General features: G+C 41.4%; 68 protein-coding genes and 2 pseudogenes (1 of these 70 only partly in view). 36 read left to right on the forward strand and 34 right to left on the reverse strand.

The genetic code is table 11. The features are described from left to right. The 3 genes from V7L05_RS31770 to thyX all read right to left on the reverse strand — a co-directional run. On the reverse strand, nt 1–191 hold a 191-nt coding region (locus tag V7L05_RS31770), incomplete at its 3' end, for a hypothetical protein (protein WP_335170208.1). Nucleotides 192–227: 36 nt separating this feature from the next. Next, nucleotides 228–1,100, reverse strand: coding sequence for an Rpn family recombination-promoting nuclease/putative transposase (locus tag V7L05_RS31775; protein ID WP_335170211.1), 873 nt, complete (start codon nt 1,098–1,100; stop codon nt 228–230). Between the two features lie 116 nt (nt 1,101–1,216). Then, nucleotides 1,217–1,939 (reverse strand): FAD-dependent thymidylate synthase, encoded by a 723-nt coding sequence (thyX, locus tag V7L05_RS31780; RefSeq protein ID WP_335170356.1) that lies wholly within the window; start codon nt 1,937–1,939, stop codon nt 1,217–1,219. 240 nt (nt 1,940–2,179) lie between these two features. On the opposite strand from thyX, the gene V7L05_RS31785 reads away from it, so the two are divergent. Both V7L05_RS31785 and V7L05_RS31790 read left to right on the forward strand, forming a co-directional pair. Then, the gene (locus tag V7L05_RS31785) at nt 2,180–2,395 is read left to right on the forward strand and encodes a chlorophyll a/b-binding protein (RefSeq protein ID WP_334946365.1); all 216 of its coding nucleotides are present in this window, start codon (nt 2,180–2,182) and stop codon (nt 2,393–2,395) included. A gap of 143 nt (nt 2,396–2,538) precedes the next feature. Next, nucleotides 2,539–3,144, forward strand: coding sequence for a thioredoxin family protein (locus tag V7L05_RS31790; protein WP_335170213.1), 606 nt, complete (start codon nt 2,539–2,541; stop codon nt 3,142–3,144). Nucleotides 3,145–3,268: 124 nt separating this feature from the next. Here V7L05_RS31790 and V7L05_RS31795 read toward each other — a convergent pair whose 3' ends face one another. From V7L05_RS31795 to V7L05_RS31815, 5 genes are all read right to left on the reverse strand, one after another. Continuing rightward, nucleotides 3,269–3,781 (reverse strand): hypothetical protein, encoded by a 513-nt coding sequence (locus V7L05_RS31795; RefSeq protein ID WP_335170214.1) that lies wholly within the window; start codon nt 3,779–3,781, stop codon nt 3,269–3,271. Nucleotides 3,782–4,914: 1,133 nt separating this feature from the next. After that, nucleotides 4,915–5,205: an Asp-tRNA(Asn)/Glu-tRNA(Gln) amidotransferase subunit GatC gene (gene gatC, locus V7L05_RS31800; protein ID WP_335170215.1), complete on the reverse strand. Its 291-nt coding sequence runs from the start codon at nt 5,203–5,205 to the stop codon at nt 4,915–4,917. A 91-nt stretch (nt 5,206–5,296) separates the two neighbouring features. Continuing rightward, complete coding sequence (locus tag V7L05_RS31805) at nt 5,297–5,818, reverse strand: photosystem I assembly protein Ycf3 (RefSeq protein WP_335170217.1); 522 nt, start codon at nt 5,816–5,818, stop codon at nt 5,297–5,299. Continuing rightward, nucleotides 5,796–6,008, reverse strand: a complete 213-nt coding sequence (locus V7L05_RS31810) for a hypothetical protein (RefSeq protein ID WP_335170219.1) — start codon at nt 6,006–6,008, stop codon at nt 5,796–5,798. The genes V7L05_RS31805 and V7L05_RS31810 overlap by 23 nt, the downstream gene beginning before the upstream one ends. 34 nt (nt 6,009–6,042) lie before the next feature. Then, nucleotides 6,043–6,768: an SOS response-associated peptidase gene (locus V7L05_RS31815; protein ID WP_335170220.1), complete on the reverse strand. Its 726-nt coding sequence runs from the start codon at nt 6,766–6,768 to the stop codon at nt 6,043–6,045. A 206-nt stretch (nt 6,769–6,974) separates the two neighbouring features. On the opposite strand from V7L05_RS31815, the gene V7L05_RS31820 reads away from it, so the two are divergent. After that, nucleotides 6,975–7,586 (forward strand): glutathione S-transferase family protein, encoded by a 612-nt coding sequence (locus tag V7L05_RS31820; RefSeq protein ID WP_335170222.1) that lies wholly within the window; start codon nt 6,975–6,977, stop codon nt 7,584–7,586. Between the two features lie 318 nt (nt 7,587–7,904). Here V7L05_RS31820 and V7L05_RS31825 read toward each other — a convergent pair whose 3' ends face one another. The 5 genes from V7L05_RS31825 to V7L05_RS31845 form a co-directional block, all read right to left on the reverse strand. Then, complete coding sequence (locus V7L05_RS31825) at nt 7,905–8,138, reverse strand: DUF167 domain-containing protein (RefSeq protein ID WP_335170224.1); 234 nt, start codon at nt 8,136–8,138, stop codon at nt 7,905–7,907. Beyond that, nucleotides 8,110–8,532, reverse strand: coding sequence for a ribosomal maturation YjgA family protein (locus V7L05_RS31830; protein WP_335170226.1), 423 nt, complete (start codon nt 8,530–8,532; stop codon nt 8,110–8,112). Before V7L05_RS31830 ends, V7L05_RS31825 begins: the two co-directional genes overlap by 29 nt. Before the next feature lie 224 nt (nt 8,533–8,756). Beyond that, the gene (locus tag V7L05_RS31835; RefSeq protein WP_335170227.1) at nt 8,757–9,308 is read right to left on the reverse strand and encodes a DUF2231 domain-containing protein; all 552 of its coding nucleotides are present in this window, start codon (nt 9,306–9,308) and stop codon (nt 8,757–8,759) included. A 34-nt stretch (nt 9,309–9,342) separates the two neighbouring features. Then, nucleotides 9,343–10,083 (reverse strand): LmeA family phospholipid-binding protein, encoded by a 741-nt coding sequence (locus tag V7L05_RS31840; RefSeq protein WP_335170228.1) that lies wholly within the window; start codon nt 10,081–10,083, stop codon nt 9,343–9,345. Nucleotides 10,084–10,363: 280 nt separating this feature from the next. Beyond that, nucleotides 10,364–10,699 carry a Uma2 family endonuclease gene (locus tag V7L05_RS31845; RefSeq protein WP_335170230.1) on the reverse strand — a complete coding sequence of 112 codons (336 nt, stop codon included), beginning with the start codon at nt 10,697–10,699 and terminating at the stop codon, nt 10,364–10,366. 145 nt (nt 10,700–10,844) lie between these two features. Here V7L05_RS31845 and V7L05_RS31850 point away from each other — a divergent pair, with 145 nt between their 5' ends. From V7L05_RS31850 to V7L05_RS31875, 6 genes are all read left to right on the forward strand, one after another. Beyond that, nucleotides 10,845–11,411 (forward strand): HD domain-containing protein, encoded by a 567-nt coding sequence (locus tag V7L05_RS31850; protein ID WP_335170233.1) that lies wholly within the window; start codon nt 10,845–10,847, stop codon nt 11,409–11,411. A 177-nt stretch (nt 11,412–11,588) separates the two neighbouring features. Then, the gene (locus V7L05_RS31855) at nt 11,589–12,125 is read left to right on the forward strand and encodes a hypothetical protein (protein ID WP_335170235.1); all 537 of its coding nucleotides are present in this window, start codon (nt 11,589–11,591) and stop codon (nt 12,123–12,125) included. 390 nt (nt 12,126–12,515) lie between these two features. Then, entirely contained in the window at nt 12,516–13,349 is an 834-nt protein-coding gene (locus V7L05_RS31860) for a CheR family methyltransferase (protein WP_335170238.1), read from the forward strand. 139 nt (nt 13,350–13,488) lie between these two features. Then, nucleotides 13,489–13,782: a DUF433 domain-containing protein gene (locus V7L05_RS31865; RefSeq protein ID WP_335170240.1), complete on the forward strand. Its 294-nt coding sequence runs from the start codon at nt 13,489–13,491 to the stop codon at nt 13,780–13,782. 135 nt (nt 13,783–13,917) lie between these two features. Beyond that, nucleotides 13,918–14,148, forward strand: coding sequence for a DUF5615 family PIN-like protein (locus tag V7L05_RS31870; RefSeq protein WP_335170357.1), 231 nt, complete (start codon nt 13,918–13,920; stop codon nt 14,146–14,148). 189 nt (nt 14,149–14,337) lie between these two features. Next, a complete protein-coding gene (locus V7L05_RS31875) occupies nt 14,338–15,117 on the forward strand; it encodes a hypothetical protein (RefSeq protein WP_335170243.1) in 780 nt (259 codons plus the stop codon). Between the two features lie 940 nt (nt 15,118–16,057). Here V7L05_RS31875 and V7L05_RS31880 read toward each other — a convergent pair. The 6 genes from V7L05_RS31880 to V7L05_RS31905 form a co-directional block, all read right to left on the reverse strand. Next, nucleotides 16,058–16,945 (reverse strand): NAD(P)-dependent oxidoreductase, encoded by an 888-nt coding sequence (locus tag V7L05_RS31880; protein WP_335170244.1) that lies wholly within the window; start codon nt 16,943–16,945, stop codon nt 16,058–16,060. 545 nt (nt 16,946–17,490) lie between these two features. Continuing rightward, nucleotides 17,491–18,093 carry a cytochrome c oxidase subunit 3 gene (locus V7L05_RS31885; protein ID WP_335170247.1) on the reverse strand — a complete coding sequence of 201 codons (603 nt, stop codon included), beginning with the start codon at nt 18,091–18,093 and terminating at the stop codon, nt 17,491–17,493. Between the two features lie 89 nt (nt 18,094–18,182). Further along, complete coding sequence (gene ctaD / locus V7L05_RS31890; protein WP_335170248.1) at nt 18,183–19,844, reverse strand: cytochrome c oxidase subunit I; 1,662 nt, start codon at nt 19,842–19,844, stop codon at nt 18,183–18,185. Between the two features lie 14 nt (nt 19,845–19,858). After that, entirely contained in the window at nt 19,859–20,773 is a 915-nt protein-coding gene (locus V7L05_RS31895; protein ID WP_335170358.1) for a cytochrome c oxidase subunit II, read from the reverse strand. A gap of 94 nt (nt 20,774–20,867) precedes the next feature. Further along, entirely contained in the window at nt 20,868–21,473 is a 606-nt protein-coding gene (locus V7L05_RS31900) for a DUF2231 domain-containing protein (RefSeq protein ID WP_335170250.1), read from the reverse strand. Then, nucleotides 21,470–21,970, reverse strand: a complete 501-nt coding sequence (locus V7L05_RS31905) for a DUF2231 domain-containing protein (RefSeq protein ID WP_335170252.1) — start codon at nt 21,968–21,970, stop codon at nt 21,470–21,472. Before V7L05_RS31905 ends, V7L05_RS31900 begins: the two co-directional genes overlap by 4 nt. Before the next feature lie 876 nt (nt 21,971–22,846). Here V7L05_RS31905 and V7L05_RS31910 point away from each other — a divergent pair. Genes V7L05_RS31910 through V7L05_RS31920 form a run of 3 tightly spaced genes read left to right on the forward strand, consistent with a single transcriptional unit; the run spans nt 22,847 to nt 25,721 of the window. Beyond that, nucleotides 22,847–23,419 (forward strand): chemotaxis protein CheB, encoded by a 573-nt coding sequence (locus V7L05_RS31910; RefSeq protein ID WP_335170254.1) that lies wholly within the window; start codon nt 22,847–22,849, stop codon nt 23,417–23,419. A 4-nt stretch (nt 23,420–23,423) separates the two neighbouring features. After that, entirely contained in the window at nt 23,424–25,469 is a 2,046-nt protein-coding gene (locus V7L05_RS31915; RefSeq protein WP_335170255.1) for a hybrid sensor histidine kinase/response regulator, read from the forward strand. 21 nt (nt 25,470–25,490) lie between these two features. Then, a complete protein-coding gene (locus V7L05_RS31920) occupies nt 25,491–25,721 on the forward strand; it encodes a hypothetical protein (RefSeq protein ID WP_335170257.1) in 231 nt (76 codons plus the stop codon). Here V7L05_RS31920 and V7L05_RS31925 read toward each other — a convergent pair. Further along, nucleotides 25,660–26,031: a DUF2237 family protein gene (locus V7L05_RS31925; RefSeq protein ID WP_335170258.1), complete on the reverse strand. Its 372-nt coding sequence runs from the start codon at nt 26,029–26,031 to the stop codon at nt 25,660–25,662. The genes V7L05_RS31920 and V7L05_RS31925 overlap by 62 nt on opposite strands. Before the next feature lie 154 nt (nt 26,032–26,185). Between V7L05_RS31925 and speB the strand changes: the two genes are divergently transcribed. The 3 genes from speB to V7L05_RS31940 are packed head-to-tail and all read left to right on the forward strand — an operon-like array spanning nt 26,186 to nt 27,989. Then, nucleotides 26,186–27,229, forward strand: coding sequence for an agmatinase SpeB (gene speB, locus V7L05_RS31930; RefSeq protein WP_335170260.1), 1,044 nt, complete (start codon nt 26,186–26,188; stop codon nt 27,227–27,229). A 45-nt stretch (nt 27,230–27,274) separates the two neighbouring features. Beyond that, entirely contained in the window at nt 27,275–27,844 is a 570-nt protein-coding gene (locus tag V7L05_RS31935) for a Uma2 family endonuclease (protein WP_335170261.1), read from the forward strand. A 19-nt stretch (nt 27,845–27,863) separates the two neighbouring features. Beyond that, a complete protein-coding gene (locus V7L05_RS31940; protein ID WP_335170263.1) occupies nt 27,864–27,989 on the forward strand; it encodes a hypothetical protein in 126 nt (41 codons plus the stop codon). A gap of 227 nt (nt 27,990–28,216) precedes the next feature. Here V7L05_RS31940 and rsmG read toward each other — a convergent pair whose 3' ends face one another. Genes rsmG through V7L05_RS31955 form a run of 3 tightly spaced genes read right to left on the reverse strand, consistent with a single transcriptional unit; the run spans nt 28,217 to nt 29,809 of the window. Further along, nucleotides 28,217–28,954, reverse strand: coding sequence for a 16S rRNA (guanine(527)-N(7))-methyltransferase RsmG (gene rsmG, locus V7L05_RS31945; RefSeq protein WP_335170359.1), 738 nt, complete (start codon nt 28,952–28,954; stop codon nt 28,217–28,219). Beyond that, a complete protein-coding gene (locus V7L05_RS31950; protein WP_335170265.1) occupies nt 28,951–29,112 on the reverse strand; it encodes a histidine kinase in 162 nt (53 codons plus the stop codon). The genes rsmG and V7L05_RS31950 overlap by 4 nt, the downstream gene beginning before the upstream one ends. A gap of 22 nt (nt 29,113–29,134) precedes the next feature. Next, nucleotides 29,135–29,809, reverse strand: a complete 675-nt coding sequence (locus tag V7L05_RS31955; RefSeq protein ID WP_335170266.1) for an ABC transporter ATP-binding protein — start codon at nt 29,807–29,809, stop codon at nt 29,135–29,137. A gap of 535 nt (nt 29,810–30,344) precedes the next feature. Between V7L05_RS31955 and V7L05_RS31960 the strand changes: the two genes are divergently transcribed. The 3 genes from V7L05_RS31960 (at nt 30,345) to V7L05_RS31970 (ending at nt 32,547) form a co-directional block, all read left to right on the forward strand. Next, nucleotides 30,345–31,304, forward strand: coding sequence for a Sll0314/Alr1548 family TPR repeat-containing protein (locus tag V7L05_RS31960; protein WP_335170267.1), 960 nt, complete (start codon nt 30,345–30,347; stop codon nt 31,302–31,304). A 126-nt stretch (nt 31,305–31,430) separates the two neighbouring features. Next, nucleotides 31,431–31,883 (forward strand): DUF3531 family protein, encoded by a 453-nt coding sequence (locus V7L05_RS31965; RefSeq protein WP_292785407.1) that lies wholly within the window; start codon nt 31,431–31,433, stop codon nt 31,881–31,883. Between the two features lie 232 nt (nt 31,884–32,115). Next, nucleotides 32,116–32,547, forward strand: a complete 432-nt coding sequence (locus V7L05_RS31970) for an NUDIX hydrolase (RefSeq protein ID WP_335170268.1) — start codon at nt 32,116–32,118, stop codon at nt 32,545–32,547. Between the two features lie 37 nt (nt 32,548–32,584). On the opposite strand, the pseudogene V7L05_RS31975 reads toward V7L05_RS31970, so the two are convergent. Together V7L05_RS31975 and V7L05_RS31980 are read right to left on the reverse strand one after the other, a co-directional pair. Further along, nucleotides 32,585–32,716 (reverse strand): annotated as a pseudogene (locus V7L05_RS31975) (toxin-antitoxin system HicB family antitoxin); the annotation flags it as partial. Between the two features lie 35 nt (nt 32,717–32,751). Next, nucleotides 32,752–32,970 carry a hypothetical protein gene (locus V7L05_RS31980; RefSeq protein WP_335170360.1) on the reverse strand — a complete coding sequence of 73 codons (219 nt, stop codon included), beginning with the start codon at nt 32,968–32,970 and terminating at the stop codon, nt 32,752–32,754. A gap of 322 nt (nt 32,971–33,292) precedes the next feature. Between V7L05_RS31980 and cas10 the strand changes: the two genes are divergently transcribed. The 14 genes from cas10 to V7L05_RS32050 all read left to right on the forward strand — a co-directional run bounded on the left by cas10 (nt 33,293) and on the right by V7L05_RS32050 (nt 45,649). After that, the gene (cas10, locus tag V7L05_RS31985) at nt 33,293–35,557 is read left to right on the forward strand and encodes a type III-B CRISPR-associated protein Cas10/Cmr2 (protein ID WP_335170270.1); all 2,265 of its coding nucleotides are present in this window, start codon (nt 33,293–33,295) and stop codon (nt 35,555–35,557) included. Beyond that, nucleotides 35,554–36,267: an RAMP superfamily CRISPR-associated protein gene (locus V7L05_RS31990; RefSeq protein ID WP_335170271.1), complete on the forward strand. Its 714-nt coding sequence runs from the start codon at nt 35,554–35,556 to the stop codon at nt 36,265–36,267. The genes cas10 and V7L05_RS31990 overlap by 4 nt, the downstream gene beginning before the upstream one ends. Continuing rightward, nucleotides 36,264–36,434, forward strand: a complete 171-nt coding sequence (locus tag V7L05_RS31995) for a hypothetical protein (protein ID WP_335170364.1) — start codon at nt 36,264–36,266, stop codon at nt 36,432–36,434. Before V7L05_RS31990 ends, V7L05_RS31995 begins: the two co-directional genes overlap by 4 nt. A gap of 17 nt (nt 36,435–36,451) precedes the next feature. Next, nucleotides 36,452–37,174, forward strand: coding sequence for a TIGR02710 family CRISPR-associated CARF protein (locus V7L05_RS32000; protein ID WP_335170272.1), 723 nt, complete (start codon nt 36,452–36,454; stop codon nt 37,172–37,174). Nucleotides 37,175–37,179: 5 nt separating this feature from the next. Further along, entirely contained in the window at nt 37,180–38,100 is a 921-nt protein-coding gene (csx7, locus tag V7L05_RS32005) for a type III CRISPR-associated RAMP protein Csx7 (RefSeq protein WP_335170273.1), read from the forward strand. Between the two features lie 10 nt (nt 38,101–38,110). After that, nucleotides 38,111–38,731, forward strand: a complete 621-nt coding sequence (locus V7L05_RS32010) for a hypothetical protein (RefSeq protein ID WP_335170275.1) — start codon at nt 38,111–38,113, stop codon at nt 38,729–38,731. Between the two features lie 26 nt (nt 38,732–38,757). Then, entirely contained in the window at nt 38,758–39,696 is a 939-nt protein-coding gene (locus V7L05_RS32015) for an RAMP superfamily CRISPR-associated protein (protein ID WP_335170276.1), read from the forward strand. Next, nucleotides 39,693–40,193: a hypothetical protein gene (locus V7L05_RS32020; RefSeq protein ID WP_335170278.1), complete on the forward strand. Its 501-nt coding sequence runs from the start codon at nt 39,693–39,695 to the stop codon at nt 40,191–40,193. Before V7L05_RS32015 ends, V7L05_RS32020 begins: the two co-directional genes overlap by 4 nt. Then, nucleotides 40,171–41,244, forward strand: coding sequence for an RAMP superfamily CRISPR-associated protein (locus tag V7L05_RS32025; protein ID WP_335170279.1), 1,074 nt, complete (start codon nt 40,171–40,173; stop codon nt 41,242–41,244). Before V7L05_RS32020 ends, V7L05_RS32025 begins: the two co-directional genes overlap by 23 nt. Next, nucleotides 41,244–41,879: a hypothetical protein gene (locus tag V7L05_RS32030; RefSeq protein ID WP_335170281.1), complete on the forward strand. Its 636-nt coding sequence runs from the start codon at nt 41,244–41,246 to the stop codon at nt 41,877–41,879. Before V7L05_RS32025 ends, V7L05_RS32030 begins: the two co-directional genes overlap by 1 nt. Before the next feature lie 40 nt (nt 41,880–41,919). After that, nucleotides 41,920–42,129 carry a hypothetical protein gene (locus tag V7L05_RS32035; RefSeq protein ID WP_335170282.1) on the forward strand — a complete coding sequence of 70 codons (210 nt, stop codon included), beginning with the start codon at nt 41,920–41,922 and terminating at the stop codon, nt 42,127–42,129. A 351-nt stretch (nt 42,130–42,480) separates the two neighbouring features. Further along, on the forward strand, nt 42,481–43,419 hold the full coding sequence (locus V7L05_RS32040) for a response regulator (protein ID WP_335170284.1): 939 nt from the start codon (nt 42,481–42,483) through the stop codon (nt 43,417–43,419). A 73-nt stretch (nt 43,420–43,492) separates the two neighbouring features. After that, nucleotides 43,493–44,185, forward strand: a complete 693-nt coding sequence (gene ubiE / locus V7L05_RS32045; protein WP_335170361.1) for a bifunctional demethylmenaquinone methyltransferase/2-methoxy-6-polyprenyl-1,4-benzoquinol methylase UbiE — start codon at nt 43,493–43,495, stop codon at nt 44,183–44,185. Nucleotides 44,186–44,413: 228 nt separating this feature from the next. After that, nucleotides 44,414–45,649, forward strand: a complete 1,236-nt coding sequence (locus V7L05_RS32050) for a DUF445 domain-containing protein (RefSeq protein WP_335170285.1) — start codon at nt 44,414–44,416, stop codon at nt 45,647–45,649. 198 nt (nt 45,650–45,847) lie between these two features. On the opposite strand, the gene V7L05_RS32055 is transcribed toward V7L05_RS32050, so the two are convergent. Next, nucleotides 45,848–46,612 carry an Rpn family recombination-promoting nuclease/putative transposase gene (locus tag V7L05_RS32055; protein WP_335170287.1) on the reverse strand — a complete coding sequence of 255 codons (765 nt, stop codon included), beginning with the start codon at nt 46,610–46,612 and terminating at the stop codon, nt 45,848–45,850. After that, nucleotides 46,569–46,658, reverse strand: a pseudogene (locus V7L05_RS32060) (Uma2 family endonuclease); the annotation flags it as partial. The gene V7L05_RS32055 and the pseudogene V7L05_RS32060, both read right to left, overlap by 44 nt. A 419-nt stretch (nt 46,659–47,077) precedes the next feature. Here V7L05_RS32060 and V7L05_RS32065 point away from each other — a divergent pair. Beyond that, the gene (locus V7L05_RS32065) at nt 47,078–50,107 is read left to right on the forward strand and encodes a DEAD/DEAH box helicase (RefSeq protein WP_335170297.1); all 3,030 of its coding nucleotides are present in this window, start codon (nt 47,078–47,080) and stop codon (nt 50,105–50,107) included. Here the strand turns inward: V7L05_RS32065 and V7L05_RS32070 are convergent. Beyond that, nucleotides 50,056–50,622 (reverse strand): Rieske (2Fe-2S) protein, encoded by a 567-nt coding sequence (locus V7L05_RS32070; protein ID WP_335170299.1) that lies wholly within the window; start codon nt 50,620–50,622, stop codon nt 50,056–50,058. The two genes, V7L05_RS32065 and V7L05_RS32070, sit on opposite strands and share 52 nt — an antisense overlap. A gap of 565 nt (nt 50,623–51,187) precedes the next feature. Here V7L05_RS32070 and V7L05_RS32075 point away from each other — a divergent pair. Continuing rightward, nucleotides 51,188–51,844 carry a TetR/AcrR family transcriptional regulator gene (locus V7L05_RS32075; RefSeq protein WP_335170301.1) on the forward strand — a complete coding sequence of 219 codons (657 nt, stop codon included), beginning with the start codon at nt 51,188–51,190 and terminating at the stop codon, nt 51,842–51,844. Between the two features lie 110 nt (nt 51,845–51,954). Here V7L05_RS32075 and V7L05_RS32080 read toward each other — a convergent pair whose 3' ends face one another. Both V7L05_RS32080 and V7L05_RS34925 read right to left on the reverse strand, forming a co-directional pair. Further along, entirely contained in the window at nt 51,955–52,200 is a 246-nt protein-coding gene (locus V7L05_RS32080; protein ID WP_335170302.1) for a DUF6887 family protein, read from the reverse strand. Further along, nucleotides 52,200–52,340 (reverse strand): DUF6888 family protein, encoded by a 141-nt coding sequence (locus V7L05_RS34925; protein WP_442937075.1) that lies wholly within the window; start codon nt 52,338–52,340, stop codon nt 52,200–52,202. The genes V7L05_RS32080 and V7L05_RS34925 overlap by 1 nt, the downstream gene beginning before the upstream one ends. A 90-nt stretch (nt 52,341–52,430) precedes the next feature. On the opposite strand from V7L05_RS34925, the gene V7L05_RS32085 reads away from it, so the two are divergent. Together V7L05_RS32085 and V7L05_RS32090 are read left to right on the forward strand one after the other, a co-directional pair. Further along, on the forward strand, nt 52,431–52,676 hold the full coding sequence (locus tag V7L05_RS32085) for a DUF4160 domain-containing protein (protein WP_335170304.1): 246 nt from the start codon (nt 52,431–52,433) through the stop codon (nt 52,674–52,676). Further along, nucleotides 52,669–53,118: a DUF2442 domain-containing protein gene (locus V7L05_RS32090; RefSeq protein ID WP_335170306.1), complete on the forward strand. Its 450-nt coding sequence runs from the start codon at nt 52,669–52,671 to the stop codon at nt 53,116–53,118. The genes V7L05_RS32085 and V7L05_RS32090 overlap by 8 nt, the downstream gene beginning before the upstream one ends. A 205-nt stretch (nt 53,119–53,323) precedes the next feature. Here V7L05_RS32090 and V7L05_RS32095 read toward each other — a convergent pair whose 3' ends face one another. The 4 genes from V7L05_RS32095 to V7L05_RS32110 form a co-directional block, all read right to left on the reverse strand. Next, on the reverse strand, nt 53,324–53,749 hold the full coding sequence (locus V7L05_RS32095) for a hypothetical protein (RefSeq protein ID WP_335170308.1): 426 nt from the start codon (nt 53,747–53,749) through the stop codon (nt 53,324–53,326). A 416-nt stretch (nt 53,750–54,165) separates the two neighbouring features. Next, nucleotides 54,166–54,681: a hypothetical protein gene (locus V7L05_RS32100; RefSeq protein ID WP_335170310.1), complete on the reverse strand. Its 516-nt coding sequence runs from the start codon at nt 54,679–54,681 to the stop codon at nt 54,166–54,168. Between the two features lie 36 nt (nt 54,682–54,717). Further along, nucleotides 54,718–54,957, reverse strand: a complete 240-nt coding sequence (locus tag V7L05_RS32105; RefSeq protein WP_335170312.1) for a hypothetical protein — start codon at nt 54,955–54,957, stop codon at nt 54,718–54,720. Then, nucleotides 54,957–55,506, reverse strand: the final stretch of a protein-coding gene (locus V7L05_RS32110; protein ID WP_335170314.1) for an HD family phosphohydrolase. The gene runs 2,156 nt beyond the window's last position; only the last 550 of its 2,706 coding nucleotides appear in the window; its start codon lies beyond the right edge, outside the window — the gene reads right to left on this strand; the stop codon is at nt 54,957–54,959. The genes V7L05_RS32105 and V7L05_RS32110 overlap by 1 nt, the downstream gene beginning before the upstream one ends.

Here is a 55,506-nt window from a genome sequence, read left to right on the forward strand (position 1 = left end):
CGAATTACCCATAATACCTCATGTCCAATTTCTGGCTGCATCCCATCAATCGCTAATATCACCCGTCCTTGATTTTTAAATATTGCTTTTAACCTGTTACTACCATCTAATATAAACGGGATAACACTCATTATTCTGTCACTATTAAAATACAATAATTCGGCGATCGCATAGAACTTTTGAATATCCATCGTCCTGGAAAAGTCTATATGAGATAGTCTAAACCTTCATCGCGCTTCTAGCCAAACCTGTAAATCAGCCAAACTAGTAAAATCTAACAGTGCTTCACTCAAATCTTCCAGAACAGGCAAAGGTAAACTAGAAATTGAGGAGCGTACTTCTTCAGAAAGTTCGCCAAATCGCTTAGTCAATTGCCGGAGAATAAGATTAGCTGTTGCTTCCTCACGTCCTTCCTCACGTCCTTCCTCACGTCCTTCCTCACGTCCTTCTTCCTTAATTTCTCGGTAAACTCGCGTTTCCTTAAGCGTGATTCCTAACATAGACTCTACCTCCGCTTGAGTTAATTGTTCAAATCTGTACACCATGATCGTCGTTATTAATTCAATTATGGCGCGACTCGATGGTGATAGCATTTCTTGAGTGGTTCTTGTTAACAAATACCTTGCTTCTTCTGGTGCTTGTTCTTCATCCACTGTAGTTAATACCATCAGCGCCACCCATATAGGTAATTGACGAATATCCCCTAATTCATCTAAATACACCCGATGTACTTGTCCACCGTTCAGAAATGAGCGATGAGGATGAATATCACTTTGTTCGATACTGCGCGACGGGTAAATTATCACTGCTTGCCAGTCGCTAAATCTAGCACGGTTGCGGTAGAAATATAACGAAGATTCAGCCCATACTCTCTCATAAAGTTGTTCATCTTTCTGGAACTGCACCTCGCAAAAATATACGACTCCAGCACCATCGCTTTCAGGTGGTAGAAATACTCCGTCAATTTCAAATTTTGGTTCTTTGACGGCGACTGAATCAAAACGATAGCTATCCGCATTGCTTGGAGGATTTGCCACTAGTTCAAACAGTAAAGTGGGAGACTGTTGAAACAGTTTGTAAAATATTGAATCTCGACGCATGAAAGCATTTTACAAATTTTTTATTTATAGTTAATAGTAAGGCAGAAAACGGATGAAGATTTCTCTTTTAACATAGAAAGCAGGCAGTCAGATAGTGGATTGAGTCCAAAATATGATTATGGTGCTAACCTTGCTCTACCTAGACGCTGCTTTTCATACCATTGTGCGATCGCAGGTGCCCAATCTTCAAAATGAGGCCACATCATTTCACACAACTTTTGAATTTCAAGTTGAGCATCTTTCTTATTTCTCAGGTCACAAAAATGTAAGAAAGACCTTAAATTGAAACTAACTACAAAATGCTGACGATAGTCAAAAGGTACTTTACCTCTTGCGTGTTCTTCAGACATTCCAGCCTCAAAATCAGCTTTATATCGTTTAGCTGCTTCTAGACACCACTCCAAATCTGCTGCTCGTTGCTCTGGTGAATAGTGGTATTTTTTGCCTTGTCTATCGGTGTAATAACCAACGGGACGTAGGTAAAAAACATCTTCTATGTCTTTCTTACCTTCTACTACATCAATAAATTGATTGCCTGTGTACCTAAAAGATTGTACATCAAATGATACACTTACGCGATGAGTACGGGCTTGCTGCATGACACTGTGGGGAAAGTAGCCACAGTTGAAAACAATCTGGGGATGCTCTAGAGGCCCATAGTGTCCTCTCTCACCCGCTAAAAGTCGTTTAACAATAACTTCGCCGCTTTGTGACTCCGAGGGCCAAGAGTCTCGCGATTCATACACGAACCCATCAGTATAGTCCTGGTGCATCGCGGCATAAATCACCTGCTGCGGGTTTGGTGTTTTAGCAATAACCTCTACTCGAAATCGATGCATTAGTTTTTGGGGAATGGATTTGTGAGGTGGTTCGGTCTTGGAGGTTTCCTCCATGAGAAACTACCGTGACTGAAAGTGGTTACGAAGAAGGAGCGGAGCCTGTTGGTTAGACATGGCTTTGAACTCGATCCATTATCATATCTCTGGCTTGGACTTCTACTTGAGCAGATTAAGATACTTTACAAATATTAACAACTTTGTTACACTTATTTACATAACAGAGAAGACAGGGAAAAATCCATGCGTACAAACACTGCTATAATTGATGACCAAGGGAAGCTGAACAACTTTGCGATCGAGCCAAAAGTTTATATAGATGAGCAAGGCGATCGCACAGGCTTCACTCCTTACGCAGAACTGCTCAACGGTCGTTTAGCAATGATTGGTTTTGTCTCTTTGATCGCATTAGAAGTATTCACAGGACACGGCATCGTTGGTGTTTTGGCAAGCCTGTAAAAACTAATTTCTGTAACAGAACTCTCAACAAATGTAAAGAGACGGTAAATTTACCGTCTCTTAATTTATGGGAAAACTTAGTGGTAGAGTAAAAATATACTGATAGCAAAAGCCGTTATCAGCGTAAAAATATAGGGTGAACTATGGCTTTAACTGCTTCGACTATGTTGCCACTAGGCACAAAAGCACCAGATTTTAATCTACCGGAAGTAGTATCTGGAAAGGCAACTTCACTTTCCACCTTTGCAGATAAAAAAGCGCTGTTGGTAATGTTTATTTGTCGGCATTGCCCGTTTGTAAAACACGTCCAAAAAGAATTAGTGCAGTTAGGAAAAGATTATTTTACAAGTGATTTAGCGATCGTTGCCATTAGTGCTAATGATGCAAAGAATTATCCAGATGATGCACCAGAGTCGTTGCAAGCATTTGCCACAGAACTAGGGTTTAATTTTACCTTGTGTTACGACGAGAGCCAGGAAACGGCAAAAGCTTACACAGCAGCTTGCACACCAGATTTTTTTGTATTTGATAGCGATGGCTCCGCCAACGCCAAAGGCGAACGCCAACTTGTTTATCGGGGACAATTAGATGATAGCCGCCCCAGTAATGGTAAACCTGTAACTGGCGCAGATTTACGCGCAGCCATTGAAGCAGTGTTAGCGGGTAAACCTGTTACGAGTGAGCAAAAGCCGAGTGTTGGTTGCAATATTAAATGGAAACCTGGAAACCAACCCAGTTATTTTGGTTGAAAGGGATTGGGCATTGGGGGCATTGGGCATTGGGCATTGGGCATTAGTTATTCTTTCTCCCCCTGCCTCACCTGCTCCCTCATCTTGCCACTCCCTACTCCCCACTCCCTACTCCCCACAACTATCAGTGTTTAATTTCCAAATTAAGTATGTAGCATCCTAGTTGGACTTTTTCTGCCCACAATTCATATTCCAGACGCAAATGCTCTGGCAAAGGATGTCCGTTGAGAGTTAGGCTACTAGTAAAATTTCGTAAACGAATAGGATGGTTTGGTTGCAATGATTCAGTTGGCAACCAATAACGACTAATTCCATAAACGCCCTGTTCCCAAAAGTGACGGTAACTTACTTGAGCGTTACCTTGCATAGTCATAATTACTCGATAAGGGGAAATCTCCAGCCACAAAATTCTGGGACTGCGAGGAGCGTAAGCTTTGCTCTTGCTTTGGGGAAGTGTGTCCTCTGGACTTAGGACACTCTCTACTTCGCAGCTAATTAGGGGCGGTGCAGTTAACAGCAAATGGAACCGGTCAGTGTCTTTTTGATACAATGTCCCGGCAGTTTCGACAACAGACCAGATTGGTAGGTCAGTGGAAATAAGTGATAAGCACACGGGCTTGCGGTGATGGGTCAGCATGGGAGCGATAAGGGCTAATAGCTATTGAACAAAGTCAAATGAACACTCTAGCTGTCTAATAGGTCAGGGTAAGAAACTAAATAGTAAAACAGGCTTAATATAAATGAATCCGCTAATTTGTTAAACTACACAAATGCGGATATGAACAGGTAGAATGTCAGCCTAGACAGTAAAAACGATACTTTTTCTAGAGAGAGCTAATTTGTAAGTAAAGCTTGTAAATATTCTAAGGCTATAGCCTCAAAACAGTGGCAGTCGTTGTAGATGCTAAGAAACCTTCTTGAGGGAGACTTCCTGTAGATTGGAGTAAGTTTCATAGAGCAAAAAGCGATAGGATACTAGGCAGGAAGTCACCAGCAGCAACTTTGTTTATTACTGCTGAACTTCCGGTGTATTCAAAAGCCAGTGTATCCTAATGTCGGCTTCTGTTATAACCGTAGAAACTCACGAAGACCTTTCTCACAAGTAAATTATTCAGCGGCCCCCTTTTGGCTATCTTTACAGCAGGGTGGTTTCATACGAAAAAAGAAAAATACATAAGTTTTGATTTCTTGTGTTGTAGCATGGATTTTTACCCCGCTTCCATTCCTCTCCCCCACCGAAGGAGAAACTTTGAAACCCAGTTTTGGTTTTTCTCTGCTTGTATGAAACACCCAGCTTTTTGGCTATTTTTACAGGTTGACATCCGGGTGGCTGGGGATTCTTCACCATACTCGGCATCACCGTGCCAAAAAAGATTTTTTGTACGCTAAGCAAATTTCAAGTGCCTGAAACAACGATTTTTCGTTCAAACTAGAGCAAAACTAGTAGCATAACCATACCTCTTTCACCAATATGATGGTAGAAAGCACTTCTTAAAAAGCTTACCCCATCTTAGTTTCAGCCTTAACGTACAATTTCCCGTTTTGGCACGGTGACGGTTATCACCATAAAAGCAATGTTCAGCTTTTTCTTAATAAATTTTATTTTTTATATTAAAGTTTTCGGCTCAAATTTGGGTTTTATAGGTTTAAGGCTTTTAAAAATGTTCCAGCAAACAGCTTAAAGCTAATCTCCAACACAATTTAAAATTTTTACCTGAAATTATTTTATGCGTAAGGAAGAATTACAAGAACTTACTCAATAGCTTTCGACTATTCAGCATTGAGGATTTTTGGGACTTTGAAAAATTCGCCTTCTTGTTCAGGCGCACTGTTGAGAATACTTTCCCGGTCAGGATAGGGTTGCAATTCATCCTTTCGTGTGATATTGCTGACATCAATTGCCCGTGTTGTTGGGGCTACATTACTGACATCAAGTTCATCTAACTGTTGAATATAATCCAGAATACTTCCCAACTGGGTAGTGAATTGTTCCTCTTCTTCTGGAGTCAATTCTAAACGAGCAAGATTAGCTACTTTGTGAACTTGTTCTTGGTCAATCATATTTTTTTAGAGAGGCAATTAATCGCGTCTGTAGAGGAGTGAGGAGTGAGGAGTTAGGAGTTAATGATTCATAATTCCTAACTCTTCACTTTTAGAAGAATACGTCAATTTGCGATCGCCCGGTGGTTTTCAGCCAGTTTTGAGCTTCGATGTAGTTATTGGGAGCCATGCGAATCGCTCGAATCCAATAGTCTGCGGCTTGGTCAAACAGTGCTTCCCCAGCCTCGTTATCTCCAGCTTCTTTCTCCTTTTCGCCTTGGTAGTGATAAATCACGGCGATGTTGTTCAAGGCTTGGGGCATACGTGGGTTTAACTCAATTGCCTGGTGATATAGTTCTAAAGCTTTTTGGTGGTCGCCATTGCTGGCATAAATTAACCCCATATTGTAGAGAATATAGCCGCGATCGTTGGTATCTTCCTCTAGTGTTAGAGCTTCTTCATAATATTCCAATGCTTCAGCATATTCCCCTTCTGCTTGGGCTGACATGCCATCTCGATAATAAACAAACGCTTCTTTAGCTTTTTTGTTGGTTGGCAAGATTTTCAGAATGATATCCGCCATGACTGTAAAGGATTTATCAATAAAATTATCATTTTTTTGTGTTCTTGGCATATTTGTTTCTGGGTATTGAGCATTGGGCACTTGTACTGAGCGAAGTCGAAGTATTGGGCATTGGGCATTGGGCATTGGGCATTGGGCATTGGGCATTGAAAAGAGGCAGAGGGGCGGGGGGCAGAGGGAAAAACTCATCTCCCTCATCTCCCTCATCTCCCTCATCTCCCTCATCTCCCCCACTCCCCACTCCCCACTCCCCAATCTCCTAGCACACTCAATAGCTAATTTAACTGATTTGGGGGTGCATTTTTCTCACTGAGGGGTATGATACATTCCGGACTATTATGCCGAGCGTTATTGACCAAGGTGCTGACTGGATAAGCAGTCATTGCTGGGGCTGGATAGGGACGCAATAGCTGCTGTAGGGTTTGGGGCGTTTGCATTTGAGAATCGAGCCATAAATCGTAATCTTCTGGCTCTAGAATCACTGGCATCCGCTCGTGGATAGGTTGGAGTAATTCGTTAGCTGCCGTTGTCAAAATTGTACAAGAGATTATTTCTTCGTTAGCAGGCGTTCCCGCTTCGGGTTGCCGTAGGCATCGCCATTTCTCCCACAAACCTGCAAAGGCGAAGGGTTGCCCGTCTTGAAGGCGAAAATAAAACGGCTGCTTCTTACCTTGTTGTCGTTGCCACTCATAAAAGCCATCAGCTATCACTAAACAGCGTCTGTGCTTAAAAGCCGAACGAAAAGCGGGTTTTTCGGCAACAGTTTCTGCCCTAGCGTTAATCAGCTTTGCCCCCATTCCTGCATCTTTCGCCCATGACGGAATTAAGCCCCAACGCAACTGCTTAAATTCACGCTTTTCGCTTTCGGGATTTTGTAACACTGTTGCCACCATTTGCGTAGGTGCAATGTTATATTCTGCTGCTAAATCTGGAACTGGCTCAACATGGAAAAGTTCAGCTAAACTTGCTGCCGACTGGTTTAGAGTAAATCTTCCACACATACTTTTATTCTCGACCACTAACTAAATTAAACATCTCAATCTAGAAAGAAATAATACTTTTTTTATTTTTTTAATGATTTTCTCTAGTACTCAGAAGCCAAATAACAAAACAATTATCCGGTTTGGGGAAAATCTTTTGGTAAGATATTGTATTTTGAACTTTCACTTTACTTCACTTATCAACATATTCCTAACTGGATTTTAGCATGGAAGTATTACGTTTGTACGATTTTTTACCCTCTGGCAATGGTTATAAGATACGTCTTTTATTGACACAACTAGGTATACCTTTTGAGAGGGTAGAGCTTAACATCTTGAAAGGCGAGACTCGAACACCAGAATTTTTAAGTAAAAATCCTAATGGTAAGATACCCGTTCTGGAAATTAAGCCAGGGAAATACTTGGCAGAATCCAATGCCATATTGGTGTATCTGAGTGAATGCACAGAATTTTTGCCCTATGACCGATTCTTACGAGCGCAGGTGCTGCAATGGTTATGTTTTGAACAGTATAGCCATGAACCTTTTATTGCTACATTAAGATTTTGGATTTCTATTTTAGGTAAAACTGAAGAATATAGTGAAGCTATCAAGCAAAAACGTGAACCAGGTTACGCAGCACTTAACTTGATGGAAAAATATTTAAGTTCTCACACTTTTTTTGTAGGAGAGCGTTACACGATCGCTGATATCGCCTTGTTCGCTTATACTCATGTAGCTGATGAAGGTGGGTTCGATTTAACACAATTTCCTGCTATCCAAGCTTGGATAGAAAAAGTCAAGGCTCAACCCAGATATATCAGTATTACACAAGCTTAAAATTAGATTTTGTGAGTTTCTGTTTCTCGTTTCTTGGCTTTGGTAGAGGATGTACTGGGTGGGATATAGCTTCACATTCAGGAGACAGGCAGAGTCTTAGGGACTTCCAAGAAATAAATTATTCAAGGAAACGAACCACAGAGACAAGGCAGTGCGCCCTTGCGGTTCCCCGACTTGTTCGCGCAGCGTCTCCCCTTGGGAGAAGCAACTGCCGCGCAGAGAACACAGAGAGAAGAGAAATAGAGAGGATTTTTGCGTCAGTTTTGGGATATTTTTTTATTTGGAAGTCCCTTATTAGAAAATGTTACTAAATAGCAACTAGATGTCTGTATCAATTTCGATCAGCTTTTGCCGGGAGGATAAACCTGACTTAATTTTGATATCAGATTTGCTTAGATCAAATTTATCTGCTAGTAGTTTAATTAACTCTTCATTCGCCTTACCATCAACTGGGGGCGATTTTAAATACACAGTCAGACTGCCATCAGGTTGTTCTTCAATCTTTTGCTGTTTTGAATTAGGTTTAACCTTGACTTTTACTTTTTTTTGCATAACCTATTCCGTGTAATTGTCGCAGCCACAACCAACCTAAAACAGAACCTAATACATAATGAGGAAAATCCCACCAAACAAAGGTGGTACCAAGTAACAATTTACCTATCAAGGTGGCGCGAATCTCCTCTAATAGTGGTGGATGCCAAAGTTGCAAGAATTCTAGTATACAAGTGATGACAAAAACCCATATCGGAATTTGGATTACCGCCGCCCGACTTCTGAAAAACCAAAATCCGAATAGACACCAAAATATTTCGTAAAATATAGCGGCTCCGTAGTCATTAAACCACTGATGGGCAGGCCCAGTGTAGTACTTAAACAAAAAGCCCATCGGTACAACGATGAGCAGAGAAAGAATAATAAATATTGTTTGGTTACGGTTTTGGCGCATTTTCTGAAAGCTTAGAGACTAAGCAAAATTTTAGCCTCTGCACCACTATTTGAAAATCTTGTTTTTAGGTTCTAGGGCTATATCGGCTGTGTTGCTTGTAGAGGAGGCGGAGCCTCTGAATGGGCATTCCCAGTCAGTCAGATACTGGGAACGAGGTATTTTAAATTACGAATTACGAATTACCTTCGCGTAGCGTGCCGGAGGCTCTATTACGAATTATTTAGTTATGGATATCTTCTGCTACCAGCACCTACTACACCGATTTTGTGGCGATAGGAAAGTTCGGCACCGAACCAGCCGGAAGCGCTAACCAGCGTACCCACAATCAGCGAGAGTAACAGTCCCCAAGGTACTATTCGGGATTCAGCGTCGCCCAAACGTAGGAGAAAGTTGACGAGTGATAAAACTAGTAGAGAAACGTTAAGTATCAAATGCACCCAACCGGCGCTGCGCTTGCGAACTCGTTCAATCTTCAAAAAGTCGCTGAGACCGATCGCTGCTGCAAGGAATCCTCCAGCTAATCCAAGTCCGATTAACCATAGGGAAGCCCTAGCCCAAAAGAAATCACCAGTTAACCAGTAGCCGATGTCACTTCCCAAGGCGGCGGCTAAAAAGGCTATGGGAAAGATTACACTCAGGGGATGTAGGGGATGTCCTGCGATCGCAACTGTACTGGGTACACCGGTATCAAGATACTCACTGTCGTTACTTTCAATAACTGGGGGAATATTTGGAAAAGGTGTTGAACTTGTTTGGCTTGTATCTGTAGTTTCCATTATTTAGTATCCTGAATTTATTAGAGTTCTATTTTTAAGCTGAAGGAATTTTTTCAACATAAGCTTCAGCTTGTAGAGTTAATTTGCCTACTTCTACTTTTAGTTGCTTAACTTGCAGACTCATCCCTTCTAAATCAAAGTTACTCAAATTCAAAATTTCGCTAGTTTCATCTATCAAAGCTTTTGTCAACTCTGGCGATATTTCCTGACTTTCGCCATACTCGACATTTTCTAGAGCAACAGTTTTTCCATTAGCACTGATCCGGGGTACTGCGGAAAAAGCAACTTGCTGATTTTCACCTGTTTCTACTAATTTAATACTGGCATTTAGTGCTACCTTCCCATCACCCGGTAGTCGAAAGTCTATATGTTGAGGATCAATAGTCATCAGTTGCTCGTTAATATGTATTTTTTGACTTTGCAGTTGCGATCGCACATATTCAGAGTTAAAAGCGCGATTGATATCAGCTTCGGTTAATACAACCTGTGCCTTAGCTTCAGTAGGTTTGGTTAGTTCAATTTTGCCAAAAGCCACACTCAGAGGATTAATGGCAACACTAGTCATTTGCATTTCTAATTCCTCCATGCGGAGGTCTTTCTGCATAACCAAGCCTTCACCTTCAATCGTGACTGCCTCCACCTCTCCCTGAACCAGTTTCAGAGGGTCTGTTTTGATGTTTACATCTAAATTTTCTACTTCATCTAATTGGCTAGATAATCCTATTTCTGCCGCTTTATTCAGCGCCTGCTCTCCTAATCCAGGACTGTCTGCCATTATTAAATTAACTCCTAATCGAAATAAGATAATTCTTTAATAAATTTAAAGAATTAACACCGGATTTTTATCTATCTGACGATGGAATATAGATTTAAATCTTGTCTATCTAAAAGTAGAATTAAAATATTTATAATCATCAAAACTTTTGCTTTTACATTCAGACTTTTTCAGGCGTAGATACAGAATAGATTGTCGTCAAATTTCCCTCAAAAGAAAGATTGAATATATTTAATTTAGTAGTTATATTGCTTGTTTATGAAGTTTCCCTAAAATCTGATTAATGAAATTTGTCTTCTTGCTGATCCCAACCTTCTGGTAAACGTCCTTTAGCCACAAAAGCAGCATCAGGTGATCTGACAGCAGTATTTGCTAATCTAAAACCAGTACTCGGCCCAAAAACTTCACCTAGATTCTGACTTTCTACCCAATTAAACAGATAGGCTCCTGCTTTTATTTCTCGATTACCGGAAATTCCACCCGTTGGGCGCATAGTTTCTAAAGTACCATTAGCATTGCGTTCAAACCGCAGTTCTGGGTTTTGTGAACTCATCAGCATTAATTCTTCATCAGTGACAGTATATAAAGACTGCACCGTTATTTTTTCGCTGTTCATGATGATGCCATAGCAAGCTTGACAGATATTTCAATTTTAGCTCTGTACCCCTCTCATCCTTTGCAACCTCTGCGCCTGGAGCGGTTTGTTATAAAATTGACGCAAACCCTTTATTATGTAGAGTTATATTGACTCATTTTATACAATGCTCTCAGAACGTTTTACCGCAGCCCTTATCTACGCTACCCAACTGCACGCCAACCAAGTTCGTAAAGGTTCAGGTGTTCCCTACGTTGCCCATTTATTAGGTGTGGCTAGTATTGCTTTAGAATATGGGGCAAATGAAGATGAAGCGATCGCAGCCCTCTTACATGATGCGATCGAAGACCAAGGTGGCGCGGCAACACGGTCAGAAATTCGCCGCCGCTTTGGTGACAATGTAACGGCAATTGTAGATGGTTGTACTGACGCTGATACAACTCCAAAACCGCCTTGGCGACAGCGCAAAGAGGCATACATTGCTCATATTCCTACCGCTTCCCCATCAATACTGCTCGTGTCATCAGCAGATAAACTTTACAACGCCCAATCTATTCTCAAAGATTATCGCGTTTTGGGCGAATCAGTTTGGGAACTTTTTCAGGGGCGTAAAGAAGGTACTCTTTGGTATTATCGGGCGCTTGTGGATGCCTTCAGGAAGACTGGAACTACTGTAATTATTGAAGAATTAGAACGGGTTGTTGCAGAAATTGAGGTATTAGCATCTCGATAAAAATTTTATTTATCCAGAAGTAAATAAAAGATTCATGGAAACTAGACAAATAACCTTTTTAGATACACGATATAATCATGTCTCTCACAAACAAATTTTGGCTTCTCTCTCTAGATAAAAAATCTTTCTCTCGGTAGACAGGTGTACTTACATTATGATGGCTGCTATGTTACCAATATGACGATAGTAAGACAAAACACTCTAAATCCAACCGTAAGTCCTTCAGTAAGTCCTCCAGAAAACTTGGCAGAAAAGTATATGGAAGCAGAGCGGATGCATGATGTTCTGCTTTTACTGCAAAATTTGATTAACAGTGAAGAAGCCACTGTGAAACTAATTCTGGATTGTCTCTATGATGTTGGTTCAGTCAATCTGATCAATCAAAAGCTTCGCTTGAAGCCTCTAAACAGGTTGATGAAATTAATTGCTCGCATGTCCAAACCAGTTTTTAAAACCTTAGCTTTAAATTGGTTTAAAAAGAACTGTCCCCAACTGATTACTAATTGGCTACACACGCAGGTTTCTTTTGCAAAACCCCAAAATACACCCCAACAAGTAGCTATCGAAGTTGTAGAACTGGAACCATATTCTATACCACAGAGAGAAAGTCTGAGCCAAGAGATTAAAAATCTGCGCTACCAGGTCAGATGGCTAGCTGGGATTTCAATAACAGCGATCGCTATTTTAGTAGTAACAATCACTTGGTTAAACTGAAACCCATAAGTAGCACCGCCATCAAATTTCATTGATTCACCAAGCTATTTTAGGCGTAAAATCTACTTGATTTTTACAGCAATCCTAAATTGTTTGTAAACAGTTTCTCTATTTCTTTCTTCTGGTGCATTTGCTGCGCCTAGCTTACTTAACCGTAGGAGTACGCGGGTTGTTGTCATAATTTTTCGTTGATGACCTATCCGGGATTCTTGTATGAGCAAAATTATTAATTTCTAATCCATAATTGATGCTAATGAGCAACTAAATTGATTTATGGAAATTACCCAAAGTCCAGCATCATTATTTCAAAAAGCCCATTCATGCCTGGGGTAATAATTATGAATTACGAATTATGAATTACGAATTACGAATTACAAATTACAAATTATTATGCTTTTGCCCAAACCGACCTTGGAGGACATCGAAATACATCTGCTTTTGGAAGGACTGTATCAGTATTACGGTTATGACTTTCGTGATTATGCTCTTTCCTCACTCAAGCGCCGCATTCAGAGCTTCATGAACTTAGAGGGGTTAGCAAATGTTTCTGCACTGCAAGAGCAGTTACTTCACAACCGTGGCTATTTAGAACGATTTTTGCTTGCTCTGACGGTGAATGTAACATCAATGTTTCGTGATCCCAGCTTTTATAACACCTTCAGAAATCAAGTTATCCCCTTCTTGCAAACCTATCCATTTATTCGCATCTGGCACGCTGGATGTTCAACTGGTGAAGAAGTTTACTCATTGGCAATTTTACTGCAAGAAGAAGGACTTTACCACCGTTGCCGTATATATGCCACTGACACAAACGAGAAGGTATTACAAAATGCCAAAAGTGGTATTTTCTCCCTGAAACTAATGCAGGAATATACTCACCTTTACCTGAAAGCAGGTGGCAAGAAGTCTTTCTCAGAATATTATACAGCAGCTTATGATAACGCGATTTTTCGAGCATCTCTAAGAGAAAATGTTGTTTTCGCGCAGCATAATTTAGCAACTGACAGTTCTTTTAATGAGTTTAATGTCATCCTTTGTCGTAACGTCCTCATCTATTTCAATCAGGTACTTCAAAAGCGAGTACATGAACTGTTTTATAATAGTCTTTGCACCTTTGGCATCTTGGGTTTAGGACGACAAGAATCTATCAGGTTTACCCCTTATGAGCAGTACTATGAAGAGATAATCAAAGGTGAGAAAATATATAAGAAAATTGGAGTCTAGTAGGACAGCTATATCCTAAACTGCTCTAGGCTACCACCGATCGCCTTCCACCAAGGTTTCACCAAACCATTCCTTCGCCCTCTTGCCATCAGATTAAGCTAAGATCCTTATAAAAGCATTGAGTGTAGAGGAAAACACTTTGGCTGTAGTAGTTAACATTGGTAGTTTGATTGACTCTGATCCTGGAATTCATGGGGGTACTCCTTTGATTGCAGGCACAGGAGTTACCGTTCCTCGAATTGCAATTTGGCATAACGCGGGTCATAGCATAGAAGAAATTGCCCATGAAATAGGGCATTTAAACTTGGCGCAGGTTTATGCAGCATTAACCCATTACTACGCCAATAAAAATGAAATCGATGTGGACATTGCAGCAGATGAAGCTGAATATGATCGCCTCCTAGCCTTGCATAGATATAGCAAACAATCGTGAGTCAAATTCGTCTGTATACCGACCGACGAGGATTCTAACCGTCGGGCAATCGTGCAAGCTTTAAGAGAGAGGGGTATAGATGTAATGACGAGCTTGGAGGCAAATCGATTAAGATACCCCGATGACGAGTAGCTTATATGGGCGACGGAGCAAGGCAGGGTGATATACAGCGGCAATGTGCGAGACTTTTACCGTTTGCACACCGAGTTTGTCACACGCGGACAACCTCATGCAGGTATACTGCTGATGCAGCAACAGCGGTTTTCAGTGGGTGAGCAGGTACGTGGAATCTTGGTGCTGTTGGCAACAAAATCAGCCGAGCAGATGCACAATCAAGTTGAATTTCTCAGTGATTGGCTTGATTGAAGTGCCAGAGGCTTGCAGAATGTTGATTTGGATCTGTGCTTTTCTGTAAATGGTAGATTGACTTTTCGGCCTTGACAGTAGGTATCGCTGTCAAAAGACAGTCTGTCATACATTTTTAATTGTGTTTAGAAGATATACTTGGCGATCGCTTAAGGTAAATTACCATTAAAGTCTTAAAGGAGATTGTCAATGCAACTTCTCGAATGTCCTCCTGTTGCAGTCATTGCTGGAGAAAATGCAGTTCAGGTTTCTCAACTACCTTCTACATGGCAAGACATTGCTAGAGGAAGCGCGAGTGTCGGACTTGACCATCCCCAAAGCTATGTTGAGATGGCACAGTTGTTCCTATATAAATTAGAGCATGGTGATGTTGACTTGTTTAGCGATCGCCCCCAACTAGCTCACTTGATACCCTCATTCTCCCAGCTATTTACACAACTAGCATGGGAAACCCTAGAGTTTTTTGGGCAAGACTTTCTCAAACACAGCTATCCAAACTTTGCAGAAATTCTCCATGATGTGGAGTCAAAAGGGACAGAGTATGCTGATGAAGTAAAAGTGGCTCGCATTGGTATAGATTTGTTTAACGAGTTTGGTTATGAACTACCTGCCAGCTTCTATCATGTGCATCTAGCACCAATTTACCGCGATCATGTTTTTGAAGAACGCGCCTTACGATTTGATCAGCGCGATATCGAACACAAACGCGCTTGGGATGCCATACTCCATGCAGGTAAGGTGTTTGCTATCCAGATGAAGGTGCAAAGTATTGCTTCTAAATACGGTTTTACTTATCAACACGGCTGTGGTTGCAACTCTCATCTATCTTCCATTGATGTATCTCGTGGGGCGTTTGAATATGAATTGAGTCCCGAAAAGCGTCAGCGATGGCTTCGCAGTTTCATTTGGACTGCTTGGTATGAGTATGCCTTCTTTGCGATCGTGCCAAATACAAGTTATTTAATTTGACAAAGAAGTAGACGGGAGCATCTCAGTGAAAGCAAATGTACCCTAAATCGACCCCCCTTAGTACAGCTTTGCGTAAAAGCGTAGCGTTTTTAATAGACCTCTTGCATAAATTAAAAATAAGAAAGAACCCCACCCCGCCAAAGCTACGCTTTGTCTCCCCTCCCGAAGAGCGGGGAGGGGTTGGGGGTGGGGTGTTAGGAACTTTTGCAAGAGGTCTAATGCAAGCCAATGCATTAACAATGCAACCCGACGCATTAACAATGCAACCCGACGCATTAACAATGCAACCCGACGCATTAACAATGTAACCCGACGCATTAACAATGCAACCCGACGCATTAACAATGTAACCCGACGCATTAACAATACGAGCCGATGCTTTAGCATTGTCGGGTATTACCAAATTTAATTCGCTACGAATTAATGAAATGCTGTACTTAGTCCCTCTTTGCTAAGGGGTGAAACGAGATTTCTGCTCCCTCTCCTTAGTAAGGAGAGGGTTGGGGTGAGGTTTAAAGAGCTTTCTACGAAAGTGAGATGCTTCCAAGTAGACTGCATCGAGAAAATGGATCAAGCGAGTTCAAATTGATTACAACAGATGGAGTACCAAAAGAGTTTACCAGGAACTCTTTCTCTACCAGACGCTACGCGTAGCTTGCTTAAGAGCAGGGGTAGAGTTCAGAAGGCAGAAGGCAGGAGGCAGAAGGCAGAAGGGAACCCACGTTTTTAAACGTGGGATTGAAGTAAGGACGACGCCAGATGCTCCACTTGGGCAAAGCCCAAGACCGCACTGGCTCCCTTGTGTCTCGTGCTACGCATCTCGACGCAAATCTTTTTATACTAGTGGGCAATAACCCACAACTAAAGTTTTTATTAATACTTCTTTCCTTCTGCCTTCTGCCCTCTGCCCTCTGCCTTTCTTTGTGAGGCTCCTTTGGAGTTATGATTCAACAGTTACTCCAGCTTCTAACTCCAAAGCTTTGATCAGAGCCGACGCATTTTCTTCCCCCCATCCTTGATTAACTGCCACCTTAAGTGTTTCTCGCACCATTGCGGCAGCAGGCGTTGGAGAATTCAAATCTTGGGCGAATCGAGCGATTAAATTGGCATCTTTAAGCATGTGTTTTAAGGCAAAACTCGGCGTAAAATCGCGATTCACCAGCATCTTACCGATGCCATCAAAAAGCGGAGAGCGAAAATCTACTACATGCAATACATCAAGAACGTCTTTCGGATTTAGTCCGGCTTTAGTGGCCAGAATCATTGCTTCCCCTAACGCTTCGATTTGGGTTGCCACAAGTGAGTTACCGACGAGTTTCATCGCAGTTCCTTTGCCAGTGTCACCCAAGTAATGTGTGGTTTCGCTTAACGGTGACAAAATCGGTTTGACTCGTTCAAATACGTCTCGCTTACCACCGACTACAAACCACAATCCTCCAGATGCAGATTCGTTTTTACTGCCGAAAACGGGAGCATCTAGAAATTCGATATGCTTTTCGGCATAAGCTGCGGCTTCTCTTCGGGATGTGTCGGGATGAACTGTACTTGTATCGATCGCAATTTGTCCCGATTGCACTTTCGATAAAATACCATCTTGTCCAAAGACAACATTTTCAACCGCCTGATCATCCGCCAACGAATACATGATCACTTCAGCATTTTCCACAGCTTGTGCTGGTGTTTGTGCTTGTGTTGCACCTTGTTCAATCAGAGGTTTACAGGATTCTGGGTTACGGTTCCAAACTGTGACATCGTAGCCCGCTTTAAGCAAGTTGGTTGCCATGCCACTGCCCATAATACCTAGTCCTAAATACGCAATGCGTTCCATGATGTTGCCTTCAGAAGGAAGTTTGTAGCTATGTTTTTGGCGTACACAAAGCGTACTCGAAGTCAGCCTGTTTGTACCCTCCCCTTACATTACTGAAGCTTGGAGTATAAATTCATCTTCCAATCGATAGACTCAGCCGCGATGCCTGGGGCGGGCTACGCCTACGCCTACGAAACAGGAATATCAGAGGACTTACGCATTTCACGAAATTATCACCTTAAGGGACTTGCAAGAAATAAATTATCCAAAAAAACGAACCACAGAGACAAGGCAGTGCGCCCTTGCGGTTCCCCGACTTGTTCGCGCAGCGTCTCCCCTTGGGAGAAGCAACTGCCGCGCAGAGAACACAGAGAGAAGAGAAATAGAGAGGATTTTTGCGTCAGTTTTGAGATATTTTTTTATTTGGAAGTCCCTAAACTCTCAATCGTCCACGAATTTATGATAATGAAACCACAGATAAACAAAGATGCACACCGATGAATGATCTGTGTGCATCTGTGATTCTAAATATTGTTAGACTGTTATTCTCACAAAAAGTCTAATCTTTACTGCCAAACGTAGATAAGGATAAACAAAATAATCCAGATAACATCGACGAAATGCCAAAACAGTGAAGTTGCATTGACGCCGAAGTGACCTGTATTGTAGTTCCCAGGTATGAAAGAACGTACCAAAATTATCAACTGCAACAGGATACCGGTGAAAACGTGCAAACCGTGAAAACCTGTTAGTAGATAGAATGTACTACCAAATACCCCTGATGTGAAGCCAAAGGCGAGGCCGTTCCATTCAATCGCCTGTCCAACCAAAAAGTAAGTTCCCATCGCCATTGTTGCCAAGAGAAACAGGCGAAATTTCACTAAGTCATGGCGTTGAAGGGCGCGTTCTGCTAAGTAAATCACAAAGCTACTGGCGACAAGAATGACTGTGTTGATTGCCGGTTCTTTTACTTCTAGTCCAGAAACACCAGCTGGTAGCCAGTTAGGAGTTGTTGTTTTGTAAATGGCATATCCGGCGAAAAAACTTAAAAAGATAACGCTTTCGGACAGTAGGAAGACAATGAAGCCAAACATTTTGTTGCCTTCTTCGTCGTGGCTGTGTTCTGCGCTTGGCTGGTGCAATTCATTTGAATTGATATAGCTGTCCATTCTGCTTTTGGGCTGAGGGGTGAGTTTGAAACGCAAAGGGAAGCGCAGAGGTACGCGGAGGGTTTTTGCGTCTTCCCGATAGTTTGCGTTTATTCTGGGAGGTTGGCTGTCAAGGGTTCTGATTTGCCGTAGCCGTAGGGTTCGGAGATGATGATGGGGATTTCTTCAAAGTTTTCTACTGGAGGGGGTGAAGAAACCATCCACTCTAATCCAATTGCCCGCCAAGGATTATTAGGTGCTTTCTCGCCTTGCATCCAAGAAATTACCATGTTGAATATGAAGGGCAAGGTGGACATTCCTAATAGAAATCCGCCGAGGCTAGCGATGATATTCCAAAATTGATACTCTGGGGCGTAGGAAGCAACTCGACGTAACATTCCTTGCAATCCTAATGGGTGCATGGGCAAAAAGTTGAGGTTGGTGCCGATGAAGGCTAACCAGAAGTGGATTTTACCCCAGCTTTCGGAGTACATCCGCCCGGTCATTTTGGGGAACCAGTGGTAGATGGCAGCAAATAAGCCCATCGTCACGGTGCCGTAAAGGACGTAGTGGAAGTGTCCCACCACAAAGTAGGTATTGTTAACGTGGACATCAACTGGCACAGAGGAAAGCATGATTCCTGTGATGCCAGCGAAGACAAACATGATTAATCCACCCAAGGCAAACAGCATGGCGGTATTTAGCCGTAGTTTACCGCCCCAAATAGTTGCCACCCAAGCAAATACTTTAATTCCCGTGGGTACAGATACACACATGGTTGTCAGCATGAAAATCAACCGCATCCAGCCTGATGTACCACTGACGTACATGTGGTGTACCCAAACAATGCCACTCACTGCTGCAATCAAGATGGATGAAATAGCGACTACTTTGTAACCAAATAGAGGTTTACGTGAATAAACTGGGAAGATTTCCGAGAAGATGCCGAAGATGGGCAAAATAATCACGTAAACGGCGGGGTGGGAGTAGAACCAGAAGTAATGCTGGAACATAACTGGATTCCCGCCCTTGGCTGGGTCGAAAAAGGCGGTGCCAACTGTGAGGTCAAGTAGCAGCATCACCGCGCCAGCTGTCAATGCAGGTAGTCCGAATAGTTGGATAATTTGGGCGCTAAATACTGCCCAGACAAACAAGGGCATTCTGAAGAAGCCCATTCCTGGTGCCCGCATCTTCACGATTGTGGTGACAAAGTTCACTGCCCCCATAATTGAGGATACGCCGGATATTGCCACCGCTAAGAGCCAGATAACTTGACCATTAATCAAGTTACCTGTGGGATTCTGGAGACTGACAGGCGGATAAGACCACCAACCGGCTTGGGCTGGGCCACCAGGGATAAAGAAGCTACCCATCATCAGAATCCCGACTACTGGCACCATCCAAAAGGCAACGGCATTCAGGCGGGGAAATGCCATATCTCGCGCCCCAATCATCAGTGGCACTAGATAATTAGCAAAACCAACTAGTGAGGGAAATGTCCACAAAAACAGCATCACGGTGCCGTGCATGGTGAACATCCCGTTGTAGACGGTGCGATCGACTAAATCTGATTCGGGTGTCATCAGTTCTCCCCGCATCACCATCGCAAAGATTCCGCCGACAAGAAAGAAGAAAAATGAGGTAACGAGATACTGGATACCAATTACCTTATGGTCAGTACTAAAACTGAAGTATTCTTTCCAATTACTTGGAGATTCGTGGTTATGCTTCTCATCAGGGAGAAGAATACCTTCAATAGGAACATTAGTCATGGGTTACTTTCCTTTCAACCAGGAGAATTGACTAGAGTCGGTGCAGCAGGTGGAACTGTTACCCAACCAGTTTTGACTGACTGATTCGATGTTTGAGCATACTCAGATGCTGCCTGATTATTTGCTGGAGATGGCTTTTGGGTTGCAGCTTGTGCCAGCCACTGCTGATAATCTTCAGGAGATTCGACGACTACATTCGCTTGCATTGTTGCGAAGTATGTGCCGCTATATTGGGAATCGGTCAATCGGTATTGTCCGGGGCGGATAGGAGTAAATTCAAAGTCGATCGCATGGTTGGGAATAATATCCTGCTTGAGGCGAAATGCAGGTACATAGAAGCCGTGGAGAACGTCTTGCGATCGCAGCGCTAAACGTACCCGGCGATCGCTCGGTAAATGCAATTCGGTACTTGTAATATCTTTCTCTGGGTAATGAAAAACCCACGCCCACTGTTTAGCTAATACGTCGATTTTCTCAACGGGTTCTGCTAAGGCGTTAGCTGGTTCTGCATGAGCCGATTCCATTCTCAGTGGATTATGCAGGTGAACTAATTCTGATGGGCCTTGAATCCCCATTTGTTCGTAAACTTGGTAGCTGTAGCCGGCAATCCAAAATACTAACAGAATTGGGATTGCTGTCCAGACAACTTCTAAGGTGACATTCCCTTCTATTGGGGGACCATCGGTGAAGTCATCTTTAACTGCCCGATGGAAGATCACAGAATACATCAGAGTACTTGTTACTCCCAAGAAAATGAAAGCACCGAGGGTTACTAAGAAGCTAATCAAATCATCAATTAGTTGGGATTCGGCTGCTGCTTGGGGGGGAAGCCAGGAGTAAGCCTGCTTACCGATCCAGAGACTCGTAATAGTCACTGCGATCGCGCCTGTAAGCAGCGTCAAAATATTTAAAATCTTTTGGATTTTCATGATCATTGGGTATTGGGCATGGGGCATTGGGCATTGGGCATGGGGCATTGGGCATCGGGCATGAGGCATCGGGCAAATGACAAATGACAAATGACTAATTGAGGTCTTGTCCCAATCGCAGCAAATTATCTGCTGTATTATGTACGCCAAATTCGGCAGCCATTTGCGCCCCTAGTGTCCCGTGAACGTACATAATCAACATGATTGCTATGCCTGCGAACAGATAGATCCATTGCACTTCTCTATCTGTCTGTTTATATTCTTGTTTGGCCCAAACGAAGCGCTGCCATGCTCTCCAGATGGTCAGGACAACAATCAGCGCTAATAAGAACACACCACCCACACCATGCCAAATCATGGTTTCCATTGCCTGCAATCCCCAGGCACTTTTCATATCAGCTGGTGGTGTTGCCAACAGCATTTCATAAAAGCCTGCTGCCACTGTGAAAAATGTAATGATGCTGGCAGCTAACATGTTGTACCAGCCAACATCAAATAATTTGTCACGTTCCACAGTAATTGCTAAAAATTTGAAGACCCATTTTTCAAAGGGGAAGAGAACACCAACAATATCAAAGGTCATCCCAATGATGAACAAACCTATTGTCAGATGGACTAAGTTGGGATGAATGGGAATTGTGTAAGGTAATCCGTTTGCGCCTAGAGAGCCGCTTAATTGGTCAATTAATTCTGAGTTCATCGCAACAGACCATCCTTTACTGCTTCCACAACTGGCACTGTATGCAATCCATACACCCAAACAAGTTGATCTCCGAGATATACCTGCAAGCCAACTATCAAGGTCAAAATTAGTCCGGCTCCCAAATAATAAATTGGTACTTTTTGCGGGTTGCGGGCACGAATTACATAGCGCCAAGCTGTAATCGCTGTGATAATTCCCGAAAGCGACCAACCAATTAGCGTATGCAAATTCAGCACCGATTTCGCTAGGCTGTAAGGTTGTGCTAAACCCGCTTCAAACTGACCAAAAATGATTGCAACGAAAATAGCGATCGTGGCAACTAACATATTCCACCAACTCACCTCAAAAAGACTGGCTTTACCAGTAAAATAGCCAATTACATCACAGAAAAAGGAAAACACTATCATCGCAATTACGAAGTGGACAACGATGGGATGAATCGTATCTGGATAGGGTAAATTGTGGTCGTTCAAAGATGTAAAATACTCAAGCATTGTCTTCTCCTGGACATATCTACCGCACTTTGGTCAATCCATTTTGGATTTTAGATTGCCGATTTTAGATTTACTCCGCCTCTGAGGAGATATAAACCAAAAGAAACTAATCCAAAATCTCAAATTGCTAGTCAAACTTCAATAGTTGATGGATACTCACTAACATCACCACAAGTATCCATCCATAATTGACCGAAATCTGTTCAATATTTGCGCGGTGCAATACGCTTAATGATGTCTTAGCTTTTTGTAGCCAAATCTGGTTAAATTTCCTAGATAGAATAATTTTGGTTTTGATTCATTTCCTCATGCCGATAGTCTGCAACAGCAATTCTTGGTGGAGCTAATCAAATCGCTGTTGTTGGTTGATTTGCCTAACCTACCTTTTAGCTTAAGTAAATTTTTATGAATTGTCAAAAAAATAAATATTAAACTTTTAAAAGTTAGTTATCTAACAAAAAACTATTTCTACAATGTATCGATTCTGGCATTAATTAAAATTTTAAAAAGCCTAAATATAATATTTATTTGTGAAGTAGCTCACAATGATAAAATATTTATTTGTCATGCAAGTGACAAAATTATATAATCTTCAGTAGTTGGTATATGGCGAGATGTTTGTCAAGTTTCAATTCATACTAGCCCTGGCGACTATAAGTCGCGGCTATACAAACAAAACCCACCTTCGTGGGTTAAAAACCCTTGATTTTCTCTTAGTCCACCTCCGTGGACTAAGCTTTGTGTAGTAGCGTAAAGCCTTCGGCATAGCTTCGCTTAGCGCGTCAGCGTCCCGGAGACTCTATTATATTCGCCCAATACTTTTAAAACATCCTCGAAGATTGAAACCCACATTATACAGGTGTGATAACTAAACAAGTGTCGTTTAAAATTGTGGTAATTGGTACTTCTTTGGGCGGATTATCAGCATTAAAAATTATCCTGGGGAACTTACCAGCAGATTTCCTAGTGCCGATCGCGATCGTGCAACACCGTCACAAGGAGTCTAATAACACACTCCAGGAGTTATTACAAGAATCCACTTTGTTACCGATTCGAGAAGTGGAAGACAAAGACGAAATACTACCAGGACATATCTACATAGCTCCAGCAGATTATCACTTGCTGGTTGAACTAGATCACTTTGCTCTTTCGACTGATCAGCCTGTTTGCTATGCTAGACCATCTATTGATGTGCTGTTTGAATCAGCAGCCGATGTCTACAATGAGCAAGTGATTGGTGTAATATTGACAGGAGCAAACCAAGATGGTATGCAAGGTCTTAAGAAAATAAAAGCGCGGGGAGGGCTGACTATTGTACAGGAACCTGCCACAGCTGAGAGCGACGTTATGCCAGAGGCAGCAATCTCTGCTGTTGCAGTAGACTGGATTTTGACACTTTCAAACATTGCTTCCCAAATGGTCAAGCTTTGTCACTCATCACGGAAATAAACCCATGCAGATGGAACCCAAAGTAAACATCCTCCTAGTAGATGATAAGCTAGAAAATTTGCTGGCACTAGAGGCAATCCTAGAAAAACTCGGGGAGAATCTCGTGAGAGCTACTTCTGGAGAAGAAGCTTTGCGGTGTCTGCTGCATCAAGACTTTGCGGTGATTTTGCTGGATGTGCAAATGCCAGGGATGGATGGCTTTGAAACAGCTACCTTGATTCGCAATCGGGGGCGATCGCGTCACACTCCAATTATCTTTCTCACCGCCTTTAGCACTAGCGACCAAATGCTATTTAAAGGCTATGCCTTGGGTGCAGTTGATTATTTGCTCAAACCATTAGACCCGAATATTTTGACTTCTAAAGTCACAGTATTCGTAGAACTATTTAAGAAAACAGAAGCTGTTAAGCAACAAGCAGCGCAGCTGGTAGCTGTGAATGCCGAACTCAGGCAAAGTGAAGAACGATTGCGATCGCTGAGTACCTGTTCACCCGTTGGCATTTTTGAAATTGATACTGAAGGAGGCTGTAGATATACTAATCCCCGCTATCAGGCAATTTGCGATTTGAAAGCGGCAGAGAGTTTAGAAAAAAGATGGCTAGAATCTGTTCATCCAGAAGATCGAGAACGAGCAATTGCCAGTTGGTCTGACTACATTCGTCAAGGTCGTGACTACTCTGAAGAGTTTCGTTTTCAAACTGCTAACGGTATCATCCGTTGGGTTCAGGTTCGCTCATCACCAATGCTTTCCGGTCAAGGAGAATTGCTGGGATATGTCGGCACTCTCGAAGATATTACTGAACGCAAACAAGCAGAAGAAGTCCGCGCTCAAGTGATTCGAGAACAGACGGCAAGACAGGAAGCAGAAGCAGCAAATCGGATGAAAGATGAGTTTCTCGCCGTTCTCTCCCATGAATTGCGTACACCCCTAACCTCAATGCTGGGCTGGTCAAAAATCCTCCGCTCTAAGAAACTTGATGATAAAGCTACTTCCCGTGCCTTGGAAGCGATCGAACGCAATGCTATATCTCAGATGCAACTAATTGAGGATATCTTAGATGTATCCCGGATTATCCGTGGTCAGTTGCGGTTAAATGTATCTGCGGTGAATCTGATCTCGGTGATGGAGGCAGCCTTAGAAGCAGTGCGTCCCCTAGCAGAGCCAAAAGATATTAAGTTAAATACTGTCCTGGATACTTCGGTAGGGTCAGTTTATGGCGATCCAGCCCGGTTACAGCAAGTTGTCTGGAACCTACTAACTAATGCTATTAAGTTTACCCCTAAAGGTGGCAGGGTAGAAGTGAATCTGTTAGTAGTCTGTGGTGAAGGACAACAAACAACTCACAAATACGCCCAAATTCAAGTTATCGATACGGGCATTGGCATTAGTTCCGAGTTTTTACCCAAAGTATTTGAGCGTTTCCGGCAAGCAGACAGCACCACAACGCGATCGCACAATGGACTAGGATTAGGACTAGCGATCGTCCGTCATTTAGTGGAACTCCACAAAGGTACAATTTTTGCCCAAAGTGCAGGCACTGGACAAGGAGCAACCTTTACTGTCAGACTACCACTCCTACAAGACAATAGGGGTAGCAGGGGGAGTAGAGAAGCAGCAGGAGAAATTTCTTCCCCGGTGGCATCGATGCCCCTTGCTGGATTAAGAGTTTTAGTTGTAGATGATGAAGCAGATACCCGTAACTTTCTCAGTTTTATGTTTGAGGAGTATGGAGCGATCGCCATTGCGGTAGCATCAGTTGAGGAAGCGCTAGCAATAGTTGAACAAGCAAAACCAGATATCCTGATTAGCGACATCGGCATGTCAGAGCAAGATGGTTATACACTGATTCGGAAACTGCGCTCTTTAGAACCAGAAAAAGGCGGACGTATTCCAGCGATCGCTTTAACAGCATACACGCGAGAGGAAGACCGCTTAGAAGCTCTTTCAGCAGGGTTTCAGCAGCATTTATCTAAGCCAATTGACCCCACTAAATTGATTGCTATGGTTGCCAATGTATTAAAATTACCTATGGAAGTTTCGGTGAGTTGATTTGGGAGTGGGGAGTGGGGAGTGGGGGATGAGGCAGATGAGGGAGATGAGAGAGATGAGGGAGATGAGGGGGATGAGGGGGATGAGGGACAATTATTGAACAGGTTTCTTCCTTATCTCTTCCCAATGCCCAATGCCCAATGCCCAATGCCCAATGCCCAATGCCCAATGCCCAATGCCCAATGCCCAATTAAGAGGAAGTTAGAGCATATTTTTTCAGTTCGTCTAGGGAAACCACTTCCAAAGCTCTAGCATGGGTTGCAGAGAGAATGACGGGTGGAGCAACGCCAGCATCGAGAGCTTCTTGCCAGCGAGATGCACACAAACACCAGCGATCGCCAGGCTTCAGCCCAGGAAAGTTAAAATCAGGAACAGGTGTGCTGAGGTCGTTTCCCCGCGATTTGGTGAACTCCAGGAATTCTGATGTCACTTGGGCACAGACAACGTGCGACCCGAAATCCTGACCACCTGTGTGACAAAAACCGTCGCGGTAAAACCCAGTCATCGGAGAAGTACAGCAAACCTCTAGATTTCCATCGATTACGTTTTTAGCGTCTGTCATCGTTAATTCGTTGCAGCTAATTTTTCCACTTCGATATAAGCCTATATTGACACTACTTTCCTTAGTAGTTTACCGCCTGTGAAAAATTTTGATTAGAATGCAAATGTCCACTAGGCGGCGTGCTGTCTATCCACGTAAATCCAGAAGATACTCAATGAGTAATCAATTAAAAGACTACAATCCCAGTGGCGTAGGTGAAGTAAATGGCAACCTCTTAGGTTTGCCCTGTGATTACGAGTCTGCAAACTTGGTTGTCTTTGGTGTGCCGTGGGAAGTCACCGTTTCCTATGGTGCTGGCACTGCTAACGGCCCACAGCGAATTCTCGATGCTTCGACTCAACTGGAATTGTTCGATTTTGATCACCCTGATGGTTGGAAGCAGGGAATTTTCATGGTGGAAATTCCCCAGGATATTGTAGAGAAGAACACATACTACCGCGTCTTGGCAGCAAAAATTATTCAGCGATTAGCCCAAGGTAAAGAACTTTCAGATACACCAGATTTAACACCTGTACTGACAGAAATTAATCAGGCTGGTGAACAGGTGAATCAATGGCTGTTTGAAAATTGTCAACAAGCAATTAATCATGGTAAGCGAGTTGCAGTCATTGGTGGAGATCACAGTTCGCCTTTAGGTTATTTCCAAGCATTAGCGGCTAACTACGCAAACTATGGCATTTTGCACATTGATGCCCACGCAGATTTACGCGATGCCTATGAGGGATTTGAGTTTTCCCATGCGTCTATTATGTTTAATGCGATGAAAATACCGCAAATTTCTAAGTTAGTGCAAGTGGGTTTGCGTGATATTAGTCATGATGAAGTGCAAATGATTGACCAATCTAGCGATCGCATTATTGCTTATTACGACCCAGCTATTAAGCAAAAGCTTTACTCTGGAACAACTTGGATTGATTTGTGCCGAGAAATTATCAGTCATTTACCTGAGTATGTTTACATTAGCTTTGATGCAGATGGTCTAGATCCAAAACTCTGTCCGAGTACAGGTACTCCTGTTCCAGGTGGGTTGGAATTAGAGCAAACTTTTTGTCTGTTCCGAGAATTGGTCAATAGTGGGAGAAAAATTATTGGCTTTGATATCTGCGAAGTCGGTGATGGGGAGTGGGATGGTAATGTTGGGGCGCGGGTAGTTTACAAGCTGGCAAACTTGATGGATTTATCTCAGCAGAAAATATAAAGGATAAAATTTTGGCAGAGTGGCAATAATACTCAACTCAAGGCGATGACAACAGCAATTCCTCCGTCTCTCACCCTCGAAGAATTCCTCAAACTGCCAGAAACCAAGCCTGCTAGTGAGTTTCTTGACGGTCTAATTTACCAAAAACCTATGCCTGCTGGCAAACACTCTCGCCTGCAACTCAAGTTTTGTGATGCTGTAAATCAAGTTGCAGAAACATCACAAATTGCCCTCGCCTTTCCAGAATTGCGCTGTAGCTTTGGTGGACGTTCTATTGTTCCTGATGCTGCTGTATTCATTTGGGAACGAATTCCTTTTGAAGCTGATGGCGAAGTACCCAATACTTTTGAAATTTATCCTGACTGGACTGTAGAAATTCTCTCACCTGAGCAGAGAGCTACTAAAGTTATCAGTAATATTTTGCACTGTCTTAAACATGGTACTCAGCTAGGATGGTTAATCGATCCAGATGAGCGATTGATTTTAGCATTTATACCAGGACAGGAACCTATTGAGTTGACAAGTAGCGATTGTCTTCCCACACCAAAGTTTTTAACACTGGATTTGACAGTTGAGCAGGTTTTTGGGTGGCTAATACCAATTCGTAATTCGTAATTGTAACACGAGTTGTCGAGTGAAAAGAGCCGCAGCTACGCCCATCGGAGATATCGCTTTATTTGCTTCTGATTATTGGTCAATAGCGATCGCTCAACTGTTGTTTGACGATGCGATCGCCACAAACTTTGCAATCACCTTATAGTAGTTGTGAAAATATAAAAAGTATTTAGTCGTTATCTTCAATTTGCAAATATTCAGACTTAATGTTGGGTAATACGAATGTTCTACCCAACCTACGAATAATTAAATTCCATACCCTTTTTGTGGTGTTCTGTACTAAGTCCCATTAACCAATCATTCCACTTCTGAATTCGGAAGTGACTAATTCATACTTTCACTCAGCAACGCCCTTTTTCTCACACTCTCTCCTCAAAGCGGGTTTTGAGAAGGTACACCTACAGCACGGGGAAAATTAGCCGGTGTGTTTGCTACCTTACGCACATAAAGGCAATGACGGATGCTATCACTTAGAGGAGTGGTAAATTTTTCAATTAATTCAATTACGCCACCTAGCTGGTTAACAGTATTTTGCAAAGCTGTGGTTTCTTCCTCTGTCCAATTACCACGATAAATTATGGCTAAACCACTTTGTTTGAGTAATGGTAGGGCATATTCTGCACAAACAGAAGCTGTGCCAACAGCGCGGATCAAAGCAATATCATAAGCTTGTCGATGCTGGGGTTGCTGACCGATTTCTTCAGCCCTACCAACGAGAGTTTTGGCATTGGTCAGCGCAAGTTCAGTTAATATATTGTCGATAAAAGTAATTTTTTTCCGGGTTGAATCCATCAGAGTAATTTTGCAACTAGGTGCAGTAATTGTCACCGGAACACCCGGAAAACCTGCACCCGTGCCAATATCAATCACAGATCCAGCTTCTTGAAGAGACGGGATAAATTCCCCCTGTGGCGCAATTCCTCGCAGAGAATCCCACAGATGTTTTTCCCAAAACTCTTGGGGGTCAGTGATCCGAGTTAAATTTAGTTGGCGATTACCTTCTAGAATTAATTCATAAAGTCTCTGGAATTGTTCCTGCTGTTGGGCTGTTGGTTCCCAATTAAGAGTTTGCTGCCAAATTTCTGCCATCTCAGGCAATAAGTTTGTCATTGGGCATTGGGCATGGGGCATTGGGCATTGGGCATTGGGCATTGGGCATGGGGCATTGGGCATTGGGCATGGGGCATGGGGCATGGGCATTGGGCAATAATCAATAGTTCATCTCCCCCTGCTCCCTCATCTCCCCCTGCTCCCTCATCTCCCTCCACTCCCTACTCCCCACTCCGCTTTTCATACTGCTGGTAGAGGTTCTTTAATTTTGGCTTCTAGTGTCCTTGGATCTACTGATTCTAGTTCACCGTGGTTGAGTGTCCAGCAACGGTCTGCGATCGCTAACAGATCCCCAGCATCGTGTGTCACTACCAACAGCGTCCAATCTTGTTTCAGTTTCGCTAATAAATTTACCAGTTGCCGACGCATTGACCAATCTAACCCAGCTGTGGGTTCATCCAATAATAATAAATTTGGCTGGCGAATCAATTGCACTGCCAAAGCTAAACGTCGTTGCTGACCACCACTCAAAGCATGAGGGGCTGCGGAAAGCGATAAATGCTCTAATCCCACCTCAGTCAGCGCCTGTCTGACTCGTTCTGACCCTAACTCAGGATGTCCTAAACGCAATTCTTCTAAAATTGAACCACCGCAAAAGTGCCGCTCTGGAAACTGAAATACTAACCCAGCCAATTGTTGTAGCTGTTCGGCTATAAGTTCTTGTTCTCGCCAGAAGAGTGCGCCGGTAGTGGGTTCAGCTAGTCCCGACAAAATTTCTAGTAAGGTACTTTTTCCTGAACCACTCGGGCCAATAATCAGACCTAGCTGTTGGGGTGCTAATTCCAAGTTGATCGATTTGAGAATCGCTGTTGGGCACGCTGTGGGGTGATAAATTACATTTCGGAGATAGAGCATTTGTTAAGATTACCAAAAAGTCAGCAAATTAGTGATTAGCTACACTGAGAGTATCTGGAAAATTCTGGAGAAATTTATAGCGCATTACCTGGATTAACACCTTAATTTAGCAGCAAGAATCATCCACTTTTCCTCTATTGTGGCAGACTCATCCTTAAACAATGACTATAACAAGCTTGGGAACATGGAAAAATTACCAAAGTCAACTTTTATATCAGAAAATTTTAGTTGAAACAAAGGCAAGTTAAAGCCGAGCCAAGTCGAGGCTTTAACACTGAGCGTTCGTGTGGTCACTGAGCCTTGCCGAAGTGCAGCATCTGGCAGAGAAGCCGAAGTATTAAAACAAGTCGCAAGTCGCAAGTCGCAAGTCGCAAGTCGCAAGTAAGTTTTGTGACTCTTATTTAGACCCCGACCCAAAACGTTCTGGCAATTGATGCTCTTTACTTAAACCCCTAAACTTAGTTAAAATTAACCATTTTTTGTATTTTAAGTAACACATACAACTATTTCAACCGCAATTATTCTGAGGGTTAAAATGACTAAAAGGTTTTCTTCGCCTCGATTAGTAGCGTCTGCTAGGCTTACTACCCTTACTCAGACTGCTTTTGTCACTGCGTTCGCCTTTGGCGTTGCCCCTTGGGCAATCGCACTTAATTTGTGGATAAATCCCTCTCTGGCTGGCGATCCGTTTCGCGATCGCGAACCTCATCAAATTGGCGACCAAACAGAAGCAGCTTTTAAAGCGATTTTCCAACAGGGCAACTATCCCGCAGGAGAGCGTTATCTGCAACAAGCAATATCCAAAGAGCCAAATGAACCTCTAGCTTATGCCATGATCGCATCTTTAGCATACGGAAATAAGGATTGGGCGAAACTAGACACCTATAGTCAGAAAACTCTAGAAACTGGAGAAAAACTGATTACTAGCGATCCATTACGTGGTAATTTATACACTGCTGTTGGTCATTTTTTAAAGGGTGCAGTAGTTCTCACCCGTGAGGGTACAGTCAACGGTGTGCCGCAAGCTTTTAGTCGGCTGCGGCAAGTTTATGAATATTTAGACAAAGCCGAAGCAATTTCTGCCAACGATCCAGAACTGAATTTAATCAAGGGTTATATGGATTTATTGTTGGCGGTTAATTTGCCTTTTGCTAGCCCAGATCAGGCAATTGGAGGCTTAGAAAAAAATGCTGCTCCGAAGTATCTAGTCGATCGGGGTATTGCTCTTGCTTACCGAGATTTAAAACGGTATACACAGGCACTAGAGTATGTCAACCGTGCGATCAAAACCACATCCGATAATCCAGAAATTTATTATCTCAAAGCCCAAATCCTGAAAGAACTGGGGCAAAAAGAAAAAAGCCAGCAGTTGTTCCAGGAAGCGATCGCTAATTTTGACAAAGCATTGGCCAAAAAATCCCAACTCCCAAGAGATTTAGTCAAGCAAATTGAGCGTGAACGCAGCCGTGCTGTTAGCCTGAACAATCCTAGATAATAAGGCATAAGGCATTGGCGATTAAGTTTTTTCCCTATGCCCCATTCCCCATTCCCCATTCCCCATTCCCCATTCCTTACTTTGATATGCTTATTTTCAGAACAGTAATTGAGACATTAGACCAAAATGGAGATTCAGTTCCGCGAAATTAATCCTTTTGATATGTGGATTTGGCTGAAATTCAGCACAAATCCTTCTGCGCGTGAAAAGCAATATGTAGAAGAAGTTTTCAATTCCTGGTTTTATTTGGGTAAATTGGGTGCATTTAATGCAGAGAATCTTCAGGTGCAGGACACTGGACTCGATATCAGCTACATGAATTATGATGAACAAGGATATGACAAAAGCCTGCTAGCACTGATGCACAACATTGGTGAGTTTGAATATGAGGGACAGTGGGGGCGTTGTTGGTTTGACTTAGGAACCAGTGATGCGATCGCTCTGGATATTTTAATCAACGCCCTCACACAGCTAAGTCAGGAATATGTCACCATTGAAGAATTGTACATTGGCGGCGAAAATGCAGATTGGCCTATTGAGGATAGCGAAAGTCGTCCTCAGTCTATTTACGATAATTAGTTATAAAAGTCAATCACCCACCACTAATCGGAGTACCGATATAGTAAGGGCTTGAAAAGAGCCTAGTTGACCAGTCTAAGTGTTAAATCACTACGTTTAAGGTAAGCGTTCAAGTCCTACCAGGGAATGCGTAGCTAGTTCCCTGCTCTAGAACTTAAAAGTTAAACAGGTTTAAGGGTTAAGCCAGTGCTTTTGAGATAGTTACCGACTGTGGGTCTCCTGGGAGGTTTAGATGAATAAAGCAGGCGAAATTCGGGTAATAGCCTTGGGGCTAATTCGGCATGGCGATCGCATATTTCTTTCTGAAGGCTACGATCCCGTAAAGCAAGAAACATTTTATCGTGCTTTGGGCGGTGGTGTTGAATTTGGCGAAACCAGCCGCGTCGCCTTAGAACGGGAGTTTCAAGAGGAAATTCAAGCAGACTTAATGAATATTCGCTATTTGGGTTGTATAGAGAACTTGTTTACATTTAATGGTAGGCAAGGTCATGAAATTATTCAGCTTTATCAATGTGACTTTGCTGATTTCAAATTTTATCAACTGGAAAGTTTAGTTTTTTCAGAATCACAAACTCATAAACATAGAGCGTTATGGATAGATATCTCTCGCTTTAAATCTGGAGAATTACGATTAGTACCTAAAGTATTTTTTGAATATTTATAAATCATCAGGGAATTTATTAAGATTAGTTTGCTGTTAATTATTCCATTGCACTCAGCAAAGACACAATATATTGGTTGAGACTAACGCCTTCCCGTTCAGAAGTCTCAGCTAAACGTCGATGTAAAGATTTCGGCATCCGTACAAGTAATTTACCGCTATAGCTATCATTAAACCCTTGACGAAACTGAGCGGTGATACGTGACTTCACAATCTATCTGGATCTAACTCTTGGGTTTTACCTGCACGGTATTCAGCCATTGCCTCGGCTGCAAGTTTGGCAAGCATGTCTGAAGAACGGGCAAAAGCTTCATCCCAACGGCGTTCATCTTCTAGTTCTGCCAAAATCATCGCCGCAATCGCATCTTGTTCAGTGGCGGGCAAGTTTTTTAGTTTGGCGATCGCTTGTTCAAGTAGCTCTGTCATGGCTAAATTTCGGTGCAACAATGGGCAACTGATACACCTTAAATATAGCGGATGCAGGTGCATTGGAGTTGTCAGGTTGCGATCGCTCTCAATAGTAGATAAAGACATGGTTATCGGACTAGCCAAATCTCGATAAATATAACTTTCTTTAAGATACAGCGTCTTGGAAGATACTTCTTTCAGGTGCGTGTATGATGTACCCATCAAATAAAGCTTAAAGGAAATGTCCATCGGTTGCAGCGTGGGGAGGATATTTCTAGTCGTCCGATGGTGCAAGGATTGGCGCGGGTTTTGGTGGAGTTAATTTAAGGTAAATGTAAAAATGGATAAGATGAGTTCTATTAGTATAGCGATCGCTTGGTGTCTGGCTTGGGGTAACGAGCGCGAACCCAATGATTTAACAAATCAAATGCGCGAGGCTTTAAATAAGGGCGAAGAATTACCAGAGAAGGTTAAAGCGTTAGTTAAGCAGTCCCAGGAATTACAGAATTTAGAATTTCCAGATACTCTAGAAAAACTCAAGGAATTACCAGAGAAATATCCTCAACTGTGGAATTCTCAAATTGGCTTAGTTTATGGTGGTGCGACTAAGATTAAGCAATATGTATTTGAAGCGGCTAAACTTCCAGATTTTCGTGGCGCTTCAGCTTTACTTGATAGAATTAACTTGATTGATTTACCTGCTTTCTTTGGTGAATACAAAAACGTGCCTAAATCAATCTCCATATCTCAATGGTTAAAAAATAACTTTCCTGATTTAGAAGCAGCTTTGATTCCTGAACTTATTATCTATTCTACTGGTGGTAATATTTTAGCTTTCTGTCCAGCAGTTTTTGTAGATGATTTAGCCAATGCAATTGAAAAACGTTATACTGAAGAGACTTTAACTGCTAATTCCTGTGCAGTTGGCGCTAAATTTAAGCTGCTAGAAATTCGCTTTGGCTTACTAAATAATCAGATTGAGACAACATTCTGGCTTGATAAGTATAACAGTCATCTTCATCATCAACTGATAGAAGCCTATTTTGCTAAATCTGATGTAAATGATTCAGTGCAAGCTTTTAAAGAACGTAAGAGTTTTAATGAATTGGTTGGTAAGTTAGCATCCCTGTTCAACAAGCGACGAAGCGGTAATGGTTTTATAAATCGCAACAGTCGCAGTTATCCACCAATGTTTGAAACACACCCATATTTGAAGAGAGATGAGGGCGATCGCCGTTCTGCTGTGATGAAAGCTGAAAGTCTCCCTAACGAACCTTGGTTTTCAGAAGCTTCGGCACGTAAGCGAATTGTTGGACAGATATCTAAAGAAGATCATAGCTCTAAACATTGGTACTCTCAAGCTGGTTTCTATTGGGAACCTAATCAAATTTATCTACCCAGTTGGGTACATAAATTTGAGGTCTTTTTAGATGATAATGAATTAGCTAATCAATACTATAACGGTTGTAAAAATCCAGAAGAGGCACGTTCTCTGATAGAAATTGGTAATGCTAGTAAACCTAATGGTTTTGTTGCTTATATTTATGCTGATGGCAATAATATGGGTGGCTATATTCAAAAGATTCAAACTCCACAGGAATATCAAGAATTCAGTGACGACATTTTTCAAGCTATTAAACAATCAGTTTATCAAGCACTAGCTCAACATCTACACCCTCATCATCTCAATAACATTAAGGATCAAGAAAAGGTACAGCGTAATGGTCACTGGATTCATCCCTTTGAAATTTTAACTATTGGGGGGGATGATGTGATGTTAATTGTGCCAGCAGATAAAGCATTAGCTATTGCCAAAACTATTGGTGATGAATTTGAAAAAATACTGTTAAACAAAAGAAGTGATTATAAATTAGACAATACTTATAATCCTAAAGTTGTACATCGCTATCAGACGGACAAACAGGATGTTAGTGGTAATCAATGCAAACTGAGTATATCAACTGGTGTATTAATTACGGCCGAAGACACACCAATATACTATGCACAAAAGCTGACAGAACAGCTACTTAAATCAGCAAAAAAACAAGCAAAAGACTTAAAAAAATATGGATACTATGGTGGAACAGTAGATTTTTTAGTGATGAAATCTGTAACAATGATTTCGTCCAACATTAGCGAATTTCGCTCAAATGGATTAACTAAATTTGGCACTGGAAAGCAAAAACTAAAGCTGTATGCTGCGCCTTATACACTGCATGATCTGGGTGGACTGTTGGAAACTGCTAAGGCTTTGAAAGATGCAGAATTTCCGCGATCGCAACTTTACCAAATTCGCAGCTTACTAGAAAGAGGCAAACAGACAGCCATACTCAATTATCGTTATTTTAAAATACGTCTGAGTGACCAAAAAGCTCAGGAATTGCTGAAACAACAGTTTGAAGATGCATGGTGTAGACCTAAAGATCCAGCCAATAATGGAAACCTCGCGCCTTGGATGTCTTTAAAAGAGGTAAAAGAAGAAACTGAGGAGAAAGTTACCTACGAAACTATTTGGCGAGAGTTAGTAGATTTATATCCTTTTATCGAACAATCAAATGATAAATCAAATTATGCAACATCACAGCAACCAACATTTAAAGTATGATTTTATTACGAGACTTACCCCAAAACCAAGTCACAAATATTAAACTCACAGCAATAATTGATACTGCTTTGTGTGTTGGTGCAGGTGGTTCTGATGGTTCCCTTGCAGACAAACCTATCATCCGCAATGCTCAAGGACAATTGCTAATTCCTGCTTCCCAACTTAAAGGGAGACTGCGCCATGAATGCGAAAAACTGGCTAGGGGGTTAGGATGGCAAATTTTTGAATCACCCAAAGCTGAAACACTTTGTCCAAGAGAAGAACAAGTCAGTAGCCAATTTCGGACTAGCTACCAAATTGATGGCTACAGAGGCTATCATTGCTTAATTTCGCAAATATTTGGTAATCCCATACTCCCATCCCGAATTGTAGTTGATGACTTGATTTGTCATATAGAACGGGAGGATTTACCAGATGTGATACGTCCTGGTGTGACTATCAACCGCCGTCGCCTGACTGGAGAAGAGAAAAAACTCTATTTCCTGGAGACTTCCCCAGCGAATAATCAATTGGAATTTACAGGAGAACTTCATCTATTGTCCGAGTGTCCAGAGTATGCCAAGGCTTTGATTTTAGCCGGTTTGCGGCACATTCACGCCCTCGGCGGGAGTAAATCTGCGGGGTTGGGTTGGCTGAGATGGAAAGAATTGGAAACACTACCAAAAGATGATGCAGCTTGGATAATGCTACTACCGGAGGCTAAGTCATGAACCGGATTAAATTAAAGATTACAGCTTTATCGCCATTAGCGATCGCAGCTAAAAAACCCGGTTCTGTGAGTGAAGCGGAAGATCATATTCCCGGTTCAGTAATTCGCGGTGCGATTTACCAATTTTCTTACAACAGTACAACTATCCTGCGGCGATCGCACAACTAAAGCGACTCCTATCTTCAATGGCATTACCACCTGAGACTAGACGAAAAATTCAAACATTATATGCTTGTTGTTCTGGTTTAGATGCTTGGGATACATTTGAACATAGGGAAGCTTTAGAGTTATTAGAGACTCAAATGAGACATACTGAAATTCGACAATTGGTGGTATTTCTAAAGCGTGTGATTAACAGCCGGGGACAAATAGATGAAAAATTTGATTCTGGTAATGCTACAGAAGGACATGGCTATGAGATTGTTCAAGATTTACTAAATAATGCTGAAAGACGTGCTGCTCAAGTGCGTTATGATGACGCTGTTGGCAGACTTTATCGAGCTTTAGAATTATTAGCTCAGATTCGTCTTAAGAAAACTTACGGTATTAGAACTGGTGATGTTGACCTTAAGCAATTACCAGAGTCTTTGCGAAATGAATATGAGCAAAAACGGTCTCCTGTTAGGGGTGTGATTCAACTGGCTTTGAGAAGTAGCTATGAGCTTTTAAGTAAACTTCCTGATGACCCTGTAGGAAAGGTTTACCAGGAAAATGCAAATAAGATTATTAATGCTTTAGAAGTTCGTAATAACTCATTGTTTGCTCATGGATTTCAGCCAATTAATAGTAGTGACTATCAGAAAGTAAGCGAAGTATTTGTCAACTTTATTCAATCTGCTATTACGGCTGTTATCCCACAAAGATTACAAGCACAGTCTCCACAGTCTCCCAGTAGTTTAGAACTTTAAACACTATGTTCGATACATTCAAAAATCGCCTAGAAATCACAGGCGTACTCACCACCATAACAGCATTACGCATCAGTGCAGGTCGCTCAAGTGAACCAATTGGGTCAGATTTACCTGTAATTAAAGATACCTTAAATCGTCCATTAATACCAGGATCAAGCTTCAAAGGTGCAATGCGATCGCGCCTTGAAAGTTTCCTGCGTGGAATTGATTCCAGTTTTGCGGCTAACCCAGCAATAGAAGCAGAATGGTCAATTACCAACGAGCGTATGAATGGAGAAAACGGTCTTAAGAAAGAGGTTGAAAAAGAACTTGATAAATATCCAGAAAAAGAACGCGCTGCAAAAAAAGATCAGTTACTCACAGATAAAATTATCAATGAAACAGATTTAATTTCACTCCTTTTTGGTTCACCTTGGATAGCTAGTAAATTCCAAGTACGCGATTTAACCATAGTCGATAATACATGGTTTGGACAATACCAAGAAAGAGACGGTGTGGCCATTGATAGAGACACTGAAACAGCAGCAGATGGGAAACTCTATGATTTCCAAGTAGTTCCCGCCGAAACTTTATTTGAATTTAAAGCTGTGGTGGAAAATGCTAAACCTTGGGAGCTAGGTTTATTAATGATTGGGTTACATCAGTTTGAAACTGAACAAATTCCCCTTGGTGGTGGACGTTCTCGTGGCTTGGGTGTTGTTAAACTAGATATTCGTGAGATGTGGTGGTTTGACTATCCAGAAAATAAGCCTGAAGAATTATTAGACTACTTACAAAGGTTAGTTCAAGGAGACAAAAATCATTATCTTTGCAATCAAGAACAGCTAGAATCCCATAAACATAATTGGACTCAAGCACTAATCAATTATTTAAGAGATAATATACCCAAGAATTCTACCACCACAACCCAAACACAATCTTGAAGAGGTTAAAATGGCTTTCAGTAACTACAAAACCATCGGTGAAGTTCTCAAAGCGTTTCAAGTTATCTACACCGAAGCAATTTTTATCAGCGAAATTCCCTTTAATATTCCCGACTACTTCCGCGAAGATTTAGAACTGATGATGCGGGATGCTGTAGTTGATAACTCAGAATTTGCTATCTGTGAAAATCTGATTTATCCCGTTCTTAAAGAAGTTTGGAAAACCTACCGCCAACATTTTATTTTATGGAGTCATCAATCCTTAAATTATGATGAAAAATTATCAGGATTTCCTGAATATATTTTGGCTAAACGTTCACCATTAGGTAAAGTGGTCTTTGACAAACCATACTTTATCTTAGTGGAAGCCAAACAAGATAACTTTGAAACAGGTTGGGCGCAATGTTTAGCAGAAATGATTGCGGCTCAAAGATTAAATGGAGAACATCAAATAATTATTTTCGGTATTGTTTCTAACGGTGAACGTTGGCAACTTGGAAAACTAGAACGTGAAATATTTACCAGAAATAGCACTTTTTACACAATTCAAGAACTAGATAAATTATTCGGTGCTGTAAATTTTGTATTCCAACAATCTGAATTACAGCTAAATAATTTAGTTCCAGCCTAAAAAGATTTATTGAAATAAATACATCTATGCACAAACGACTTGTAAACCATTGCACTATTGATTTAAGCATCATCCCAGATGGGCCGATTCTGATTAAATCGGGACGTGAAGGTGCAGACCCTACAAATCCTGATATGGAATTTGTCAGAACTTTTCATGGGGGTGGGTGGTCAATTTATTTACCTGGAAGCAGCCTAAAAGGTGCAATTCGCGCTCATGCTGAAAGAATTGTTCGTACTGTTGGTGGTGATAATAATACAAAGAAGCTTTGGGCAAGTGACCCTACGAAAGGTGATTACTTACCTAAAAATTTAGCAAGTCACGACATCTATCAACAATCTTCATTTACTGACCAAATGTTTGGTAATACTTCAATAGCAAGCCGCATTCGCATTGAAGATGCACATCCAGTTGACTTAACGCAATTGAAATTAGAAGAACGTAATGGCGTCGCTATTGACCGCGTATTTGGTTCGGTTGCGGTTGGCCCTTTCAATTATCAAGTTTGCACTGCGGGAGAATTTCATGCTAAAATTCACCTCAAAAATTTTACATTGGCGCAACTTGGTTTAATTGGTTTGGTGCTGCGTGATTTAAATGATGGTTGGTTTGGGTTAGGTTTTGCTAAATCACGCGGTTTAGGTACGGTTCGCGTTCAATACAATAGCGCAGTTGTCCAGTATCCAGGATGTCAATTTGACTCTGAAACTAGAAAAATTCGCCAACTGGGACATTCACACGAATGGGACTCAACTTTTCTACTGGGGGTAGGAGAGTTTTTATCTCAACAAGAAGCAGGAAAATATGGTTTTTCTAAACCAGATAATCAAGATTCTCCAGTTCGTGCAGAGTCTATGGAATTAGATTTTGGTGTTCAACTTAAATGGGAAGGTGACACAGAATCTGGTGTAAAAGATTTATTTATGCGTTCAGTTCGTGCATGGAATAAGGTTTTAGTTGCATGAAAGAAAAATCTATTCTGGGGTATATATATCATCAGCAATTGGTAGCACTTGATCAACTCGATACCTTAATTACTCAAGTCTCTAACTCTCAAAGTTATTATTTTTTACGTTACTCTCATGCTGTGAGTGGAATTTGTAGTGAATTACCTTCTGAAAGAGGAGAAATTGAAGGACAGGTATTTAATGCAATATGTGAAATGCGATGGAAAAAACAAAAATCAGGATATGAAGTTTTAATCCTCAGTCAACAGAAATTTAACTTAGAAGAATTTGAAGTATTAACTTGTAATTGGATAATTTGTGATAGAGATGCCTATTGGTATGACCCAAAGGAAGCAAGATTTCCTAAAGGTTTCACTTTTAAAGGTGAAAATAATCAATCTATCAAGCCTGAAGATGTATCAATAAAGCAAAGATATTTCAAAGACTCTAATACTGCAACTATTCATTTTGTCGCCTTAACGGTTAACGAAAATGACCAACACGCCAAAACCTAAACCAAGAAAACAAACTCCTTCTCAGCCTGTATCTCGTGATGATGCTGCGGTAAATAATACACAAAAACCATATAAATTTGTTTCTTTTCCACAGGAACGTCCCCGCTTAGAACATCCTGCTGGCCATGATAAATTTGATAAAAACCGCCTGCATGGAACTTTATTTTTAACTCTAAAAGTTAAAACATCGCTGCATATTTCTACTGGCATTGTTGTCCCTGGTAACGATGTTCAAATTCGTGTATCTTTAATTAAAACAATGGTACAGGGGATTGATAAACACTTGGTAATTCAAGGTAGTTCCCTTAAAGGTTGTATTCGTTCAGTATATGAAGCGATTACGAATAGTACCCTTGCAGTAGTCACATCAAGATTTCGGGATAAAATACCCAACGAAAGATTACCATGTCGAAATAAAGAACAATTATGTCCCGCTAGTCAAGTATTCGGTGCTTTAGATTGGCAAGGATTAATTGAGTTTAATGATGTTAAATGTGAAAGTATAGGTTTTAATACGGGGTTTATGCCTTCGTTATATCGTCCGCGCCCTGAACCCGGAAGTGCATATTTTGACGCAAGGGGAAAAGTTGCTGGACGTAAGTTTTATTATCATACAATTCGCGCCATTGAAAAAGTTCAAAATCAAGGAATTGCAGTTCAACAAGCAGCAAGAGAATACACTTTTACTACTCAATTGCAGTTTAAAAACATCAAGCCTGAAGAATTAGGGACGCTGTTTATTGTGTTGGGACAAGATTCTAACTACCCCATAGCTTTAAAAGTTGGTGGTGGTAAACCTATTGGGATGGGAACAATGACTGTAGAAGTTACACAAGCAAAGATATTACAAAATTTCGAGGATTTGCGATCGCACTACTCCACTTACACCCCCGATAAAGATCATCTTCTCACAGGAGAGGCACTACAAACATTTATCGCTAGCCAAATTAAAGCAGCACATTCCCGACTCATTCAACTTCCCCAACTCCAACAACTCGCTGAAGTTCTACACTACCCAACCGACCGCGAACCACCAGAAGGAATGTATTAATGTTGACTACAGAATCTTTAACAGAAGCAGAATCTCAACTTGCTCACAATTTAGCAATAACCTTGGTTAAAGAGGACACTGATGTTAATGAAGTAGGAAAAGTTATTGCATATCTGCGTAGTATTGTAGAGCAACCGGATGCAGGACGGCGATTTTTTAGCTATCTTAAAACTTTAGTTACTAACGGTAGGCAAATTGGACACAGTGGGCGGACTACAGGCTATTACCGCAGTATTGAACGTGCCTGTAATCAATATCTGCAAAGCCAACAAGCAAACGCTCAGACCATGTTAAAAATTTTAGGCTGGGCGATGCGTTTAATGCGATATTACAAAGTTAGCCCGATTGAGGAAATCTCTATTTCCCAAAGTCCACAGGTTGAACAAACGTCTGAACGTCAAGCAGAAATTGCGGAAGTTATTAATAATCAGAAATTCACTGCTGGTCAAATTTTAGATGCTATCGTACTTAGTGTTAAGGGTAATAAAGTTACTTATGAGATGGTGGAAACAATTAAGCTGACTGAGAAAGAACCTAGAAAAGCAGCTTCTCTTAAGGAAGGACAGGTAGTAAAAGTGAAAATTACCGCCCTGAAGGATGATGGAAGTATTAAAAATGTCAAATTTATTGATTAATGATTGATTTTGTATTACTAATATCAGGAAGCTAGAAAGGTTGTTTATTTTTTCCCATTCTCAGCAAAGGATTAAGAGCGATCGCTTGACTAATACCAAAACTGCGATCGCACCCTTCCTCTTCGCCAAACATCTCAACCTTGACTTCCCCAATAAACTTATCTACGTTGTACCCCTGCGAACCCTAGCGAACACCCTCCGCCAACGTACTGAAACGTTAATTGCGAACTGGGAAAGGGTATTTTACTGATATCATTGCTGGTGATAGCCTGAGATAGTGCCTACATAGTCCTTACCCGAGTTAAGTTGACACCAATGCACATCTGTGCATCCATGCTGCGCGTTGCATGCAAAGGAGATTTGTTAACGTACCTGATCTATGAGCAAAACTGCCATAGTTAGGCTGATTTAGTTGGTTTTTCTAGTGCAATTTTTTCTAATTGAGATGTTTGGGTAGGCAAATATCCTCTGTAGCACTCATGATTAGCGTATTTAAAAATGCAAATTAACTCCGTGAAAACCCTTGACAAATTTTAACTATTCTCAACTAAACTTGGTATGGAATATAACAAAGAGAGTGAATATTTAAAGGAACTATCTTATGGATCAGTCCAGTCTCGAAATTGATAAACTCCAATCTCAAGTGATGACTCTCGAACGACCAAAAAAGCTGAAAATCCTGGTAGTTGACGATGAGCCAGATAATCTCGATCTGCTTTATCGCACCTTTCGACGCGACTTTAATGTTTTGAAAGCTGATAGTGGGGTGAACGCCTTAGAAGTTTTGGCAGCAGAAGGCGAGGTAGCGGTGATTATCTCCGATCAACGGATGCCAGAAATGAAAGGAACTGAGTTTCTCAGCAAGACTGTACCTCAGTTTCCCGATACGGTAAGAATAATTCTCACCGGATTTACTGATATTGAAGACTTGGTAGAGGCGATTAATGCGGGGCAAGTCTACAAATATATTACCAAGCCTTGGGATCCAGGGGAATTGAAGGCAGTGGTGCAAAGAGCAGCAGAAACCTACGACTTGCTCAAGCAACGCACAGAAGAATTACGCCGTGCTCATGCTCAAATGGCGCTGCTGAGTGTTTTGGTACAGGTAACTCAAGCAGCTTCTAGCTTAGAGGAAACTCTCGCTCCAATTGCGAGGGCTGTGAGTCAGACTTTTGGAGCAGAAGGCTGTATCCTACAACTTACAGATGGAAATACTCTGGTTGCGACTCAAGGAACTTACAGCGATACAGGTAGAATAGAGAATTGGCTATCTGAAGACCCACTAACAAGGGAAGCGATCGCCACTGGGCAAATGCAAGTTTCCTTAAATGTACTTAAAGACACTAAACTAGTTGATGCTATTCACTACCAAAATACGGGTGTGCAAGCACATTTAGTTATCCCAATTAGCTACCATAATCAGCTTTTGGGCGTATTGTCGCTACAGTGGAAACAACCCTGCACTTTGCGGGAAGATGAATTAGTGTTATTTAATTTATTAGCGCAACTGCTGGCGATCGCTTTTAGTAGTTGTCATTAGTCATTTGTCATTAGTCATTTGTCAAAAACCAATGACTAATGCCCAATTCCCAATTCCTCATGCCCCATGCCCAATGACTAACGAAATTCAGTCCATTTTTAACCGTATTGCTCCAGTTTATGACCAGTTGAACGACTGGTTGAGTTTGGGACAGCATCGAATATGGAAGGAAATGGCAGTGAAATGGAGCGCAGCTAAATCGGGTGATACTGCATTAGATTTGTGTTGCGGTAGTGGTGATTTAGCTTTACGTTTGGCACGGCGTGTAGGAGCAACAGGACAGGTGTACGGAGTAGATTTTTCCCCAAACCTGTTAGAAATTGCTTCATTACGCTCACATTGGCAGTACCCCCAACCTGCGATCGCCTGGGTAGAAGCCGATGTGCTAAATTTACCCTTTGACGATGACCAATTTGATGCCGCAACAATGGGTTATGGTTTAAGAAATGTTAAAGATATTCCCCGCAGTCTCCAAGAGTTATACCGTGTTTTGAAGCCGGGTGCTAAAGCCGCAATTTTAGACTTTCATCGACCGAGTAATTTTCAGCTACGTACCTTTCAGCAGTGGTATCTGGACGGCTTCGTGGTGCCAGTTGCCAATTATTTAGGCTTAAAAGAAGAATATGCTTACATCAGTCCTAGCTTAGACCGCTTTCCCATCGGAAAAGAGCAAATAGAGTTAGCTCATCAAGTTGGTTTTGCTGTTGCTACACACTACCCCATTGCGAACGGTATGATGGGAGTGCTGGTAGTCAGCAAATTTTAGATTTTAGATTTGCGATTTTGGATTGGAGACTGCGGAATAGGTAATGGAAGTAGGAAAATCGTTAGTAGTTAGTGGAAAAATAACTCATAACTAATAACCGCCAATTACCAATCCCCAATCCCTAATTTATAATCTAGAATCCAAAATCCAAAATCCCTTCGGGTTCGGCAGTCTCCCATCGACGGGAACCGCCAAGACGGGGGCTACCTCACCAAAATCCAAAATCCTGTGGACTGGTCTCATCTTTGGCTTTATGTGTCTCCCCCGGTACTGGGTGGAATTATTGGCTATTTCACAAATGATATAGCGATAAAAATGTTGTTCCGTCCTTACCGAGCAATTTATATTGCTGGACGAAGAGTACCCTTCACCCCTGGATTGATTCCCCGCAACCAGGAACGTCTGGCTAAAAACATTTCCGATACAATCATGGGGTCACTGCTAACGCCAGAAGAATTGCAAAATCTAGCGCGGCGTTTGTTGCAAACAGAACGCGTGCAAGCAGCAATTCTCTGGTTGTTACGGCTGGCGATTGAACAAATCAAAACAGATAAAAATCAGAAAAGCGCCAAAATTGTGGCGGGAATTTTGCGGGATTTGTTAGGGGAATCCTTACCACGATTACTCAAGGTTTTAGCGCGACGCGAAGACTTTTTGGAAGCGCAAATCAATCAAATTTTTGACCAGATATTGCTGGAATTTCAGTTGAGTGAAGAACAAGCCACGCGGCTTGCTGATTGGTTGTTGCAAGTAGTTCTACCGCCGGATGTGCTGCGCCAAGTGATAGTTGATTTTTTGACCGATCGCACAATTCAAATTATTGATGAAGGCTTCCGCGAAAAAACTAGTGGTACTTATTGGGTAGTAGCAAATTTATTTGGCTTACGTAATACTCTTACGCGGCTACGGTCTTTTTGCTTGGATGAAAAGGAGGCTGCCAATACTCGCTTGCAGGAATTGACTCAAGATTTGAAAATGCGCGATCGCATTCGGAAATTACTGCAAAATTTATCATTACAAAACTTGCCAATGGGTACGGTACGCCAACTGCGAAAGACCACTCGCGAAAGTGTCCGCCATTACCTGCAAAACAGTGGCAGCGATTTTTTACAAGGATTAACTGATTCTGTTGATTGGGAAAATATTGCTGTAGTGCTGCTGAATCGTCTTAGTACTTCACCTGTTGTCAGTACTTCTTTAGAAGTCATGAGTCAAGAGTTGGCTCTAATTTTAGATAAGTATTTGGAAAAAGATTTAGAAGTAATTGTGACGCAGGTGATTCCGATTTTGTCGATAGATCAAGTGATAGTTGACCGTGTAAAATCAACTTCACCGGCTGATTTAGAAGCTGCAATTGAAGGAATTGTGAAAAATGAATTGCAGGCGATTGTAACTTTAGGTGGTGTTTTGGGTTTTGTCATCGGCTTATTGCAGACAGTGTTTTTAATATTAAGTCAATATTAATTGTTTGTTTTTGCCTGTAAATTTTTATCAAATTATAGTTGCAAGTTGCCCAGATTCTGAAGCGAGTGGAATTGAGCGATCGCCTTTTGAGAAGAGGTGTGAGTAAGAAGCGTAGGCGTAGCCCGTCGTAGACATCACTCTGGTTTTTATTCAGAGCGACTCGGATTCATCCACAGCGTAATAATTACGAAATCCCAATTACGTTGACTCACCTTCTATCTCTGTTTGCAACAACTGTACATCTTCAACTGACAACCCAGTTAATTTTGCCACTTCCGCCAAAGGCATTTGGCTTTTGAGCAGATTAATCGCAACCCGCCGAATCCCCTCTTGTAAGCCTTCGGCTCTACCTTCGGCTCTACCTTCGGCTTTAGCTTCAGCCTCAATCTCTTGATAAATTACAGATTCGCGCATAATATCTCTCCGTAATACTCTTTGAATTAACCCTTTCTCTAATACTAGACCAGCTAGAATTGCTGTGGCAGCTGCGACATTTCTTTGCAACCGTTGGTCAGGAATCGCGATAATTTCCTGTGCTACTTGCTGTAATGTCCTTGCACGGTCATCTGTCTCACCCAACACCGCGAATGGAAATAAACCTGGATAGCGCAAAAATACTTCTGTCGGCTGTTCCCATAGTCGAATTACCTCGAACTCGTGGCGAGTACCAGCAATAGTAAAAGTATTTTGTTGCACGAGTTCTGAGTTTGTTTCTTTAAGATAGATCACCACTTGACGCATCTGCTTTTCGGGAAAGCGACGATAGACTCGCAGCCGATAGTCAATCATGCGAAATGGGATATTAGCATCGGGTTGAGTCTGAAACTCCAGGTGAAGCACTAGTTCAGTCGATTCCAATAAAATTAGTGCATCGGCTCGAATGGGTTCTAATGAGAGTTCAGAAGGACTTAACTCCGTGTCGCAAATCTCGATTATTTTGACACAGTTGGAAGAACTGCTCATCTGTTAGTTCAATGGTGGGGCTGAGGTTCAGAATTAGGGCAGTCATAGTTGCCTCTCAAGCTTGCTAACTGTAGCGTAGCACTGGGTTGATGTACTATGTTGACCATCTAATAATTACCATGCTTACTAGAGAGCTATTTCCAATCATGTGGAAATTTGTTTCACTGTTATCTGTCTGATAACAGCAGATGAGAGTTGATGTTTTTCTGTCAGCTTCTACTAGCCGGACGCTGTATTCAATCACACCCTATTCTTGTTCTGTTGACTTAGCCCATTTAGGCTAAATTTCAGAACCTGCCCTCGCCCAAAAGTAAAACAGAGTAAGCGTTATAGCTCTCGTTCAATGCTTATGGCATCATTTTGCTATGCTATTACTCTTTTAATATTAAATTTTACATAGAGTTTAAAATTATCTTAGCTAAAGGCTTATATTGTAAATCTGATTAATATTAGAGAGTATATTAAATGAAAGAAAGACAAAAAATCACTAGATTTAACGGAATATCAAAGTGGTTATCTAACTCAGTTAGTGAATCTGAAGATAAGCGGTACACACATCGTCTCCTCACAGAAGATAAAAGCCAACGAGATATAATTATCAATGAATTAATATTAATTGTTCAAAAAGCCCATGAAGATGCTCGATATCGTCTTCGTAAATTAGCAGGAAATTCTCTCGCTCCATTTGGAGGTTTTTCAGAAAGCGATCCAAGCGATGGCTATCCTGAGCGTCTTAATACTATATCTCGCCAGAGTTATTTTGGAGATATATTTTCGGGAATTATTGCCGAAAATCTTGCTCATTTTGGACAGGATGATTGGGAAGTTCCTGCTTTTCTTTTTCGATTTCATCTAGTTGAGTTTCAGCATTTAGAATTTCTAAATCAAACTGAAGAGATTGCAAAAAAGCGACCTGGACGTACAGGTGATGATTGTCTTGCTTTTTTACGTAACAGCGAAGGAGTAATTATTGCTTCTCTAGTTTGTGAAGCTAAATGCACAACTAATCATTACACAAAAATGATCGCTAAAGCACATAAAAAGGCAAGTGAACCACATATAAAGCCTGTTGATATCCCACAAATAATTGAGATTTTGGGGGATTACGATGATCCTTTTTCATCTGAATGGGTTGATTCTCTAAGAGTTTTATGGCTAGAAAAAGTTGATATAAATTATGAACGCTGCGATTTAATTAGTTATATTTGTGGTGAACATCCTGTCAGAAATCCAACCTGGATATCTCCCCAAAAACCACACGAACAATATACAGCAGGAAGAAGACTCGAAGCAGTTGAAATTCATCTTCACGAAGTTGAAAATCTTGTTACAAGTGTCTATAGTCAGGCAGCAAGTCCAACACCTTCAGTAAATATTTCTACTCAGACAGTTCAACAACCAGATGATTCAGAGGTTGCAAAAGCAAACTGTGATGTCATAGTAGAGGATGAAGTTCTGCAAAATGAGATGACTCAACCAAGTAACGAAGTCATTGTTTTAGCGAAGGAACTACAAAATAGTCTGGCAGGTACCAGACTAACACCAGCAATTGCAAAACTCTATAGCCAACATACCAGACTTCGCGCAGGAGGAAAGGGATTAACTGGGTGGCGAGAAGATGAAGCAGGTGAAAGATTAAATGATGCTATGCGCCTTATTGAGACTGCATTTATCCAGCGAGAAGCTGGAGATACTAACTGGCGTAATGGAATGCTACGGGCTGGTGAGTTATTTGAATGGCTATCTCATCCCCAACTAAACCCGGATATTTTACCAATTCGTTTACTTGCAGCAGCTGTGTATGAACTTGCTGGTTATCCTGCTAGAGCTGCGGGTTTACTCAATGAAGATATAAGTGAGGGAGTAGAGTCAGAAATTCTACGTTCTCTGCTAAAAGCTGATTTTCCTAGTTTATTGCGACGACTTACAGAATATTGGGCAACTGCAACATCATCAAATTTTCAAACTGAAACAAGTCTTCTTTGGGATGACACTGATACAGCTGCTGACAGATTTAACAAATTGATTGTTAAAGAAACTGCTAGCTCTTTAGGAATTTTATGTGCAAAGATGCGGTGGGGAAATGAACCAAGATTAGAAAAAGCTATTGAAAAACTTTCTGCTATTGCTAAGTTGCTTCTTCATGGACATGACACTTATTCTTGGCTTTTAGGTAAGTTATGTGCTGAAGTTGCTTCTGTATATATAGAAACTTCTCTACGACATCATTTAGAAGCACTTTCTCAGATGATTACTCAAAGTGGTAAAACTTTCTTAGAGCGTTATTTACGTCAAAGTTATCAAAACTGTAAAACTTTAGCATGGCGTTCTCAAATTTGTGGAATTGAACGACTAGCCACAGCAGAATCATTTGCTCTTTGTACCCCTACAGGTTCAGGAAAAACAACAATAGCTGAAATTGCTATTCTGCAAAGTTTGTTTTTGGAAACTACAAATTCTAACAAGTTAAGTAACTCGGCCCCTTTAGTAATTTACTTAGTGCCAAGCAGAGCGCTTGCTACAGAAGTTGAATCAAGTCTGTCTCGTGTTTTAAAGCGTTCCACTAATAACAATGTTATAGTTACAGGTTTATATGGAGGGACTGACTGGGGGCCAACAGATGTATGGCTGACATCAGAACAGCCAACAGTTTTAATTTGCACTTATGAAAAAGCAGAAGCTTTGATGAAATTTTTGGGTACTCGATTTATTCGTAGAGTATCGCTTATTGTACTTGATGAAGCCCATAAAGTTGAATTTGATAGTAATAAAAATTCTTTGCAAAAAGCTGAGAATAGATCCTTACGCCTAGAGTCACTAGGGGCAAGACTGTTTACTTATATAGAACAAAACCATAGCCGAATTATTGCACTATCTGCTGTTGCATCGGAAATAGAAGGTGCATTAGCAAGCTGGATAGAAAATTCAACTAATGCTACCCCAGCAAAGGAAAATTACAGAAGTACACGTCAATTAATAGGGCGGCTTGAATGTCTCCCAGGAAGAGGATTTAGAATAAAGTATGACTTACTTGATGGCAGAAGATTAGCATTTGAGGAAGATGGTCAAGCTGATACACCTTTTATTCTAGATCCATTTCCAAAATATCCCGCCGCACCAAATTGGGAACAGGAACGTACAGAAAAGCGGTTACGCCCTTATCTATTTTGGGCAGCTATGCACTTAGCGGCACCAGATGAAAAAGGAAAAAGACGTGCTGTTCTTATTTCAATTCCACAGAACATTGATAACTATGCTAAAGACTTATTAGAATTTTTAGATCCAACATTACCAGAAGTAGAACAACTTTCATTATTTCAAGAGAACAAGGACTTTTCAAGAGTAGAAAAACCTTCATTTTATCACGAGCCAATTGAGCCGGATAAACTGAAGATTTTGCAAAAATGTTTACGTTCCTGTGAAGATTATTTTGGTCTTAAGTCCTATGAGTATAAACTACTGAGATATCCTTTTTCTTCAAAAAAACTGACATGACAAGATGTAATTTTAAATAGTTCTTTATGAGTACCATTTTGGTGATTATAGTCATAGTTAACCATCAGGTTGCTCAAAAATTTACCCTGAATACTTTTATCTCCAGTTACTCCGATGAACTCGTATTCATCTACAATTTTCTGATGCAAATCTGGGATTAGTAATCTTGGCTCAAATCCGGCATAAGTCCAGATGCAATCATTGCTAATAATTAGCTCTAATGCTTTGGTAATTGGCTGAGTGTCCTTTTTATCTCCTTGCTGTAGTCTGCCTTGTCCATCAAATTCTAATGCATGAAATGGGCAAGTAATAGTATCTCTCTCTTGACAAACCCAACCGTCTGATAACGGTGCTTGCATATGTGGACAGATGTTATCAAGGGCAAACACTTCACCTTTTTGGTTTTGCCAAATGACATAATCCTGTCTGTTTAAAGTTACTTTATTCGGTTTATTCACTCCTAATGTAGATTTGTGCGCGATTAACCAAGGCGCACCAGGTAAAATTGGTTCCATTTTTCCTCCAAAATTTTGAGAAGTTGTTTATAAGAAGAATTCAGAACTCAGGAGCGGAGCCGGAGACGCTCCGCCGAGGTGCCAGAATGAGCGTATGAATTCTGTACGAGTGGGTGATGAATATTGGTCAAAACCTCGCCCCTGGCGATGCCCTGAGCGTGGCCGAAAGGTGGGCGAAAAAAATTAAAATATTCTCGCCTTAAAACTCTACCCATAAAGGGATAGAGTATTCTGAATTCTGACTCCTGTTTTATTGCAAATTGAGATAAGTAAAGCCTTGTCTGCAATGGACAAACTAATATTACCGGGCATTGGCTCGGCTAACTTTGGCTACTGCATTGCTGAATCATGCGGACAACTAACTAATTTTTTAGTTAATGAGTATTAATTTAATAAATTTCATCTTCTATGTCAACTACTAACCAAATTTTTAGTTGATATGTTTTCGTTATGATTAAGCTGTTACGCAAAACTACACGCGGTAGGGGCAATTCATGAATTGCCCCTACCCAAAAATAAGGGTTTCGGCTATTGTTTGCGTAAGTCCTGATGATGATGGAGCAACGTGGGTCGTTCAACGCAGTCAAAATTCTCAGCGAAAAAGCCGCGTCAGGTGCGCGATGCAGAAGCGACGAAAAAGCAGATTCTCGATGCGGCGGAAGCGGAGTTTGCCAGAAATGGACTTCAAGGGGCACGGACAGAAGCGATCGCCAGAGGTGCAGGTGTCACCACAGCGATGATTTACTACTACTTCCAGAGCAAGGAAGGACTATATCAAGCTGTTCTGCAACGTCCGGCGGTGGAAATGCACCAAGGGTTTCAACAGCTAAATCTGGATCAGTTACCACCAGAGTCAGCCTTGAAGCTGCTAGTCAAGGAAGCGATCGCCTACGAAGCTGCTCACCCGCACCGGGGAATGCTTTGGTTCCAAGAAGCAAACCAAAATCAGGGAAAGTATTTTAAACAGGGGAATTGGCAAGAAAATTTTAGCTATCTCATCAAGATTTTAGAACGGGGGATGGCGGAAGGTTGTTTCCGTCAACTCGATCCATTTCTCACCACCCTGCATATTATTGGGGTTTGTAATTTATACTTCAACGCTTACGAAAACATCAAGCATACTAGACCCGATTTACAACTACTAAGTCCAGAAATGATTGAGCAACATACTCAAGCAGCAGTTAATTTTATTTTGGCTGCTGTGCGACATAGTGAGGGTTAGGATTTGAATATTAGGAAACTGCGATCGCAATTGGGAGAATATAAGCCACGACCTCGCAAGACTTTTGCTCAGTTGTGGTTTTTTCTCCACTGTCTGCTGCACCAAAATTGTTAGACCGCCGTCTCACCATTATTGCCTGCTGCTTGCATCTGCTTTAGAACTGCTGCCTGGATTTTGGCATCAAAATCGGGATCATCTACAGTTGTGATAATATTGCGTGGGCGTAGGCGTAGCCCGTCGTAGACATCGCCAAGTCTATCCAGATATACTCGAATAGCTATTTTGTCCTCACGATGTAGGAGAAAATATTGCCTCAATTCCTGATCAGACATAGCTGCATAGTTGACTTGACTCATTAGAACACCTCTCCATCCGGCGTAATTTGGAACTCAAGATTCTCAGTACTTCCAGCCAAAACATAAAGATTGCTAGTTCGATCATCTACGCATACAAGATGTATGGGCTGAAGCGTAATATACGTTAGCCTTAATTTTATTCCATAACTGCTTTGTGTTACCTAGAAGAAAGTTGGATATCACTTGATAAACACAAGCGCTTAGATTATGTCTGATAAAATAAATATCAAATGCCAACAATTTTAAGAAAAGGCGGTTTTGAGGTTCGTATCTACCTTAACGATCATATTCCTGCTCATGTCCATGTTTTTAAGGGGAGCGGAGAGGCAAAAATCAATATAGGAGATGAAAACCTCGCTCCAGAGTGGGTTTCAGTATCCCCAGGAATGAGTGATAAAGATGCGGTGAAAGCCTTAAAGTTAGTTGCGGATCACCAATTAGAACTACTAAAAAAGTGGCGAGAATATCATGGTTAAAAAGATTGCGGCTACAGAAGAATTAAAAGAAAAGCTAGCCAATGCCAGAGCAAAGTCAGATGCGATCGCCACATCTGAACCACAGGCTACTCGTGCTTTTTATGACCCTTATTTAGGAATGATTATAGTTTTCTTATCCAACAAATGTATGTTTGGGTTCCCTTCAGAGGCAGGAGAAGGACTGGCGGGTGCTTCAATTAAGGACTTAGCAGAAGTAGAGGTAACACCTTCTGGTGAAGGATTACACTGGAAAACCCTAGATGTAGATTTGAGTATTTCTGCTTTGATGAATGGAATATTTGGAACTAAAAAATGGATGGCTGAACTTGCCAGAAAGGGTGGAAGTTCCACTTCTTTTGCAAAATCTGAAGCATCTCGACTGAATGGTACAAAGGGCGATCGCCTCCGAAAAGAAACTATACTGTCTACTGATGAAGCTTGATGTATTAACTCACCATAAAGCGATCGCATCTAAAGTTGGGGTGTGGAGTCAGCTAGGATTAAAGAAGCTTTGAGATTATCGCAAGACCTAACGGGAAAATTGAAACTTGTTAACAAGTAATCCTTGCCCGGTCGAAGCTATTACCTCTGATTCAGCCATGCTAGATATACTCCAAGCACATGACGTAATATATATGGTGATGCATTTAAACAGAACACCACTCGTATAAACGATACAGTTTTTGTTCTATCTTTTGAAGTTCTTGAGTTTGGATCTCTTCATACAGCATTCTATTTCTCCTAAATAATTGTAAAAATGCTCCTTGCTCAGGTGTAAGTTGAATAGGTGGTAAATTATCGTATACAAGCATCTTGTACTCTTCAGAAGTGATTTCTTGCTCTGCTTGTTCTAGTTCTTCAGCAACAGATGCTAACTCAATAATCAATTCTCGTACAGGATGCTGTGCTTTGCCTGTCCGAAGTTGTGTAACAGCTTGCTCGTGAACAGACCAATAGAACTCACTAGCAACGTAAGGATACAGGACAAAGCTGAACTGTTGCACAAATTCATCAGGTAATACAACCAGATTAGCATCATCTCGGAAGAATAATTCTGCATCGATTCGCCACATATAATCTAAGTACCCAAATGCCTGCCGATAACCTTCAACTGAGTTACCTAATGGTAGTCTGGGATGTTGAGTTGGTTAGTGTGTACCTGCGTCAGGCGCTAAAAACACTAGGAAAACTCCGCCTGTAAGAAGTGGCAAATGCTTATACCAACTATGTACATCTTTAAGATGCTTAACAAATCGCTGATGTTGTTCAGAACTTGGAAGCGGCAGCAAGCGCATCAACTCAAGTGATATTACAACATTAGTTTTTTCATAGAAACTGCTCATTTTTAGGACTTATTTTTCTTTCTAAAGCTATAAAAAAACTTGAAACCGCGATAATAACTCCTCACGGGTAGCTTGGTAAATCAAATCCATATATTCATCAGTAGATAACTGGATCAATTTGGGAATAATTGCCTCCAATTGAGCATCTATTTCTCCAAACCGTAACTGAAGAAGCTTAGTAATACCAGCCCGTCTTCAGTTTTTATGCCTTCTCGCTCCCAACTTGTTACCATTTCCATATATACCTCCTCGTTAGTTAATCCCATTCTATCGATTGTGGCTTTAAACACTTCCTCCTCCGCCGCATTCAAATCCAAATACACACCCACAAACCCCGAAATCAATTGCATTCGCGCTGGATCTAATCGTAAAGTAATCAACAACCGTAAACACTCCGCTTTCACCTGCGGACGTTCCTCTCTGGAAATATTCATCTTCGCCATTAGTGCAGCAGCAACTGGGTTTTGTTGGGTTAAATAATCCCGCCAACTCAATTGATTTAACTGAATCGCTCGAAATTTAAAATCAAGTACATTTAAATCAGCAAACGTCACCGAATGATTAGTAGATTCGGCGCGTTTCGGTTCATCAAAAGAAAAAATTACCACCGGATAAATTGGTAAATCATATTTTTCATACAAACGGGCAAAATACTTAAACATCCGCTTGGCAAATACTGGCTGACTGTAAGATTGATTTTAAATGTGAATTAAAAAATAAGTTTCCTGCTGCTGATAACGTACTTGCGCCAGTAAATCAATCTCTTTCTTTTCCCCAGAGGTGACATCAGTAAACACTTCTTGGGGTAAAAATTGTATTGAATCGCAGTCTATTTGGCTGACTACATGAGGGAGAAATAAATCGAGAAACTCAACAAAAAAAGTAGATAGTAATTCTTTGAAGAGGCGATCGTGGTCAATCATAGCCTTTACCTTCATTACGAATTACGCATAACACTACTAGCCTTCAACTTCGGATAAGCAATGCGTTTGTGATGAAATTGCTGCCAAACATCCACAAATATCTGAGCAATTTGTGACATTTCTTCTCGTGTTAGTCCTGAATCTACGAGTTGATTGTCTTGCCATTTGGCACGCAGAATATTATTCAGCATTGTTAAAGCTTGTTCAGTGGAGACATCTTTGAGCGATCGCTTCTCTCCCAAAAGTTTAGCCGATGCTTCGAGCGATCGCAGCGCGGCTTCGCAAGAATCTGCTAACATCACAATTCCTGTTTCCCGTGATTGAGGAATCGGGCCATCGTAGCGAAAATCTGCGTCGTCTACCGTTAAACTTGGATCATCCTGAGCCATTTGCTGGGCTTGGTGATGGAAATATGCAATCAGCATCGTTCCCTGATGCTCTGGAATAAAAGCTTGAATCGCCGTCGGCAAAAGGTGTTTACGCGCCATCACCAACCCTTCAGTTACGTGCTTTTTGATAATTTCTGCACTCTTCCAAGGGTCTTGAATCTCAGTATCATGTTTA

The sequence above is a fragment of the Nostoc sp. genome, assembly GCF_036917755.1.
Lineage (GTDB): Bacteria > Cyanobacteriota > Cyanobacteriia > Cyanobacteriales > Nostocaceae > Nostoc.

Coding starts and splice junctions, on each gene's coding strand:
- V7L05_RS31825 (WP_335170224.1), bottom strand. CDS start 8,138: ATGCAAAAAAAAGTAAAAGTCAAGGTTAAACCTAATTCAAAACAGCAA.
- csx7 (WP_335170273.1), top strand. CDS start 37,180: ATGTTCGATACATTCAAAAATCGCCTAGAAATCACAGGCGTACTCACC.
- V7L05_RS31995 (WP_335170364.1), top strand. CDS start 36,264: ATGAACCGGATTAAATTAAAGATTACAGCTTTATCGCCATTAGCGATC.
- V7L05_RS32090 (WP_335170306.1), top strand. CDS start 52,669: ATGGTTAAAAAGATTGCGGCTACAGAAGAATTAAAAGAAAAGCTAGCC.
- V7L05_RS32070 (WP_335170299.1), bottom strand. CDS start 50,622: ATGGAACCAATTTTACCTGGTGCGCCTTGGTTAATCGCGCACAAATCT.
- V7L05_RS31935 (WP_335170261.1), top strand. CDS start 27,275: ATGACAACAGCAATTCCTCCGTCTCTCACCCTCGAAGAATTCCTCAAA.
- V7L05_RS31990 (WP_335170271.1), top strand. CDS start 35,554: ATGATTTTATTACGAGACTTACCCCAAAACCAAGTCACAAATATTAAA.
- V7L05_RS31840 (WP_335170228.1), bottom strand. CDS start 10,083: ATGGCAGACAGTCCTGGATTAGGAGAGCAGGCGCTGAATAAAGCGGCA.
- V7L05_RS32020 (WP_335170278.1), top strand. CDS start 39,693: ATGAAAGAAAAATCTATTCTGGGGTATATATATCATCAGCAATTGGTA.
- V7L05_RS32080 (WP_335170302.1), bottom strand. CDS start 52,200: ATGAGTCAAGTCAACTATGCAGCTATGTCTGATCAGGAATTGAGGCAA.
- V7L05_RS32100 (WP_335170310.1), bottom strand. CDS start 54,681: ATGTTTAAGTATTTTGCCCGTTTGTATGAAAAATATGATTTACCAATT.
- V7L05_RS32085 (WP_335170304.1), top strand. CDS start 52,431: ATGCCAACAATTTTAAGAAAAGGCGGTTTTGAGGTTCGTATCTACCTT.
- V7L05_RS32010 (WP_335170275.1), top strand. CDS start 38,111: ATGGCTTTCAGTAACTACAAAACCATCGGTGAAGTTCTCAAAGCGTTT.
- V7L05_RS32000 (WP_335170272.1), top strand. CDS start 36,452: ATGGCATTACCACCTGAGACTAGACGAAAAATTCAAACATTATATGCT.
- ctaD (WP_335170248.1), bottom strand. CDS start 19,844: ATGACTAATGTTCCTATTGAAGGTATTCTTCTCCCTGATGAGAAGCAT.
- V7L05_RS31835 (WP_335170227.1), bottom strand. CDS start 9,308: ATGGAAACTACAGATACAAGCCAAACAAGTTCAACACCTTTTCCAAAT.
- V7L05_RS32030 (WP_335170281.1), top strand. CDS start 41,244: ATGTTGACTACAGAATCTTTAACAGAAGCAGAATCTCAACTTGCTCAC.
- V7L05_RS31960 (WP_335170267.1), top strand. CDS start 30,345: ATGACTAAAAGGTTTTCTTCGCCTCGATTAGTAGCGTCTGCTAGGCTT.
- V7L05_RS31980 (WP_335170360.1), bottom strand. CDS start 32,970: ATGACAGAGCTACTTGAACAAGCGATCGCCAAACTAAAAAACTTGCCC.
- V7L05_RS31775 (WP_335170211.1), bottom strand. CDS start 1,100: ATGCGTCGAGATTCAATATTTTACAAACTGTTTCAACAGTCTCCCACT.
- speB (WP_335170260.1), top strand. CDS start 26,186: ATGAGTAATCAATTAAAAGACTACAATCCCAGTGGCGTAGGTGAAGTA.
- V7L05_RS31885 (WP_335170247.1), bottom strand. CDS start 18,093: ATGGACAGCTATATCAATTCAAATGAATTGCACCAGCCAAGCGCAGAA.
- V7L05_RS31900 (WP_335170250.1), bottom strand. CDS start 21,473: ATGAACTCAGAATTAATTGACCAATTAAGCGGCTCTCTAGGCGCAAAC.
- V7L05_RS31970 (WP_335170268.1), top strand. CDS start 32,116: ATGAATAAAGCAGGCGAAATTCGGGTAATAGCCTTGGGGCTAATTCGG.
- V7L05_RS31845 (WP_335170230.1), bottom strand. CDS start 10,699: ATGAACAGCGAAAAAATAACGGTGCAGTCTTTATATACTGTCACTGAT.
- V7L05_RS32015 (WP_335170276.1), top strand. CDS start 38,758: ATGCACAAACGACTTGTAAACCATTGCACTATTGATTTAAGCATCATC.
- V7L05_RS31850 (WP_335170233.1), top strand. CDS start 10,845: ATGCTCTCAGAACGTTTTACCGCAGCCCTTATCTACGCTACCCAACTG.
- V7L05_RS31860 (WP_335170238.1), top strand. CDS start 12,516: ATGCTTTTGCCCAAACCGACCTTGGAGGACATCGAAATACATCTGCTT.
- V7L05_RS31795 (WP_335170214.1), bottom strand. CDS start 3,781: ATGCTGACCCATCACCGCAAGCCCGTGTGCTTATCACTTATTTCCACT.
- V7L05_RS31875 (WP_335170243.1), top strand. CDS start 14,338: ATGCAACTTCTCGAATGTCCTCCTGTTGCAGTCATTGCTGGAGAAAAT.
- V7L05_RS31895 (WP_335170358.1), bottom strand. CDS start 20,773: ATGAAAATCCAAAAGATTTTAAATATTTTGACGCTGCTTACAGGCGCG.
- V7L05_RS32040 (WP_335170284.1), top strand. CDS start 42,481: ATGGATCAGTCCAGTCTCGAAATTGATAAACTCCAATCTCAAGTGATG.
- V7L05_RS31925 (WP_335170258.1), bottom strand. CDS start 26,031: ATGACAGACGCTAAAAACGTAATCGATGGAAATCTAGAGGTTTGCTGT.
- V7L05_RS31880 (WP_335170244.1), bottom strand. CDS start 16,945: ATGGAACGCATTGCGTATTTAGGACTAGGTATTATGGGCAGTGGCATG.
- V7L05_RS31915 (WP_335170255.1), top strand. CDS start 23,424: ATGCAGATGGAACCCAAAGTAAACATCCTCCTAGTAGATGATAAGCTA.
- cas10 (WP_335170270.1), top strand. CDS start 33,293: ATGGATAAGATGAGTTCTATTAGTATAGCGATCGCTTGGTGTCTGGCT.
- V7L05_RS32055 (WP_335170287.1), bottom strand. CDS start 46,612: ATGAGCAGTTCTTCCAACTGTGTCAAAATAATCGAGATTTGCGACACG.
- V7L05_RS31790 (WP_335170213.1), top strand. CDS start 2,539: ATGGCTTTAACTGCTTCGACTATGTTGCCACTAGGCACAAAAGCACCA.
- V7L05_RS32025 (WP_335170279.1), top strand. CDS start 40,171: ATGACCAACACGCCAAAACCTAAACCAAGAAAACAAACTCCTTCTCAG.
- V7L05_RS32105 (WP_335170312.1), bottom strand. CDS start 54,957: ATGAAGGTAAAGGCTATGATTGACCACGATCGCCTCTTCAAAGAATTA.
- V7L05_RS31815 (WP_335170220.1), bottom strand. CDS start 6,768: ATGTGTGGAAGATTTACTCTAAACCAGTCGGCAGCAAGTTTAGCTGAA.
- thyX (WP_335170356.1), bottom strand. CDS start 1,939: ATGCATCGATTTCGAGTAGAGGTTATTGCTAAAACACCAAACCCGCAG.
- V7L05_RS31965 (WP_292785407.1), top strand. CDS start 31,431: ATGGAGATTCAGTTCCGCGAAATTAATCCTTTTGATATGTGGATTTGG.
- V7L05_RS31785 (WP_334946365.1), top strand. CDS start 2,180: ATGCGTACAAACACTGCTATAATTGATGACCAAGGGAAGCTGAACAAC.
- gatC (WP_335170215.1), bottom strand. CDS start 5,205: ATGATTGACCAAGAACAAGTTCACAAAGTAGCTAATCTTGCTCGTTTA.
- V7L05_RS31905 (WP_335170252.1), bottom strand. CDS start 21,970: ATGCTTGAGTATTTTACATCTTTGAACGACCACAATTTACCCTATCCA.
- V7L05_RS32095 (WP_335170308.1), bottom strand. CDS start 53,749: ATGTGGCGAATCGATGCAGAATTATTCTTCCGAGATGATGCTAATCTG.
- V7L05_RS31855 (WP_335170235.1), top strand. CDS start 11,589: ATGACGATAGTAAGACAAAACACTCTAAATCCAACCGTAAGTCCTTCA.
- V7L05_RS32065 (WP_335170297.1), top strand. CDS start 47,078: ATGAAAGAAAGACAAAAAATCACTAGATTTAACGGAATATCAAAGTGG.
- V7L05_RS31830 (WP_335170226.1), bottom strand. CDS start 8,532: ATGCGCCAAAACCGTAACCAAACAATATTTATTATTCTTTCTCTGCTC.
- V7L05_RS31955 (WP_335170266.1), bottom strand. CDS start 29,809: ATGCTCTATCTCCGAAATGTAATTTATCACCCCACAGCGTGCCCAACA.
- V7L05_RS31805 (WP_335170217.1), bottom strand. CDS start 5,818: ATGCCAAGAACACAAAAAAATGATAATTTTATTGATAAATCCTTTACA.
- rsmG (WP_335170359.1), bottom strand. CDS start 28,954: ATGACAAACTTATTGCCTGAGATGGCAGAAATTTGGCAGCAAACTCTT.
- ubiE (WP_335170361.1), top strand. CDS start 43,493: ATGACTAACGAAATTCAGTCCATTTTTAACCGTATTGCTCCAGTTTAT.
- V7L05_RS31820 (WP_335170222.1), top strand. CDS start 6,975: ATGGAAGTATTACGTTTGTACGATTTTTTACCCTCTGGCAATGGTTAT.